57 protein-coding genes and 5 tRNA genes (1 of these 62 running past the window's edge) are annotated in these 57,671 nt (G+C 36.1%); 52 read left to right on the forward strand and 10 right to left on the reverse strand.

Translation table 11 applies throughout. The features are described from left to right. Positions 1–661: 661 nt before the first annotated feature. From ACFQ0R_RS12135 to ACFQ0R_RS12250, 24 genes are all read left to right on the forward strand, one after another. Positions 662–1,564, forward strand: a complete 903-nt coding sequence (locus ACFQ0R_RS12135; protein ID WP_379658651.1) for a TIGR01777 family oxidoreductase — start codon at positions 662–664, stop codon at positions 1,562–1,564. Between the two features lie 49 nt (positions 1,565–1,613). Then, positions 1,614–2,282, forward strand: a complete 669-nt coding sequence (locus tag ACFQ0R_RS12140; protein ID WP_379658652.1) for an SGNH/GDSL hydrolase family protein — start codon at positions 1,614–1,616, stop codon at positions 2,280–2,282. Position 2,283: 1 nt separating this feature from the next. After that, positions 2,284–3,567, forward strand: a complete 1,284-nt coding sequence (locus ACFQ0R_RS12145) for a DUF2851 family protein (protein ID WP_379658653.1) — start codon at positions 2,284–2,286, stop codon at positions 3,565–3,567. After that, entirely contained in the window at positions 3,564–3,794 is a 231-nt protein-coding gene (locus ACFQ0R_RS12150) for a PspC domain-containing protein (RefSeq protein ID WP_379658654.1), read from the forward strand. The genes ACFQ0R_RS12145 and ACFQ0R_RS12150 overlap by 4 nt, the downstream gene beginning before the upstream one ends. An 8-nt stretch (positions 3,795–3,802) precedes the next feature. After that, a complete protein-coding gene (gene mnmD / locus ACFQ0R_RS12155) occupies positions 3,803–4,480 on the forward strand; it encodes a tRNA (5-methylaminomethyl-2-thiouridine)(34)-methyltransferase MnmD (RefSeq protein WP_379658655.1) in 678 nt (225 codons plus the stop codon). Positions 4,481–4,633: 153 nt separating this feature from the next. Beyond that, on the forward strand, positions 4,634–6,709 hold the full coding sequence (locus ACFQ0R_RS12160) for an amino acid carrier protein (protein WP_379658656.1): 2,076 nt from the start codon (positions 4,634–4,636) through the stop codon (positions 6,707–6,709). A gap of 10 nt (positions 6,710–6,719) precedes the next feature. After that, positions 6,720–7,604 (forward strand): helix-hairpin-helix domain-containing protein, encoded by an 885-nt coding sequence (locus tag ACFQ0R_RS12165; protein WP_379658657.1) that lies wholly within the window; start codon positions 6,720–6,722, stop codon positions 7,602–7,604. Between the two features lie 24 nt (positions 7,605–7,628). Next, positions 7,629–8,795: an acyl-CoA dehydrogenase family protein gene (locus ACFQ0R_RS12170; protein WP_379658658.1), complete on the forward strand. Its 1,167-nt coding sequence runs from the start codon at positions 7,629–7,631 to the stop codon at positions 8,793–8,795. Positions 8,796–9,057: 262 nt separating this feature from the next. Next, complete coding sequence (locus tag ACFQ0R_RS12175; protein ID WP_379658659.1) at positions 9,058–9,954, forward strand: tyrosine-type recombinase/integrase; 897 nt, start codon at positions 9,058–9,060, stop codon at positions 9,952–9,954. 121 nt (positions 9,955–10,075) lie between these two features. Beyond that, positions 10,076–10,149 (forward strand) — tRNA-Thr (locus tag ACFQ0R_RS12180). Between the two features lie 123 nt (positions 10,150–10,272). After that, positions 10,273–10,354: transfer RNA gene (locus ACFQ0R_RS12185), tRNA-Tyr, on the forward strand. A gap of 51 nt (positions 10,355–10,405) precedes the next feature. Then, positions 10,406–10,478, forward strand: a tRNA-Gly gene (locus ACFQ0R_RS12190). Positions 10,479–10,503: 25 nt separating this feature from the next. Then, positions 10,504–10,575 (forward strand) — tRNA-Thr (locus ACFQ0R_RS12195). A 94-nt stretch (positions 10,576–10,669) separates the two neighbouring features. Beyond that, positions 10,670–11,854 (forward strand): elongation factor Tu, encoded by a 1,185-nt coding sequence (tuf, locus tag ACFQ0R_RS12200; protein ID WP_379658660.1) that lies wholly within the window; start codon positions 10,670–10,672, stop codon positions 11,852–11,854. Between the two features lie 124 nt (positions 11,855–11,978). After that, positions 11,979–12,051 (forward strand) — tRNA-Trp (locus ACFQ0R_RS12205). A 15-nt stretch (positions 12,052–12,066) separates the two neighbouring features. Continuing rightward, complete coding sequence (gene secE, locus ACFQ0R_RS12210) at positions 12,067–12,264, forward strand: preprotein translocase subunit SecE (RefSeq protein WP_224461742.1); 198 nt, start codon at positions 12,067–12,069, stop codon at positions 12,262–12,264. Between the two features lie 3 nt (positions 12,265–12,267). Continuing rightward, complete coding sequence (gene nusG / locus ACFQ0R_RS12215) at positions 12,268–12,819, forward strand: transcription termination/antitermination protein NusG (RefSeq protein ID WP_379658661.1); 552 nt, start codon at positions 12,268–12,270, stop codon at positions 12,817–12,819. A 74-nt stretch (positions 12,820–12,893) separates the two neighbouring features. After that, positions 12,894–13,331 carry a 50S ribosomal protein L11 gene (gene rplK / locus ACFQ0R_RS12220; protein WP_379658662.1) on the forward strand — a complete coding sequence of 146 codons (438 nt, stop codon included), beginning with the start codon at positions 12,894–12,896 and terminating at the stop codon, positions 13,329–13,331. A gap of 15 nt (positions 13,332–13,346) precedes the next feature. Then, positions 13,347–14,045 carry a 50S ribosomal protein L1 gene (gene rplA, locus ACFQ0R_RS12225; RefSeq protein WP_379658663.1) on the forward strand — a complete coding sequence of 233 codons (699 nt, stop codon included), beginning with the start codon at positions 13,347–13,349 and terminating at the stop codon, positions 14,043–14,045. 9 nt (positions 14,046–14,054) lie between these two features. After that, positions 14,055–14,576, forward strand: coding sequence for a 50S ribosomal protein L10 (gene rplJ, locus ACFQ0R_RS12230; protein WP_379658664.1), 522 nt, complete (start codon positions 14,055–14,057; stop codon positions 14,574–14,576). Between the two features lie 46 nt (positions 14,577–14,622). Further along, a complete protein-coding gene (gene rplL, locus ACFQ0R_RS12235) occupies positions 14,623–14,997 on the forward strand; it encodes a 50S ribosomal protein L7/L12 (RefSeq protein WP_224461739.1) in 375 nt (124 codons plus the stop codon). Between the two features lie 160 nt (positions 14,998–15,157). After that, positions 15,158–18,970 carry a DNA-directed RNA polymerase subunit beta gene (gene rpoB, locus ACFQ0R_RS12240; RefSeq protein ID WP_379658665.1) on the forward strand — a complete coding sequence of 1,271 codons (3,813 nt, stop codon included), beginning with the start codon at positions 15,158–15,160 and terminating at the stop codon, positions 18,968–18,970. A gap of 67 nt (positions 18,971–19,037) precedes the next feature. Continuing rightward, entirely contained in the window at positions 19,038–23,345 is a 4,308-nt protein-coding gene (gene rpoC, locus ACFQ0R_RS12245) for a DNA-directed RNA polymerase subunit beta' (RefSeq protein ID WP_379658666.1), read from the forward strand. Positions 23,346–23,347: 2 nt separating this feature from the next. After that, positions 23,348–23,665, forward strand: a complete 318-nt coding sequence (locus ACFQ0R_RS12250) for a DUF3467 domain-containing protein (RefSeq protein ID WP_379658667.1) — start codon at positions 23,348–23,350, stop codon at positions 23,663–23,665. A gap of 81 nt (positions 23,666–23,746) precedes the next feature. Here the strand turns inward: ACFQ0R_RS12250 and ACFQ0R_RS12255 are convergent, their stop codons facing one another. Further along, entirely contained in the window at positions 23,747–24,421 is a 675-nt protein-coding gene (locus ACFQ0R_RS12255) for a YceI family protein (protein ID WP_379658668.1), read from the reverse strand. Positions 24,422–24,541: 120 nt separating this feature from the next. On the opposite strand from ACFQ0R_RS12255, the gene ACFQ0R_RS12260 reads away from it, so the two are divergent. From ACFQ0R_RS12260 to ACFQ0R_RS12270, 3 genes are all read left to right on the forward strand, one after another. Continuing rightward, positions 24,542–25,144, forward strand: a complete 603-nt coding sequence (locus tag ACFQ0R_RS12260; RefSeq protein ID WP_379658669.1) for a nucleotide exchange factor GrpE — start codon at positions 24,542–24,544, stop codon at positions 25,142–25,144. 6 nt (positions 25,145–25,150) lie between these two features. Continuing rightward, positions 25,151–26,275: a molecular chaperone DnaJ gene (gene dnaJ, locus ACFQ0R_RS12265; RefSeq protein ID WP_379658670.1), complete on the forward strand. Its 1,125-nt coding sequence runs from the start codon at positions 25,151–25,153 to the stop codon at positions 26,273–26,275. Positions 26,276–26,483: 208 nt separating this feature from the next. Further along, on the forward strand, positions 26,484–27,656 hold the full coding sequence (locus ACFQ0R_RS12270; RefSeq protein ID WP_379658671.1) for a sigma-54-dependent transcriptional regulator: 1,173 nt from the start codon (positions 26,484–26,486) through the stop codon (positions 27,654–27,656). On the opposite strand, the gene ACFQ0R_RS12275 is transcribed toward ACFQ0R_RS12270, so the two are convergent. Further along, positions 27,649–28,254, reverse strand: a complete 606-nt coding sequence (locus ACFQ0R_RS12275) for a hypothetical protein (RefSeq protein ID WP_379658672.1) — start codon at positions 28,252–28,254, stop codon at positions 27,649–27,651. The genes ACFQ0R_RS12270 and ACFQ0R_RS12275 overlap by 8 nt on opposite strands. Before the next feature lie 177 nt (positions 28,255–28,431). Here ACFQ0R_RS12275 and ACFQ0R_RS12280 point away from each other — a divergent pair, with 177 nt between their 5' ends. The 3 genes from ACFQ0R_RS12280 to ACFQ0R_RS12290 are packed head-to-tail and all read left to right on the forward strand — an operon-like array spanning position 28,432 to position 30,591. After that, positions 28,432–29,799: an MATE family efflux transporter gene (locus tag ACFQ0R_RS12280; protein WP_379658673.1), complete on the forward strand. Its 1,368-nt coding sequence runs from the start codon at positions 28,432–28,434 to the stop codon at positions 29,797–29,799. Next, on the forward strand, positions 29,796–30,020 hold the full coding sequence (locus tag ACFQ0R_RS12285) for a hypothetical protein (protein ID WP_379658674.1): 225 nt from the start codon (positions 29,796–29,798) through the stop codon (positions 30,018–30,020). The genes ACFQ0R_RS12280 and ACFQ0R_RS12285 overlap by 4 nt, the downstream gene beginning before the upstream one ends. A 1-nt stretch (position 30,021) precedes the next feature. Next, the gene (locus ACFQ0R_RS12290; RefSeq protein ID WP_379658675.1) at positions 30,022–30,591 is read left to right on the forward strand and encodes a phosphatase PAP2 family protein; all 570 of its coding nucleotides are present in this window, start codon (positions 30,022–30,024) and stop codon (positions 30,589–30,591) included. 8 nt (positions 30,592–30,599) lie between these two features. Here ACFQ0R_RS12290 and meaB read toward each other — a convergent pair whose 3' ends face one another. Then, positions 30,600–31,682 (reverse strand): methylmalonyl Co-A mutase-associated GTPase MeaB, encoded by a 1,083-nt coding sequence (gene meaB, locus ACFQ0R_RS12295; RefSeq protein WP_379658676.1) that lies wholly within the window; start codon positions 31,680–31,682, stop codon positions 30,600–30,602. A gap of 87 nt (positions 31,683–31,769) precedes the next feature. Here meaB and ACFQ0R_RS12300 point away from each other — a divergent pair, with 87 nt between their 5' ends. The 4 genes from ACFQ0R_RS12300 to ctlX all read left to right on the forward strand — a co-directional run bounded on the left by ACFQ0R_RS12300 (position 31,770) and on the right by ctlX (position 34,865). Further along, complete coding sequence (locus ACFQ0R_RS12300; protein WP_379658677.1) at positions 31,770–32,198, forward strand: organic hydroperoxide resistance protein; 429 nt, start codon at positions 31,770–31,772, stop codon at positions 32,196–32,198. Positions 32,199–32,288: 90 nt separating this feature from the next. Next, positions 32,289–32,960, forward strand: coding sequence for a peptidoglycan DD-metalloendopeptidase family protein (locus tag ACFQ0R_RS12305; protein ID WP_379658678.1), 672 nt, complete (start codon positions 32,289–32,291; stop codon positions 32,958–32,960). Positions 32,961–33,021: 61 nt separating this feature from the next. Further along, on the forward strand, positions 33,022–33,933 hold the full coding sequence (locus ACFQ0R_RS12310) for a dimethylarginine dimethylaminohydrolase family protein (RefSeq protein WP_379658679.1): 912 nt from the start codon (positions 33,022–33,024) through the stop codon (positions 33,931–33,933). Continuing rightward, positions 33,933–34,865 (forward strand): citrulline utilization hydrolase CtlX, encoded by a 933-nt coding sequence (gene ctlX, locus ACFQ0R_RS12315; RefSeq protein ID WP_379658680.1) that lies wholly within the window; start codon positions 33,933–33,935, stop codon positions 34,863–34,865. Before ACFQ0R_RS12310 ends, ctlX begins: the two co-directional genes overlap by 1 nt. An 80-nt stretch (positions 34,866–34,945) precedes the next feature. On the opposite strand, the gene recQ is transcribed toward ctlX, so the two are convergent. Next, positions 34,946–37,129, reverse strand: a complete 2,184-nt coding sequence (recQ, locus tag ACFQ0R_RS12320; protein ID WP_379658681.1) for a DNA helicase RecQ — start codon at positions 37,127–37,129, stop codon at positions 34,946–34,948. Between the two features lie 88 nt (positions 37,130–37,217). On the opposite strand from recQ, the gene ACFQ0R_RS12325 reads away from it, so the two are divergent. Genes ACFQ0R_RS12325 through lptB form a run of 5 tightly spaced genes read left to right on the forward strand, consistent with a single transcriptional unit; the run spans position 37,218 to position 40,823 of the window. Beyond that, positions 37,218–38,180: a KpsF/GutQ family sugar-phosphate isomerase gene (locus ACFQ0R_RS12325; protein WP_379658682.1), complete on the forward strand. Its 963-nt coding sequence runs from the start codon at positions 37,218–37,220 to the stop codon at positions 38,178–38,180. 1 nt (position 38,181) lies between these two features. Then, complete coding sequence (gene tatC, locus ACFQ0R_RS12330) at positions 38,182–39,024, forward strand: twin-arginine translocase subunit TatC (RefSeq protein ID WP_379658683.1); 843 nt, start codon at positions 38,182–38,184, stop codon at positions 39,022–39,024. A gap of 5 nt (positions 39,025–39,029) precedes the next feature. Beyond that, on the forward strand, positions 39,030–39,389 hold the full coding sequence (locus tag ACFQ0R_RS12335; RefSeq protein ID WP_379658684.1) for a carboxymuconolactone decarboxylase family protein: 360 nt from the start codon (positions 39,030–39,032) through the stop codon (positions 39,387–39,389). A 16-nt stretch (positions 39,390–39,405) separates the two neighbouring features. Further along, positions 39,406–40,065, forward strand: a complete 660-nt coding sequence (locus tag ACFQ0R_RS12340) for a hypothetical protein (RefSeq protein ID WP_379658685.1) — start codon at positions 39,406–39,408, stop codon at positions 40,063–40,065. Between the two features lie 2 nt (positions 40,066–40,067). Further along, the gene (gene lptB / locus ACFQ0R_RS12345) at positions 40,068–40,823 is read left to right on the forward strand and encodes an LPS export ABC transporter ATP-binding protein (protein ID WP_379658686.1); all 756 of its coding nucleotides are present in this window, start codon (positions 40,068–40,070) and stop codon (positions 40,821–40,823) included. Between the two features lie 5 nt (positions 40,824–40,828). On the opposite strand, the gene ACFQ0R_RS12350 is transcribed toward lptB, so the two are convergent. The 5 genes from ACFQ0R_RS12350 to tgt form a co-directional block, all read right to left on the reverse strand. Further along, positions 40,829–42,013 (reverse strand): asparagine synthetase B, encoded by a 1,185-nt coding sequence (locus tag ACFQ0R_RS12350; RefSeq protein ID WP_379658862.1) that lies wholly within the window; start codon positions 42,011–42,013, stop codon positions 40,829–40,831. 81 nt (positions 42,014–42,094) lie between these two features. After that, entirely contained in the window at positions 42,095–43,639 is a 1,545-nt protein-coding gene (gene dnaB / locus ACFQ0R_RS12355) for a replicative DNA helicase (RefSeq protein WP_379658687.1), read from the reverse strand. Between the two features lie 164 nt (positions 43,640–43,803). After that, a complete protein-coding gene (locus ACFQ0R_RS12360) occupies positions 43,804–44,757 on the reverse strand; it encodes an acetyl-CoA carboxylase carboxyltransferase subunit alpha (protein WP_379658688.1) in 954 nt (317 codons plus the stop codon). A 74-nt stretch (positions 44,758–44,831) separates the two neighbouring features. Continuing rightward, positions 44,832–45,908: an LptF/LptG family permease gene (locus tag ACFQ0R_RS12365; RefSeq protein ID WP_379658689.1), complete on the reverse strand. Its 1,077-nt coding sequence runs from the start codon at positions 45,906–45,908 to the stop codon at positions 44,832–44,834. A gap of 9 nt (positions 45,909–45,917) precedes the next feature. Beyond that, positions 45,918–47,048 carry a tRNA guanosine(34) transglycosylase Tgt gene (tgt, locus tag ACFQ0R_RS12370; RefSeq protein ID WP_379658690.1) on the reverse strand — a complete coding sequence of 377 codons (1,131 nt, stop codon included), beginning with the start codon at positions 47,046–47,048 and terminating at the stop codon, positions 45,918–45,920. Positions 47,049–47,189: 141 nt separating this feature from the next. Here tgt and ACFQ0R_RS12375 point away from each other — a divergent pair, with 141 nt between their 5' ends. Next, positions 47,190–48,035, forward strand: a complete 846-nt coding sequence (locus tag ACFQ0R_RS12375; protein WP_379658691.1) for a transketolase — start codon at positions 47,190–47,192, stop codon at positions 48,033–48,035. 41 nt (positions 48,036–48,076) lie between these two features. Further along, positions 48,077–49,033, forward strand: a complete 957-nt coding sequence (locus ACFQ0R_RS12380; protein WP_379658692.1) for a transketolase family protein — start codon at positions 48,077–48,079, stop codon at positions 49,031–49,033. A gap of 57 nt (positions 49,034–49,090) precedes the next feature. Here ACFQ0R_RS12380 and ACFQ0R_RS12385 read toward each other — a convergent pair whose 3' ends face one another. Further along, the gene (locus tag ACFQ0R_RS12385) at positions 49,091–49,495 is read right to left on the reverse strand and encodes a BLUF domain-containing protein (protein ID WP_379658693.1); all 405 of its coding nucleotides are present in this window, start codon (positions 49,493–49,495) and stop codon (positions 49,091–49,093) included. A gap of 172 nt (positions 49,496–49,667) precedes the next feature. Here ACFQ0R_RS12385 and ACFQ0R_RS12390 point away from each other — a divergent pair, with 172 nt between their 5' ends. From ACFQ0R_RS12390 to ACFQ0R_RS12440, 11 genes are all read left to right on the forward strand, one after another. Continuing rightward, a complete protein-coding gene (locus tag ACFQ0R_RS12390) occupies positions 49,668–50,438 on the forward strand; it encodes an exonuclease domain-containing protein (protein WP_379658694.1) in 771 nt (256 codons plus the stop codon). A gap of 8 nt (positions 50,439–50,446) precedes the next feature. Beyond that, the gene (locus tag ACFQ0R_RS12395) at positions 50,447–51,061 is read left to right on the forward strand and encodes a fumarylacetoacetate hydrolase family protein (RefSeq protein ID WP_379658695.1); all 615 of its coding nucleotides are present in this window, start codon (positions 50,447–50,449) and stop codon (positions 51,059–51,061) included. Positions 51,062–51,064: 3 nt separating this feature from the next. Next, positions 51,065–52,312 carry a competence/damage-inducible protein A gene (locus ACFQ0R_RS12400; protein ID WP_379658696.1) on the forward strand — a complete coding sequence of 416 codons (1,248 nt, stop codon included), beginning with the start codon at positions 51,065–51,067 and terminating at the stop codon, positions 52,310–52,312. 84 nt (positions 52,313–52,396) lie between these two features. Then, entirely contained in the window at positions 52,397–52,636 is a 240-nt protein-coding gene (gene rpmB, locus ACFQ0R_RS12405) for a 50S ribosomal protein L28 (RefSeq protein ID WP_093367471.1), read from the forward strand. Positions 52,637–52,657: 21 nt separating this feature from the next. Beyond that, entirely contained in the window at positions 52,658–52,840 is a 183-nt protein-coding gene (gene rpmG, locus ACFQ0R_RS12410) for a 50S ribosomal protein L33 (protein WP_003440979.1), read from the forward strand. A gap of 3 nt (positions 52,841–52,843) precedes the next feature. Further along, entirely contained in the window at positions 52,844–52,996 is a 153-nt protein-coding gene (locus tag ACFQ0R_RS12415; protein ID WP_379658697.1) for a DUF4295 domain-containing protein, read from the forward strand. 106 nt (positions 52,997–53,102) lie between these two features. After that, on the forward strand, positions 53,103–54,062 hold the full coding sequence (ftsY, locus tag ACFQ0R_RS12420; protein ID WP_379658698.1) for a signal recognition particle-docking protein FtsY: 960 nt from the start codon (positions 53,103–53,105) through the stop codon (positions 54,060–54,062). Between the two features lie 3 nt (positions 54,063–54,065). Next, complete coding sequence (locus tag ACFQ0R_RS12425) at positions 54,066–54,368, forward strand: hypothetical protein (protein WP_379658699.1); 303 nt, start codon at positions 54,066–54,068, stop codon at positions 54,366–54,368. A 102-nt stretch (positions 54,369–54,470) separates the two neighbouring features. Continuing rightward, a complete protein-coding gene (gene rimO, locus ACFQ0R_RS12430) occupies positions 54,471–55,793 on the forward strand; it encodes a 30S ribosomal protein S12 methylthiotransferase RimO (RefSeq protein ID WP_379658700.1) in 1,323 nt (440 codons plus the stop codon). Between the two features lie 64 nt (positions 55,794–55,857). Further along, the gene (gene bshC, locus ACFQ0R_RS12435; protein WP_379658701.1) at positions 55,858–57,471 is read left to right on the forward strand and encodes a bacillithiol biosynthesis cysteine-adding enzyme BshC; all 1,614 of its coding nucleotides are present in this window, start codon (positions 55,858–55,860) and stop codon (positions 57,469–57,471) included. A gap of 3 nt (positions 57,472–57,474) precedes the next feature. Further along, positions 57,475–57,671: the 5' portion of a pyridoxal phosphate-dependent decarboxylase family protein gene (locus tag ACFQ0R_RS12440; protein WP_379658702.1), read on the forward strand. 1,192 nt of this gene lie beyond the right edge of the window; the window shows 197 of its 1,389 coding nt (coding positions 1–197); it begins with the start codon at positions 57,475–57,477; the stop codon falls past the right edge of the window.

Consider the following 57,671-nt stretch of genomic DNA (forward strand, 5'->3'; position numbering starts at 1 on the left):
ACAAAATAATACATATTGTTTTTGCACTTATAAAAAATCAAACTTTGTATCAAAATCGTTTGGTTACGTCATAGAAATCGAAGTGACATTCCTCTCGATACACACGCTTAAGGCGTGCACCTTTCTGCGTTCCCTAGGAAGGCAGGCTCAAAGTAACTTCAGGGTTTAAAATTAAAATATATTAAAAAAATGGCCTATTTTTTATGGAATCATAAAAACCAGAAAGTGGTGAAGATAGGACTAAGGAGCAAAGCACTAGTGAAACGGTTTGCTTTGCGAAGGTGGAGCCGCTTTTGTAGTTTTTAAAGACATAAAAATAAGCCTAGACCTTTTTGGTTACTTTTTACGGCAATGGAAATCGAGGAACGAGATTCACGAACACTTAATACAATAAAAACTTGGGTGAGATAAAAAAGTAATGAAACATGAGTTAGATTCAAAACAAAAATAGATCATGTAGCATTAAACCACTTCTCCATACACGCGCTTAGGGCGCGTACTCGAAGTGACACTCCTCTCGATACATCAGCCTAAGGCAGATACTCAGCCAGCATTCACTATTTTCTATTCTCAACTCAATACTCAAGTTTCTCAAGTTAAAACCTTACTAAACATAGGCTTCGGCTAGAGCAAACAGGCTAATTTTAAAAAAACAATTCAAATGAAGGTTTTAATCACAGGAGCAACAGGATTAGTAGGTCAGGCCCTGGTCGATTTATTTCACAAACACGATATAGAGGTCAATTATTTAACAACAAGTCGTTCCAAAATTGAAATCAAACCCAATTACCAGGGCTATTTTTGGAATCCTTCCACATCTGAATTGGATCCCGAAAGTTTAAAAGGCGTGAGTACCATCATAAATCTTGCTGGAGCTAGTGTAGCCAAACGGTGGACATCGTCTTACAAGAAAGCAATTCTGAATAGCAGAGTTGACAGTCTCATGACATTAAAGTCAGCTTTAACAAAACATGACCACCAGGTGGAACATCTTATCTCAGCCAGTGCAGTGGGACTTTATGAAGATTCACTGACCAAATTCCATGAGGAAGAGGATTATGAAAAGGGCGATAACTTCCTGGCGGATGTGGTAGAGAAATGGGAGGCAGCAGCGGATGAAGTAGGAGAGTTAGGTCTTGAAGTGACCAAAATCAGAATAGGTGTTGTGTTATCAGACCATGGGGGCGCACTAGAAAAAATAAAAGAACCCATAGAAAAGTATGTGGGAGCTCCTTTGGGCAGTGGGAAGCAATGGCAGTCCTGGATACATCTTTCAGATCTGGCTGGAATATTTCATCATGTAATGGAAAAACGTTTGGAAGGCGTGTTTAATGCAGTGTCCCCAAACCCCGTGAATAATAAAGAATTAACCGAATGTATTGCTGACCGTCTTGAGAAGCCATTAATTCTTCCAAATATTCCCGCATTTGTGCTCAAACTCATGTTGGGCGAAATGTCAACAATTGTCCTGGGAAGTCAACTGGTAAGCTCAAAGAAAATTTTATCCACTGGGTTTAAATTTGAATATGCTCAATTAAAGCCCGCTATTGCAGATTTGCTATAGCCAGCTTTTGGTATCGAAATCTTTCTTATTTTTGAAAACGTCTCTCGTTATGAAAAAAATTATCTTACTTTTTACCTTCTTAGTTATGTCAAAGACATTTGGACAGGAACCTTTAAAATATCTTGCCCTTGGGGATTCTTATACCATTGGAGAACAAGTCCTCGAAGAGAAATCGTGGCCTTTTCAATTAACGTCTTACCTAAAAACGAAATCTATAACTATTGAAGACCCGGAAGTTATTGCTGTGACAGGATGGAGAACAGATGAGCTTCGGGATTCTATTGCTACTCAAAATTATAAGCCCAATTCTTTTGATTTGGTTTCTCTTTTAATCGGTGTAAACAATCAATATCAAAACAAGCCTTTTAAACAGTTTAAAACTGAATTTGAGGACTTATTGAAGACAGCTATCTCCTTAAGCTCTCATGATGAAAAAGGGGTTTTTCTTGTAGGGATTCCCGACTACAGCTTATCTCAATTTGCTAAGGATGAACACTTAAAAAAAGTCTCTTCTCGGCTAAAACGATACAATAGATATATAGAGAAAATGAGCCAGCGCTATGGTGTGGCTTACTATCCTCTGCAAAAGCTCAGCAAACCCTTACATAGAGAGAAACGCATGCTGGCTGAAGATTTACTTCATCCAAGTGGTCTTCAGTATAAAATGTGGGTAGATAGCTTTAAGGATCAAGTACTCGATCAACTCAACACCTTGTAAGATGCAGGAAGCCTTTCTCCATAGCCTGTGGAAGTATAAAAAACTGAATACGGATCAGTTAGAAACTTCGCGTGGGGAAGAATTGAAGATTTTGCATCCGGGAATTCATAATGAAACTGAATCAGGTCCTGACTTTTTTAAAGCTGAAATCAATCTCGATGGTCAGCATTGGGTGGGCAATCTGGAAATTCATCTTCGCTCATCAGACTGGTATGCACACCACCATGAGAAAGATCCCGCCTACGACAATGTCATTCTCCATGTCGTCTGGGAAGATGATATGAGTGTTTACAGGAAAGATGAGAGTGAAATGGCCTGCTTAGAACTCAAGAACTATATATCTGAACACCAGATCAGCGTTTACAAGGATTTATTTGATAATCAGATGTCCAAATGGATCAATTGTGAAACGCATTTCCATGAAGTCGACGAATTTAAATTGAATAGCTGGCTAGAACGATTGTATATAGAACGTCTGGAAGAAAAAAATCAACTTATTTTGAACTTATTGAAAGTCTCCAATAATAACTGGGATGAGGTTTGCTTTAAATTGATGGCGAAAGCTTTTGGGCTCAACGTGAATGGGGAAGTTTTTTTGCAGATGAGCTCATCTGCTGATTTCAAAGTGTTTCAGAAATGCTTTCAAAACCCACTTCAACTGGAAGCTTTGTGCTTTGGATTGTGTGGAATGTTACCTTCTGAAAGTGAGGAAGCTTATCCTAAACAGCTTCAGCAGGAATTTGAGTTTCTGAAACAAAAATTTCAGTTGAAGGTGCCAGCTGCAAGTCATGTGAAGTACTTTAGGCTTCGACCCGACAATTTCCCAACCATCAGGTTATCTCAATTTTGTAATTTGTATTCTAAAAGCTCTAATTTGTTTTCAGAACTAATTCAGTGTAAAACCAAAGAAGAGATTTACGAATTCTTAGATGCGAAAACATCGGACTATTGGGAAACACATTATACCTTTGGAAAAGAAAGTAAAGCCAAAGTCAAAAAGGCGAGTGCTTCATTTAAGGATTTAGTAATTATTAATACGCTTTTGCACTTAAAATTTGCATATCAGTCTTATAAAAGTCAGTTGGATTTTGAGGAAAGCATTTATCCGGTAATTACCAGTCTAAAACCTGAAGCAAACAGCATTACCAAAGGTTTTGAGAAACTCAAGCCTAAAGTGGCTGAGTCAGCTTTGGAAAGCCAGGCATTAATTCAGTTAAAAACTCAGTATTGTGATGTGAATCGCTGTTTAAAATGTCAAGTAGGATTAGAATTAATACACTCATGAAAAAATTTATATATAAACTTAGAACCTATTTCGAGAAACACGGTTTTTACGTGAGTTCGAGACTAGCGGACAGATTGGGAATGAAAGCTAAATCTGTACGTATATTTTTCATTTATCTGTCATTTGCTACGTTTGGCTTTGGTTTTGGCCTGTATCTTACACTTGCTTTTTGGCTAAAGCTTAAAGATTTGGTCTATACCAAGCGAACATCAGTATTTGATCTATAATCAGGCGTATGAAACGAAGTGTAGTCACCACCTGCGACGGGTCTAAAACCATACGAATAGAAGAATGGGACGAACATTACCACTCAACTCATGGTGCGATACAAGAGTCTGCGCATGTTTACATTACAGCAGGCTTAGATCATTTTTTATCCTTAAATCAAACCGAATCTATATCCGTTTTAGAAGCGGGTTTTGGGACAGGTCTTAACGCCTTGTTGACAGCGCTTTGGTCAGCCTCCAAAAACATTTCTATAGAGTATCTGGGTGTAGAAGCTTATCCAATTTCCAGTGAGGAAATTCAAGCTTTAGATTATCATAAAACTATTGATGCTGAAAACTCTAAAGAAATTTATGAAAAACTACATCAGGTGCAGTGGGATGAATGGGAGCAGATGTCAAATACTTTTCGATTGAAAAAGCAACAGCAGTATTTCTCTGAAATTGAGCTTAAAAATGTTGCTGATGTGGTGTTCTACGATGCCTTTGGACCTAGGGTTCAGCCTGAATTATGGGAGGAAAGTATATTTAAAGGGTTCTATGAAGCATTGAAACCTGGAGGTGTGTTTGTGACTTATTGTGTGAAAGGAACTGCAAGACGAGCTTTGCAATCTATTGGTTTTGAGGTAGATATTATAGAAGGGCCTCCGGGGAAACGCCATATGATGCGAGCTTTTAAACCGTATTAATTACTTTTGTGAAACAGATATTAAAGTCTTAAAGATTTTAAGACATAGCATTTGAATGGAAACCATATTTTTTGCATCTTGCGGCAGGTTTTTAAATCTTAACTGATTTAAAACAAACGTCTCATTTTGAAATATCAAATTCTAAATAGCCTTATGGTAAGAAATATCACACTGATTGCTTTCCTATTGTTTACTATTTCATTCACTTTTGCACAAGATTTAAAAGTTGAAGAAACAATTATCAATCCATCAGATAAAATCAATGATGGACAAATCAATTTAAATGTTACAGGAGGTGTTCCGCCTTATAAGTATCAATGGTCAAAAAATGATGTGCCACTTTCATCTAGCAGAGCAAGTGATCTTACTGAAGGCATTTCTTATTCCGTAAAAGTATCTGATGCCAATGGGGCTTCTGTGGAAAAGACATTCAAAATAAAAGCGGTTTCTATAGTTGAAAATTTCAACGGCACCTTCCAGCCGGTAGTAGATGCAATGGGTAGTGTTCTTTTCTGGGATCCATTTGATGCTATAGGTATCTATGATCCGGTTGTTTACAGCGATGAAAAGCTATTATTTTCTCCTGGCTGGGAACCAAACACAGGAAGTAAATTCTTACTTAAGGAGTGGCTGGTCGATGAAAATGAGTCTGTAAAAAAAGGTCAGGATGTTGCTATTATTGACATTGACGGGCAGACTCAAACAGTACAGGCTAAGGCAAATGGTAAGATTGAATTTATAACCCCGCAGGGTGAATATATTTACGATCCGGCAAATCAAGAAGACGTGATTGCTCAAAATGCTCATAAGTTTGGTAAAATTTTATATGAAACTCCTATAGTATTGACTAATCCTAACGGGACTCCACTTAAGAAAGGGATTCCTTTTATCGTTATCTGGTTAATCTTCGGTGCTGCATTCTTTACCTTTAGAATGGGCTTTATCAACATTCGTGGTTTTAAACACGCTATTCAGTTGGCGAGAGGTAAATATGACGAACCTAACGCCCCTGGTAGTATTTCCCATTTTCAGGCTCTGGCAACAGCTGTTTCTGCAACTGTTGGTCTGGGTAATATTGCCGGTGTTGCTATTGCGGTTTCACTAGGTGGAGCAGGAGCAACGTTTTGGATGATTTTGGCTGGACTTTTAGGAATGTCTTCCAAGTTTGTAGAATGTACACTTGGTGTAAAGTATAGATTTATCAATAAAGAAGGCAGAATATTTGGAGGACCAATGAATTATTTACGATATGGTCTGGAAAAAAGAAACCTTAGCAAACTTGGTAAAGTATTGGCAGGCTTCTTTGCTGTACTTGGTGTTGGAGCCTCTTTTGGTGGTGGTAATATGTTTCAGGCCAATCAATCTTTTGAAATTTTATCCAATCAGATTCCTTTTTTAGATAGTGATAGTGGGTTCTACTTTGGTATTTTCTTAGCTATTCTTGTTGGTGTTGTAATTATTGGCGGAATCAACAGTATTGCGAAAGTAACTGGTAGGGTAGTTCCTGTCATGGCAGCGACTTATGTTGTGGGAGCTTTGGTAGTAATAGGAATGAATATAGAAAACATAGGGCCTGCATTTAATGCTATTATAAGTGGTGCGTTTACTCCCACTGCGCTTAAAGGAGGTTTTATAGGTGTTTTAGTGGTAGGTTTCCAGCGTGCAGCTTTCTCTAACGAAGCAGGGGTTGGTTCTGCTGCAATTGCTCACTCTGCAGCCAAAACAAATCATCCGCCTTCAGAAGGTTTTGTAGCTTTACTTGAACCTTTTATCGATACAGTAGTAGTTTGTACGCTTACTGCTTTGGTTCTTATTTTTACCGGAATGCACGAAGTTGAAGGTGTATCTGGAGTTCAACTAACTACGGAAGCTTTTGGTAGTGTGATTTCCTGGTTCCCATATGTTCTTTCTGCAGCGGTATTCTTATTTGCTTTTTCAACTATGATTTCCTGGTCTTACTACGGAATGAGAGCCTGGACTTATATCTTCGGAAGAAGTAACCGTTCAGAATTAATTTATAAAGTAATCTTCTTACTTTTTGTTGTTCTTGGAGCATCCGTAAGTTTAGGTGCTGTATTGGACTTCTCTGATATGATGATTTTGGCAATGTCTTTCCCTAACATTATAGGCCTTTATATCATGTCTGGTGAAGTAAGAAAAGACCTAAAAGAATACATGGCTAAATTAAAGTCTGGTGAAATCTTTCAAAAAGAAGTTTTGAAGAAATAATCATTAAGAAATGAGTTCAAATAGAAAATTCCGTTTCGGCTACAGTAAAGGTGATCGAAACGGAATTTTTTTATTTTGCCTTATTTTGATTCTTGGTATTGGAATAAACTATTGGAGTTTAAATTCATTTACCAATTCTAAAGAAACTAAAGGACTTACTAAAGTCGAAGATTCTATTCAGCGCCTTGTAGATTCGTTAAAATATAAACAAAGCCTTGAGTCTCAGAGAACCATTTATCCTTTTAATCCTAATTTTATAACAGATTATAAAGGCTACACTTTAGAGATGTCTGTAGATGAAATTGATAGGTTGCTGGAATTTAGAGCTAAAGACCAATGGATCAATTCTAAAGCTCAGTTTCAAAAAATAACTCAGGTATCTGATGAGTGGATGTCGGAATATGGAGAGTATTTTAAATTTCCTGATTGGGTTGTTGAGGCTGAAAATAAAAAATCTAAAGCTAAAAAACGCAGCTCATTAAGTTATGCTGAAAAGAAAGATCTCAATGCGGTAACAGAATCTGATTTGATAGAAATATCTGGAATTGGTGAGACCTTATCCAGACGGATCATAACTTACAGAGACAAGATTGGAGGTTTTGTTGACATCATTCAGCTGAAAGATGTTTACGGGTTGAAATATGATGTAATTGAAAACCTGAAAGATAAAATTGCTTTGAAAAGTCCGGTTATAGTTGAAAAGCAAAATATCAATAGTATAAGTGTCCTTGAATTATCAGAGTTACCTTACTTTGACTATGAAATGGCAAGAACAATTGTGAATTTTATAAAATTGAGAGAGGGTATAAAGAGTTTTGAAGAATTATCAAAAATTGAAGATTTTCCTAACTATAGATTAGATAGAATTCAATTATATTTGGAAATTATAGAATAATACACAAAATTTAGATATTTAAATATGAATCATATGTATTTCAGTGAAGAACATGAAATGTTCAGAAAAAGTTTACAGGAATTTCTTCAGAAAGAAGTAGTTCCTCATTTGGACAAATGGGAGGAAGAAGGAACTATAGAGCGTTTTATTTGGAAGAAATTCGGTGAAATGGGCTATTTCGGTTTAGCTTATCCAGAAAAATATGGAGGGCTTGACCTGGATCTATTTTATACCATTATTTTACTAGAAGAACTCCAGAAAATCAACTCTGGCGGATTTGCTGCTGCGATTTGGGCTCACGCTTATTTAGCGATGACACATGTCAATAAAGAGGGGAGTGAAGAGATTAAAGAAAAATACCTCTCTGCTTCTATCAGTGGTGATATGATAGGATGTCTTTGTATCACAGAGCCTTTTGGAGGATCTGATGTTGCTGGTATGAAAACCACAGCTGTAGAGAAAGAAGATTCATTTGTAATCAACGGTTCTAAAACTTTCATTACAAATGGAGTATATTCAGATTATCTCGTAGTTGCTGCCAAAACTGCTCCGGAGAAAGGCGGTAAAGGCATGAGTATTTTTATTGTAGATAGAGATACACCTGGAATTTCTGCAACAAAGCTTAATAAGTTGGGCTGGAGAGCCTCTGATACTGCAGAGCTGGCATTTGACAATGTCGAGATACCAAAATCTCATTTGATGGGAGAGCGTAACCAGGGATTCCCGTATATCATGCAGCATTTTGCTTTAGAACGATTAATCATGGGAGTGAATGCCCATGCAAGAGCAGAATATGCTATTGAATATGCTGTACAATATATGTCTGAGCGTGAAGCTTTCGGGCAAACAATCGATAAGTTTCAGGCTTTAAGACATACAATCGCTCAACGAAGCAGTGAAGTTGAAATGGCTAAAGCTTTCAATTATACCACAGCTAAACGTTTGGATGAAGGTGAATATGTAGTGAAAGAAGCAACAATGTCAAAATTACTTTCTACAAAGATTGCAGACGAGGTGATTTATGATTGCTTACAAATGCTAGGTGGATATGGGTATGTTGAGGATTACCCATTAGCAAGAATGTTCCGTGATAGTCGTCTTGGTCCAATAGGTGGCGGGACTTCGGAGATATTGAAAGAGATTATTGCGAAAATGGTAATTGATAACAAAGACTATAAACCGGCAACCTAATCATCATTATGCTGTTTAAAATTAAAACATTAAGGTAATGTCTCCTCGAGCGGAGTCGAGAGGTGTTGTAAAATTCAAAATAAAAATGTTCTCGACTCCGCTCTAACGTGAAACAAGGAATTTACAATCAATACTTTTCACAAAAACGTCACTGATAGGAGCCTGAAGGTAAATGACTTAGATGTTCTTGACAATAGCCCGTCTCGAGGGAAGTCGAAACGCTTGAACTGACAAACCTGATTTTTTTAATTAGTCTATCTTTATGAAACATGCCCAGGCTTTTATAGATTATCTTCAGCTCGAGAAAAATTATGCTCAGCATACACTGACTTCGTATGCGTCAGATTTGGATCAGTTTCAAATTTTTGTTTTAGAAAATTATGAAACAGAAGACTTGGCGGAAGTGAACTATCCTATGATTAGACGGTGGATTGTAAGTTTCGTTGATAAGGAATTAGCTAATAAGACCATCAATAGGAAGTTGTCCACACTCAAAACGTTTTTTAGATTCCTGCTGAAAATAAAAGCAATAGACTCTAATCCAATGCTTCAGCATAAGTCTCTAAAACTTCCAAAAAAAGAACAGGAAGTCTTTTCGCTAAAAGAACTGGAGCAGATTTCAGATTATTTTAATGATTCAACTTTTGAAGGGATAAGAGACCATTTAATAATCGAGTTACTTTACTCTACCGGGATGCGACGTCAGGAATTGATAGATTTAAAGCTTTCTAGTATAAACTTCAGTCAAAATCAATTGAAAGTTCTTGGTAAACGAAACAAAGAGAGAATAGTCCCTTTAATGGGAAAAACCCTAAGTCTCATAAATGAATATTTACAGGCAAGGGAGCTGATTGCTAAAGGGAGTGAAGATTTATTTATAACCAGGAAGGGTAAACCTATTTATCCAAATCTAGTTTACAGGACGGTCAATTCTTATTTCAAAAACGTATCTACAAAGAAAAAATTAAGTCCACACCTGCTTCGACATGCATTTGCATCTCATCTTTTAGAGAAGGGAGCGGATATCACAGCGATAAAAGAATTGTTGGGACATAGTAGCCTAGCTTCAACGGAGGTTTACACGCATTCTAATTTTAAAGAATTAAGTAAAGCACATGCTTTGGCTCACCCCAGATCAGCCGGTGCTGAGAAGGGTTGAGTGGTGTGAAAAATATGATTGAATTATTTTTTGAAAAAAAAGAGGCAAATAATTTTCAGATATCAATATTCGTTTTATATTTGCAACCCGTTACGAAAAGTAGCGTTTGACATACTGATAAGCCGATGTAGCTCAGCTGGCTAGAGCAGCTGATTTGTAATCAGCAGGTCGTGGGTTCGAGTCCCTCCATCGGCTCAAGAATGAAATGAAGTTCATTGCATTCTTTAATGATAACGAGAGTTGATAAGTTTGGGACAAGAAGTTTATTCCGAACGACGTCGAGGGGAGTCCCTTCATCGGCTCATTTATCAGATTTTTGGGGAGATACTCAAGCGGCCAACGAGGACAGACTGTAAATCTGTTGGTTTTACCTTCGCAGGTTCGAATCCTGCTCTCCCCACAACCAAGTCGGATAACATCAGGCTTTGCATTGACATATTGAAGAAAATAAGCGGAAGTAGCTCAGTTGGTAGAGCGTCAGCCTTCCAAGCTGAATGTCGCCGGTTCGAACCCGGTCTTCCGCTCTATTTTTAAATGCAATTTCTGTTTGCCGACGTAGCTCAGGGGTAGAGCGTTTCCTTGGTAAGGAAAAGGTCACGAGTTCAATTCTCGTCGTTGGCTCAATTTTAAAGTCTCAAAACTTGGTTTTGTTGGCTTTTTATGTTGTTATTAACATTAACACTAATATATAACTAAGATTAAATAATTTACTACTATGGCAAAGGAAAATTTTGATCGTTCCAAACCACACCTAAATATAGGTACGATTGGACACGTCGATCACGGAAAAACTACACTTACAGCTGCTATTACAAAAGTTATGGCAGATGCTGGATATTCTGAAGCTAGTGCTTTTGATCAAATTGATAATGCACCTGAGGAAAAAGAGCGTGGTATTACTATCAACTCTTCTCACGTCGAATATCAAACAGCTAATCGTCACTATGCACACGTTGACTGTCCAGGTCACGCCGATTATGTGAAAAACATGGTTACTGGTGCTGCTCAAATGGACGGTGCTATTCTTGTTGTTGCTGCGACTGATGGTCCAATGCCACAAACTCGTGAGCACATTCTTTTAGGACGTCAGGTTGGTATTCCAAGAATTGTTACTTTCTTAAACAAAGTTGACCTTGTTGATGATGAGGAACTTTTGGAGTTGGTTGAAATGGAGGTAAGAGATTTACTTTCTTTCTACGAATATGATGGAGATAATGCTCCTGTAATTTCAGGTTCTGCGCTTGGTGCTTTAGAAGGTGATGAGAAATGGGCTAAAACTGTTCTTGATTTGATGGAAGCAGTTGATGACTATATTGAACTTCCTGAAAGAGATGTTGAGAAAGATTTCTTGATGCCGATTGAAGATGTATTCTCTATTACAGGTCGTGGTACTGTTGCTACAGGTCGTATTGAGACTGGTGTAGCGAATACTGGAGATCCTGTAGAGATCAATGGTATGGGAGCTGAGAACATGAAATCAACCATCACTGGTGTTGAAATGTTTCGTAAAATTCTTGATAGAGGAGAAGCTGGTGATAACGTAGGTATCTTATTGAGAGGTATTGAGAAAAGCCAGATCTCTAGAGGTATGGTGATCGCTAAGCCTGGATCTATTAAGCCACACGGAAAATTCAAAGCTGAGGTTTATATCTTGAAAAAAGAAGAAGGTGGACGTCACACTCCATTCCATAACAACTACAGACCACAGTTCTATGTAAGAACTACGGATGTTACTGGTACAATCAATCTTCCTGATGGAGTAGAGATGGTTATGCCTGGTGATAACTTAACAATCACTGTTGAATTGATTCAGCCAATTGCTCTTAACGTTGGTTTGAGATTTGCAATACGTGAAGGTGGTCGTACAGTAGGTGCTGGACAGGTTACTGAAATACTGTAATTTCAGACAGATATTTTATTACAGTTAAGGTGTTCGCTTTAAGCGGATACCTTAACTTTTTAAATTTCCTTTTTTATGTGCAATAATTTTTGTTTCTTTGCGCGCTTTAAAAAATGTAATATTTACGGGTTTAGCTCAGTTGGTAGAGCACTGGTCTCCAAAACCAGGTGTCGGGAGTTCGAGCCTCTCAACCCGTGCAAATCTTAAAGAAGATGTCAAATTTTAAAAATTATGTAAGCGAGTCTTACAACGAATTAAGAAATCATGTGACTTGGCCAACTTGGGCTGAGGGGCAAAAACTCATGGTGATTGTTGCGGTTTTTTCTATACTTTTTTCGCTTGCTATTTGGGGAGTGGATGAAGTTTTTAGTGCGGCTGTTAAGCAATATTTTAATTGGGTTAAATCATAATTCATGTCTGAGACAGGTTTAAAAAAGTGGTATGTAGTAAGAGCTATTAGTGGTTCTGAAAGTAAAGTTAAAGACTACATCGAGAAAGAAATTTCACATCAGGGTCTTGGCGATTACGTTGATGACATTTTGGTTCCAAAAGAAAATGTCGTTCAGATCCGTAATGGAAAAAAAATCAACAAAGAGAAAGTTTATTTTCCTGGATATATAATGATCAATGCTAACCTTGAAGGTGAAGTTGGTCACGTTATTAAAGGAGTGAATGGAGTTATTGGATTTCTTGGTGAAACTAAAAGAGGTGAGCCTGTGCCGATGCGTAAGTCTGAAGTTAACAGAATGCTAGGTAAAGTAGATCAGCTTTCCGTTCAGAAAGAAAACGTTGCTATACCATTTAATATTGGTGAATCTGTAAAAGTTGTTGATGGTCCTTTTAATAGTTTTACAGGAACTATTGAAAAGATTAATGAAGATAAAAGAAAGTTACAGGTTATGGTTAAGATATTTGGTCGTAAAACACCAGTTGAGCTTAGCTATATGCAAGTAGAGAAAATTTAAATGTTACATATAATATAGAGTTGTTTTTAAATATAATGCTTCCCACTGAAAGCAACTCAACTAAATTTTGAAAAATGGCAAAAGAAGTAAGTAAAGTAGTAAAACTCCAGGTTAGAGGTGGTGCAGCAAACCCATCCCCACCGGTTGGACCTGCTTTGGGTGCTGCTGGGGTGAATATCATGGAATTCTGTAAGCAATTCAATGGTAGAACTCAGGATAAGAGTGGAAAAATCCTTCCTGTAGAAATTACAGTGTATAAGGATAAATCTTTTGATTTTGTTATCAAGACTCCACCAGCAGCAGTACAATTGATGGAAGCATCAAAACTAAAGAAAGGATCTGGTGAACCAAACTCTAAAAAAGTAGGTTCTGTAACTTGGGATCAGGTGAAGGCGATAGCTGAAGATAAAATGCAGGATTTGAATGCATTTACAACAGAATCTGCAATGAAAATGGTTGCTGGTACAGCAAGATCTATGGGTATAACTGTAAAAGGTAATGCACCATTTTAACAAAACGAAATTAACATGGCAAAAATAACTAAAAAGCAAAAAGACGCAGTAAGTAAAGTGGATAAGTCCAAGACTTATTCAGTAGCTGATGCCTCTGCTTTATTGAAAGATGTAGCTTACGCTAATTTCGACGAATCTGTTGATCTAGCCGTAAGACTGAATGTTGATCCAAGAAAAGCTAACCAAATGGTTCGTGGTGTTGTAACATTACCTCACGGAACAGGTAAAGATGTGAAAGTCTTAGCTCTTGTGACTCCAGACAAAGCAAAAGAAGCTGAAGAAGCTGGTGCTGACTACGTTGGTCTAGACGAATACCTTGATAAAATCAAAGGAGGCTGGACTGATGTTGATGTAATTGTAACTATGCCAAGTGTAATGGGTAAATTAGGCCCGTTAGGTAGAGTGCTAGGACCTAGAGGTCTTATGCCAAACCCTAAAACCGGTACAGTAACAATGGATATCGCTAAAGCAGTTTCTGACGTGAAAGCCGGTAAAATCGACTTTAAAGTTGATAAAACTGGAATCGTTCATGCAGCTGTTGGTAAAGTATCCTTCGACGCAGATAAAATTGCTGGAAATGCAAGAGAATTACTAACGACGCTCGTCAAGCTTAAGCCTCAGGTTGTGAAAGGTACTTATATTAAAAGTATCCATATCGCTTCTACAATGAGTCCAAGTATTGAAATCGATACTAAACGATTTACCGAGCAATAATTTTAAGTTATGACAAGAGAAGAGAAATCTATAGTAATAAAAGATTTAACTACTAAGTTAGCAGATTCATCAAATGTATATTTAGCAGATATTTCAGGGTTGAATGCATCCTTAACTTCAGACTTAAGACGTGCTTGCTATAAAGCAGACGTAAAGTTGATGGTAGTTAAAAATACTCTCCTAGCTAAAGCTATGGAAAGTACAGATAAAGAATTCGGAGAGCTGGCAGATATCCTTAAGGGAAGTACGTCAATTATGCTTTCTGAAACTGGAAACGCTCCAGCTAAAGTGATCAAAAGCTTTAGAAAGAAAAATGAAAAGCCTATTTTGAAAGGGGCTTATGTTGCAGAATCGGTTTATGTTGGTGATGAATATCTAGACGCTTTAGTAGACATCAAGTCTAAAGAAGAAGTGATTGGAGACATCATCGGATTGTTACAATCTCCAGCTAAAAACGTTGTATCAGCACTTAAATCTAGTGGTGGTAAACTTTCTGGAATTCTTAAAACACTTTCTCAAAAAGAAGAATAAACACGCACTAATTACTAAATAATAAATTACACTAAAACGATAGAAAATGGCAGAATTAAAAGATTTCGCAGAACAATTAGTTAACCTTACTGTTAAAGAAGTAAATGAGTTGGCTGATATTTTAAAAGAAGAATATGGTATAGAGCCTGCAGCTGCTGCAGTAGCTGTTGCTGGTGGTGGCGGTGCTGCTGCTGAAGAAGCTGAAGAGCAATCAGAATTCGACGTGATTTTGAAAGCTCCAGGTGGTTCTAAATTAGCAGTTGTTAAGCTTGTTAAAGAATTGACAGGTTTAGGTCTTAAAGATGCTAAAGCATTAGTTGATGGTGCACCAGCTCCAGTTAAGGAAGGTGTTGCTAAAGATGAAGCAGAAGCTCTTAAAGCACAATTAGAAGAAGCAGGTGCTGAAGTTGAGCTTAAGTAAGCTCACAACCACTTATATTACTAGGTTTAGACCACAAGATATAGTTTTGTAGGTCTAAACCATTTTGCGTATTTATACGCGACGTGTTTATTTTACTTTTTTACAAGTTAATATTGCTGATGAATTTTCATTGAATTCAAAGCATTAAAATCTTTCTTAGATGTTAGCAATGCATAATGAACGAATTAGTTTTTCTTCCGTACAAAACAAGCCAGATTATCCAGATTTTCTGGATATCCAAGTAAAGTCTTTTCAAGACTTTTTCCAGCTTGAAACTAAACCAGAAGAAAGATCCAACGAAGGATTATATAATACCTTCCAGGAAAATTTCCCAATTACAGATACGAGAAATCAATTTGTACTTGAATTTTTAGATTACTTTGTAGATCCTCCCAGATATTCTATACAAGAGTGTATCGAAAGAGGTCTTACTTACAGTGTGCCTCTTAAGGCAAGATTAAAACTTTACTGTACCGATCCAGAACATGAAGATTTTGAAACGATCGTGCAGGATGTCTATTTAGGTACTATTCCTTACATGACTCCAAGTGGAACCTTTGTGATCAACGGAGCAGAAAGAGTCGTAGTTTCTCAGTTGCACAGATCACCGGGTGTTTTCTTTGGTCAGTCTTTCCATGCCAATGGAACCAAACTTTACTCAGCTAGAGTAATTCCTTTTAAAGGATCTTGGATTGAATTTGCTACCGACATCAATTCTGTGATGTACGCTTACATAGACCGAAAAAAGAAATTACCTGTAACAACACTCTTCAGGGCTATTGGTTTTGAAAGAGATAAAGATATTTTAGAGATTTTCGACCTTGCTGAAGAGGTGAAAGTGTCTAAAACTGGCTTAAAAAAATACCTTGGCAGAAAATTAGCTGCAAGAGTATTGAATACTTGGTATGAAGATTTTGTTGATGAAGATACTGGTGAAGTTGTTTCTATCGAAAGAAATGAGATAGTACTTGACCGTGATACCATTTTAGAAAAAGATCATATAGAAGAGATTTTAGAAACTGGTTCCAAAACTATCCTACTGCATAAGGAAGAGAATTTGACTGGTGACTATGCGATCATATATAATACTTTACAAAAGGATCCTACCAACTCTGAAAAAGAAGCGGTAGAGCATATCTACAGACAATTACGTAATGCTGAGCCGCCTGATGAAGAGACAGCCCGTGGTATTATTGATAAATTGTTCTTCTCAGATCAACGTTATAACTTAGGTGAAGTTGGTCGTTACAGAATGAACAAAAAATTAGGACTTGATATTAGTATGGACAGCAAAGTTCTTACTAAGCTTGATATTATTACTATCATCAAGTACCTTATAGAACTGGTTAACTCCAAAGCTGAAGTAGATGATATTGACCACCTTTCTAACCGTCGTGTTAGAACAGTTGGTGAGCAATTGTCTCAACAATTTGGTGTAGGTCTGGCAAGAATGGCTAGAACCATAAGAGAGAGAATGAACGTTAGAGATAATGAGGTTTTTACTCCTATTGATTTGATTAATGCGAAGACTTTGTCTTCAGTTATTAATTCTTTCTTTGGTACAAACCAGTTGTCTCAGTTTATGGATCAAACCAATCCATTAGCAGAGTTAACAAACAAGAGAAGACTTTCGGCATTAGGACCTGGTGGTTTATCAAGAGAAAGAGCAGGTTTCGAAGTACGTGATGTTCATTATACGCACTACGGAAGACTTTGCCCTATTGAAACACCTGAAGGGCCAAATATTGGTCTTATTTCTTCAATGTCTGTTTACGGAAAAGTGAACAGCATGGGATTCATTGAAACGCCATACCGTAAAGTTGAAAATGGTAAAATTGATTTTGAATCAGATCCACTATATCTTTCTGCTGAAGAAGAAGAAAATAAGTTGATTGCACAGGCAAATATTCCTGTTGCTGAAGACGGAACTATGACCTCAGAGCGAGTTATTGCTCGTATGGAGGGTGACTTCCCTGTCGTAGATCCTAAAGAAGTAGATTACATTGATGTGGCTCCAAATCAGATTTCATCGATTTCGGCTTCATTGATTCCATTCCTGGAACATGATGATGCCAACCGTGCATTGATGGGATCTAACATGATGCGTCAGGCTCTTCCTTTATTAAGAGTTGATGCACCTATTGTCGGAACTGGATTAGAAAGACGTGTTGCTCAGGATTCAAGAGTTTTAATTAATGCTGAAGGTGCAGGAACTGTTGACTATGTAGATGCTAGGAAAATTATTATTTCTTACGATAGAACAGAAGATGAGCAATTAGTGAGCTTTGATGATGATGATAAGACGTATGACTTGATCAAATTCAGAAAAACAAATCAAGGTTCTACAATTAACCTAAAACCTATTGTACGTGTTGGTGATAGAGTGACCAAAGGACAGGTTCTTTGTGAAGGCTATGCAACAGACAACGGTGAATTAGCTCTTGGTAGAAACATGAAAGTGGCATTTATGCCATGGAAAGGTTACAACTTTGAGGATGCCATCGTAATTTCTGAACGCGTTGTTAAGGATGATCTTCTTACTTCCGTTCATATTGATGAATATTCTTTAGAAGTAAGAGACACCAAACTTGGTAACGAAGAATTAACCAGTGATATTCCAAACGTTTCAGAAGAAGCTACAAAAGATTTGGATGAGCATGGTATGATCAGAATTGGTGCAGAGATCAAGCCTGGAGATATTCTTATTGGTAAGATTACTCCAAAAGGTGAAAGTGATCCTACACCAGAAGAGAAATTATTGAGAGCCATTTTTGGAGACAAAGCTGGTGATGTGAAAGATGCTTCTTTGAAAGCTTCACCATCGCTTAATGGTGTGGTGATAGACAAGAAATTGTTTACCAGAGCAGTAAAAGATAAGCGTAAGAGAGCTCAGGATAAACAAGAGATTGATTCGCTTGAAGCAAAATTTCAAGTTAAGTTTGAAGAACTAAGAAACCGTTTAATTGAAAAATTATTCAGTATTGTAGGAGGAAAAACTGCTCAAGGTGTTCAAAACGATTTAGGTGAGGATACTTTACCAAAAGGTAAAAAGTACACACTTAAAATGTTGAACTCTGTTGAAGACTTCAGTCACTTAACAAAGGGAGTCTGGACTACAGATAAAGCTACAAACGCTTTAGTTGCAGATCTTTTACACAATTATAAAATTAAACAAAACGATCTTCAGGGTAACCTAAGAAGAGAGAAGTTTACCATTACAGTTGGAGATGAACTTCCATCTGGAATTTTAAAACTTGCTAAAATTTATGTTGCTAAAAAACGTAAATTGAAAGTAGGTGATAAGATGGCAGGTCGTCACGGTAACAAAGGTATTGTTGCTAAAATTGTAAGAGAAGAGGATATGCCATTCTTAGAAGATGGAACTCCAGTAGATATCGTATTGAATCCACTTGGTGTACCATCTCGTATGAACATTGGTCAGATTTATGAAACTGTACTTGGTTGGGCTGGACAGAAGTTAGGTAGAAAGTTCGCTACTCCAATTTTTGACGGGGCAACTTTAGATCAAATTAATGAACTCACCGACGAAGCAGGAATCCCAAGATTTGGTCATACTTATTTATATGACGGTGGAACTGGTGAGCGTTTTGATCAACCTGCAACAGTAGGAGTCATTTATATGTTGAAATTAGGACATATGATTGAAGATAAAATGCACGCAAGATCTATCGGACCTTACTCACTTATTACGCAACAGCCACTTGGTGGTAAAGCACAATTTGGTGGACAGCGTTTTGGTGAAATGGAAGTTTGGGCACTTGAAGCTTATGGTGCTTCAGCTACGTTGAGAGAGATCTTAACTGTAAAATCTGATGATGTTATTGGAAGAGCCAAAACTTACGAAGCAATCGTAAAAGGTGAACCAATGCCAGAGCCAGGATTGCCAGAATCTTTCAACGTGTTAATGCACGAATTGAAAGGTCTAGGACTAGATATCAGATTAGAAGAGTAATAACAATCCCGCTCTAGGGCGGGAGATGTTATCACATTTATTACAATAATTCTTTAGCACTTGTATTATGACAAGAAATAATGATAAGAATACACAAAAGAGATTTAATAAAATCTCTATAGGTTTATCTTCTCCAGAAAGTATTCTAGCCGAATCTAGAGGTGAAGTTTTAAAACCTGAAACTATTAATTACAGAACACACAAGCCAGAAAGAGATGGACTGTTTTGTGAACGGATTTTTGGCCCTGTCAAAGATTATGAATGTGCTTGTGGGAAATATAAGAGAATACGATACAAAGGAATCGTATGTGACCGTTGTGGTGTTGAAGTTACTGAGAAAAAAGTAAGAAGAGACCGTGTTGGTCACATTAATTTAGTTGTTCCTGTAGCTCACATTTGGTATTTCAGATCTTTGCCAAACAAAATTGGATATCTTCTTGGAATTCCTTCCAAGAAACTTGACATGATCATTTATTATGAAAGATATGTCGTGATCCAGCCAGGTGATGCGAAGAATGAAGAAGGAGAGCCACTTAAAAAGATGGACTTCTTAACTGAAGAAGAGTATCTAAATATTTTAGATGGGCTTCCTCAGGAGAATCAATATCTGGACGATGATGATCCAAACAAGTTCCTTGCAAAAATGGGAGCTGAATGTCTTCTTGAGATATTAAAGCGTCTGGATTTAGACGAGCTTTCTTATGACTTAAGACACAAAGCTAACAACGAAACTTCTAAACAAAGAAAAACGGAAGCTTTAAAACGTCTTCAAGTTGTTGAAGCGCTTAGAGATTCAAAGAACAATAGAGAAAATAATCCTGAGTGGATGATCATGAAAGTGATCCCGGTAACTCCGCCAGAATTAAGACCTCTTGTGCCTCTTGATGGTGGACGTTTTGCAACGTCAGATTTGAATGATCTTTACAGAAGAGTAATTATCAGAAACAATCGTTTGAAGCGATTGATGGAGATAAAAGCTCCTGAAGTTATTCTTAGAAATGAGAAGCGTATGCTACAGGAGTCTGTAGATTCTTTATTTGACAACACAAGAAAATCTTCTGCTGTTAAAACAGATTCTAACAGACCATTAAAATCTCTTTCTGATTCTCTAAAAGGAAAACAAGGACGTTTCAGACAAAACCTTCTTGGTAAGCGTGTGGATTATTCTGCCCGTTCTGTCATCGTCGTTGGACCAGAAATGAAAATGTTTGAATGTGGATTGCCAAAAGATATGGCAGCAGAACTTTACAAGCCTTTTGTCATCAGAAAACTGATAGAAAGAGGAATTGTAAAAACTGTAAAATCTGCTAAAAAAATAATAGATAAAAAAGAGCCTGTAGTTTGGGATATTTTAGAAAACGTGTTAAAAGGACATCCAGTCTTACTTAACCGTGCTCCAACCCTTCACAGACTTGGTATACAAGCTTTCCAGCCAAAATTAATTGAAGGAAAAGCCATACAATTACATCCATTGGTGTGTACTGCATTTAACGCCGATTTTGACGGTGACCAAATGGCGGTTCACTTACCATTGGGACCTGAAGCTATCTTGGAAGCTCAACTCTTGATGTTGGCATCACACAGTATTTTGAATCCAGCTAACGGTTCTCCAATTACCGTTCCTTCTCAGGATATGGTTCTTGGACTATACTATATGACAAAACCAAGATCATCTACTCCAGAACATAAAGTGAAGGGAGAAGGTCTGAAGTTTTATTCCGCAGAAGAAGTTAATATCGCTTACAACGAGAAGCAGGTTGACTTGAATGCTTTGATTACTATCAGAACTAATGATGTTGATGAAAATGGTGAGATCGTTAAGAAAAATATAGAAACTACTGTTGGTCGAGTATTGTTTAACGAATCTATTCCTGACAGTGTAGGTTTCATCAACGATGTCATGACCAAGAAAGCACTTCGTGATGTTATTGCTCGTGTACTTAAGAAAACATCTGTTCCAGAAACAGCTGAATTTCTTGATGAAATCAAAAGTCTTGGATACAACTTCGCTTTTAGAGGTGGATTGTCTTTCTCTCTAGGTGATATTATTATCCCTGAAGAAAAGCAATCTATGATTGATGATGCCAATGAGCAGGTGGAAGGCGTTATAGGAAACTATAACATGGGTCTTATCACCAACAACGAGCGTTACAATCAGGTGATTGATATCTGGACAGCAACCAATGCTAACTTGACTGAACTTGCAATGAAGCGAATTCGTGAAGATAAGCAAGGGTTCAACTCCGTATATATGATGCTTGATTCTGGTGCAAGGGGTTCTAAAGAACAAATTCGCCAGTTAACTGGTATGCGTGGATTGATGGCTAAGCCTAAAAAATCTACTTCTGCCGGTGGTGAAATTATTGAAAACCCGATTCTATCTAACTTTAAAGAAGGTCTTTCAATTCTTGAATACTTTATTTCTACTCACGGTGCTCGTAAAGGTCTTGCCGATACAGCATTAAAAACAGCTGATGCGGGTTATTTAACGCGTAGATTGGTTGATGTTTCTCAGGATGTTATCGTAAGAGAAGAAGATTGTGGAACATTGAGAGGTATTGAGGTTTCTGCTTTGAAAAAGAACGATGAAGTTGTTGAAAGCCTTGGTGAAAGAATTGTAGGTAGAACTGCCTTAAATGACGTCATAGATCCAATTTCGCAACAACTATTGGCTACAGCTGGTGACGAAATTCATGAAGATGCTGCAGAAAAAATTGAAGCTTCTGCTTTGAATTCTGTTGAAGTACGTTCTCCATTAACTTGTGAAGCTAAACAAGGTATATGTGTGAAATGTTACGGTAGAAACTTATCTACCAATAAAACTGTACAACGAGGGGAAGCTGTTGGTGTAGTAGCTGCTCAATCTATTGGGGAGCCAGGTACACAGTTAACACTTAGAACCTTCCACGTGGGTGGTATTGCAGGTAACATTTCAGAAGAAAATAAACTGGAAGCTAAGTTTGATGGTGTAGCCGAAATTGAAGATTTAAAAACGGTTGAAGGGAAAAATAGCGAAGGAAAGAAAATTGATATCGTTATTTCAAGAACATCTGAAGTGAAAATTATAGATAAGAAATCTGGAATTGCTTTAAGTACAAATGTTATTCCTTATGGTTCTGAATTGATGATCAGTCCAGGTGATAAAGTCAAAAAAGGCGATGTTATATGTAAATGGGATCCATATAATGGTGTAATTATTTCAGAATTCTCTGGTAAAATTGAATTTGAAAACATCACTCAAGGTCAGACTTATGAGGTTGAAAGTGATGAGCAAACTGGTTTCCAGGAGAAAGTAATTATAGAATCCAAAAATAAGCGTAAGATACCAACACTTCACATTAAGAGTAATGATGACGAAATATTGAGATCTTACAACTTACCTGTTGGAGCTCACTTGATGGTTGACGATGATGAGGAAATTAAAATTGGAAAAATTTTAGTAAAAATTCCTAGAAAGTCATCAAAAGCAGGTGATATTACAGGAGGTCTTCCACGTCTTACAGAATTGTTTGAAGCGAGAAATCCTTCAAACCCTGCTGTAGTAAGTGAAATTGATGGTGTAGTTTCTTTTGGGAAAATCAAAAGAGGTAACAGAGAAATTATTATAGAGTCTAAGCTTGGTGAAGTTAAGAAGTACTTAGTTAAACTTTCTAACCAGATTTTGGTACAAGAAAATGACTACGTTAAAGCTGGAATGCCATTGTCTGATGGTTCTGTAACTCCAGAAGACATCTTGAACATTAAAGGCCCTAGTGCAGTACAACAATACTTAGTGAACGAAGTTCAGGAAGTATATAGACTACAGGGGGTACAAATTAATGATAAACACTTTGAGGTTGTTGTAAGACAAATGATGAGAAAAGTTAGAATTCAAGATTCTGGTGATACTATTTTCTTAGAAAATCAACTTGTACATAAAGAAGATTTCATTGTAGAAAATGATAATATTTTTGGAAAGAAAATTGTTGAAGATGCTGGTGACAGTTCAACATTGAAACCTGGTCAAATTGTTACTTTACGTGATTTGAGAGATGAAAATTCAATCTTAAAGCGAGAAGACAAACAGTTAGTAACAGCACGTGATGCTGAATCTGCAACTGCTTCACCAATTTTACAAGGTATTACTAGGGCATCTTTACAGACTAAGTCTTTTATATCTGCTGCTTCTTTCCAGGAAACAACTAAAGTATTAAATGAAGCTGCTGTAAGCGGTAAAATTGATTACTTAGAAGGTTTGAAAGAAAATGTTATTGTAGGACATAGAATTCCTGCTGGTACTGGACTAAGAGAATTTGATGACATTATAGTAGGTTCCAAGGAAGAATTGGCTACAATGATGGAGAAAAAACAAGAAGTGAACGTAAACTTTAATTAAGCATGAGTGATCAAGACGACAAAAAGCAACAAAAGCTAAATATCCAAATTGATGATGATGTAGCTCAAGGTATTTATAGTAACTTAGCTATTATCAATCATTCCCAAACTGAATTTGTTTTGGATTTTGTGAATATTATGCCTGGATCTCCAAAGAATAAAGTGAGATCTAGAGTGATTCTTACGCCTCAACATGCCAAGAGATTGTTGAGAGCTTTGAGCGATAATATTAATCGTTTTGAAAAAAGTCAGGGTAAGATTAAAGAACAAGACAAACCCAACGTTCCTTTGAACTTTGGCGGACCTACTGGAGAAGCTTAATCTCCTTTAAATCCGAAAATAAAAAATCCCTCAAATTAACTTTTGAGGGATTTTCTATTTTAATAAAACGCGTTTTGAATATTATTCAGCTTTAAATGCTTTTAAATCAAATGATAGTTTCATCTCATCGCTTACAAAGTTATCTCCAAGATTTTCAATAAAAGATTTAGACATAAATTTGATTCCCCATTCAGTTCTGTCCAATATAACTTCATCAGATGTCAGCATTAAAGAGTCATCAGTCTTATTCATAGAAACATTAACTGGGAAGGTGATGTTTTTCGAAGTTTCTTTCAAAGTTAAATTTCCAGATAACATTGTTTGATCTTCAACAGTTTCCATTCCTGTAATTTCAAATTTCGCTTCAGGATATTTTGTTACATTAAAGAAGTGGTCTTCTTTACCATTGGAATAACCCATTAAATGATTTTCCAAATCTTTTTTATCCTGACCCTCTAAATCTAGTACTTCAATACTTGTCATGTCAATAACGACGTTACCACCAACTAATCCGTTGTCATTTGCTTTCAAAGTACCTTTAGACAAAGAGACAGTGCCATTGTGCTGTCCAGCAGGTTTAGAACCTACCCAATTGATTTTAGACTGCTCTACATCAACGTTATAAGTTGCTGCCATGTCTGAAGTTTCCTTAGCTTCTTTTACATCAGAAGTTTCAGTTTTTTTGTCGCTTTTACAACTAAATGCAGTGGCTACCAATGACAAAACCAACATTGAATTAATTACTTTTTTTCTCATTTTTTGTTTATTTAGATTTTTAAAATCGTATCCAAAAACATTCCATAGTTGTAGTCTGTCATTATGGCATTAAAGTACAAATGGCAACACATTTGACAATTGAATATAAAATAGTAAGAAATGAGCAAAAAGAATATAAAATCAGAAGAAAAAGAACCAGCTGAGGCTAAAGCTAATGAAAAGCAAACTGAAACTTCTGAATCTCAAAATGAAGAGACGTCTTCAGCTGATAGTCAAAACAACTCTAATGCTGAAGTCCCTGAAGTTGAGCTCTCTAAGGAAGAACAACTTCAACAAGAACTTGACGCAAAAGATGATAAATATTTAAGACTCTTTGCAGAGTTTGAAAATTACAAACGCAGAACTTCAAAAGAACGTATTGAATTGTTCAAAACGGCAAGTCAAGATGTAATGCAATCTATGCTTCCTGTTCTTGATGATTTTGATAGAGCAATGTTAGAGATTAAAAAATCTGATGATAAACCGCTAGTAGAGGGCATTGAGCTGATAAATAATAAACTTCGGGAAACCTTGAAGAACAAAGGTCTAGAGGTAATGTCAGTAAAAGCAGGTGATGCTTTTGATTCTGAATTACACGAAGCTATAACTCAAATTGCAGCACCAAGTGACGACATGAAAGGAAAAATTGTTGATGTTGTTGAGAAAGGATATACTCTAGGTGAAAGAATTATACGTTACCCAAAAGTAGTCACGGGAAAATAAAAAATTATGAAAGAAGATTATTACGATATATTAGGCTTATCGAAAGGTGCATCTCAAGCTGAAATCAAAAAAGCATATCGGAAGATGGCTATCAAATTCCATCCTGATAAAAACCCAGATGACTCCGAAGCTGAAAATAAATTCAAGAAGGCAGCTGAAGCTTATGAAGTTTTAGGGAACGAAGAGAAACGACAAAAGTATGATCAATTTGGTCATGGTGCTTTTGATGGCTCTCAAGGCTTTGGTGGCGGAGGTATGAATATGGACGATATCTTTAGTCAATTTGGTGATATTTTCGGCAGTGGCTTTGGAGGAAGAAGTCAAGGGTTCTCTGGTTTCGGAGGAGGCTTCGGAGGAAGACAAAGGGCCAAAGGTGGAAATCTTAGAATTAAAGTGAGTTTAACTTTAGAGGAAGTATCTAAAGGCGTTGAGAAAAAAGTAAAAGTTTCACGTAAGAAAAAACCTTCTGACACAACTTTTAAAACTTGTGCAACCTGTAATGGAACTGGTCAGGTGACTCGAGTTACAAATACTATTTTGGGTAGGATGCAAACCGCATCTCCATGTACAGCTTGTGGCGGTTCTGGTCAGACAATAGATAAAAAAGGTAAAGGGACTGATGCTCACGGATTAAAGATGACAGAAGAAACTGTTTCTATCAAGATTCCTCCTGGAGTTGAAGACGGTATGCAATTGAAAGTTGGAAACAAAGGAAATGAACCTGTTGGAGATGGCGTTCCTGGAGATTTGATTGTTCTTATAGAAGTGAAGGAACACGAAAACTTACAGCGTGACGGAGAAAATCTTCATTACGATCTTTATATCAGCTATCCTGAAGCAGCTTTGGGAGCGAGTAAAGATATCCAAACTGTTGGTGGTAAAGTGAGAATAAAAGTAGAGCCAGGTGTTCAGGGCGGAAAGATTTTAAGACTTAGAAATAAGGGTCTTCCAAATCTAAACGGCTATGGAATTGGTGACTTACTTGTTCATATCAATGTGTGGACTCCGCAGACGTTGTCCAAGGATCAAAAAGATTTTTTTGAATATAACTTAAAGGATTCTAATTTTGAACCTGATCCAAAAAAGTCCGATAAATCTTTTTTTGAAAAAGTAAAAGACATGTTTTCTTAACTTAGTTAACAAAATATTATATATATTTGAACACCGCTCACTTGAGCGGTGTTTTTCTTTTTCATAGCAATTTTTTTCCCATCCTGCTTTTTTGCAGGGTGGGTTTTGTTTTTTTAAAATATAGTGAGGTATAAAATATTCTAAAAAGTATAAAGTAGATGCTCTATAACTTCTGATAAAACTTATATTTAATTCAAAATAACGTGTTATGCCAAGATTACTCATTATTGAAGATGACGATGCTATAAGAAGAGTATTAAAGAAGATTTTACTGGAAGAAGAACAAAAGTATGACATCGACGAAGCTATAGATGGTTTGTCTGGTGTGGAGATGATAAAAAAAAATAAATATGACCTGGTGCTTTGCGATATCAAAATGCCAAAAATGGATGGCTTAGAAGTTTTATCAGCTTGTCAAAAACTTCAGCCTGAGCTTCCAGTCGTTATGATTTCTGGTCATGGCGATCTTGAAACTGCCGTGGAAACTATGAGGATGGGTGCTTTCGATTATATTTCAAAACCGCCAGATCTCAATAGATTATTGAACACAGTAAGAATTGCACTTGACCATACTCAACTTGCCAAGGAAAATAAACAGCTTAAGAAAAAAGTCTCTAAGCAGTTTGAAATGATTGGAAAATCAGAGGAGCTTGGTCAAATAAAATCAATGATCGACAAGGTAGCTCCTACAGAAGCAAGAGTTTTAATTACTGGAGAAAATGGTACTGGTAAGGAACTTGTTGCTCACTGGCTTCACGAAAAAAGCAACAGAAATAAAGGTCCTTTTATTGAAGTCAATTGTGCTGCAATTCCTTCAGAATTGATAGAGAGTGAGTTATTTGGTCACGTCAAAGGAGCTTTCACCTCTGCCAATAAAGATAGGGCTGGCAAATTTGAAGCAGCCAACGGTGGAACTATTTTTCTTGATGAAATAGGTGATATGAGCCTGTCTGCTCAAGCTAAAGTCTTGCGTGCGCTTCAGGAGAATAGAGTACAGCGCGTGGGCAGTGATAAGGATATAAAAGTAGACGTGAGAGTTATTGCAGCTACCAATAAGGATTTGAAAGATGAAATTGAAGATAAAAGATTTCGAGAAGATTTATACCATAGATTGGCGGTCATCATTATTCATGTTCCAGCCCTTAAAGACAGGCGAGCAGACATTCCTGAGCTCATTAAGCATTTCACCGAAAAAATAGCTAAAGAACAAGGCACTAAGCCTAAAGTATTTGTACCTGAAGCTATTTCACTTTTGGAACAACTCAATTGGACAGGGAATATAAGAGAATTACGAAACGTAGTAGAACGGCTTATCATCTTAGGTGATCATAAAATCACAGAAGAAGACGTGAAAAGGTTTGTACAAATAAAAACTACTTAGATTCGGGTTTTGGTGGGGTGTATCTCAAAAAATACATAGTATCTCCACTTGGGTGCTCCCATTCTTTAAGAACTTCGAAGCCATACCTTCTGTAAGCTATGCTCACTTTTCTGATTCGAGTTTCTGCATAGATAGGAAGTTGCATAGCTTTAGATATGCGAAACATCTCATCTTTCATCTTATAGGGAGTTTTATCGCTTGTATTTCCTCGAGCGTCTGGTAGTATTCCCCAAAACCAACAATATAAAAATTCGCCATCATTTGGTCGTTGTTGCCTTACAAACTTCTGAGACTTCAAAGCTTTCAATCCTTTTTTGATGCCAGTAACGTTAATAGCAAGCTTGAGATCTTGAATTAATTCTGACCAAAATCCATCACCTTCTCCATCCATTTTAAAGAAAATGGCGATTCCTCTTCCATCATCTGAAACTAAAAGCGCTTCTTTTTTGATAGCCTTTTCTACCATGTGTCTGGCTAAATAAAGAAATCTCTGTTCTTTTTTAGAGTCATCCTTTACGATTTCCATAGATGTAGGAATTTCCTGCAACAATGACGATACATGTTGAATGACTTCCTCCTTGTCAAAATCTTTTTTCAAGTTTCTTTATTTTCAGAATTAATTCTCAAATATAATGTAAATCCATCATCTTAAAAGCTAAATCTATTTTCTTCGTAAATTCAATAATTACAAATAGACTTTTTATGATTAAATGATAAGTCACAATTCTTTATTCTATTCTCAAAGTGTACTTTTGCTTTCTGAAAAAAGCAGCTTGTGAATCTTTCGATCTATACCAAGGAATTTCCTAAAAATTTCAGTTTAGCCTTACCTATCATGCTAGGTCAGTTAGGTCATGTTTTGGTAGGTTTCGTAGATAATTTAATGATAGGAAAACTTGGAGCAGCGCCATTAGCAGCTGTTTCTCTGGGCAATACTCTTATCTTTTTTGCGCTTTTTCTAGGCATAGGATTTAGCTTCGCCATTACACCACTTATTGCTGAGGCAGATGGAGAAGGCGATACCAAAAAGGGGCGCAGATATTTTCAGCACGGCCTTGTCATGTGCACTGTCAATGGTGTTGTTTTGTTTTTGTTGCTCTTGCTGGCAAAACCTATATTATATCACCTCGATCAACCAAAAGATGTGGTTGATCTGGCTTTGCCTTACCTCGATATCGTCGCTTTTTCCTTGATTCCTCTTATGATTTTCCAGGGTTTTAAGCAATTTGCAGATGGTCTTTCTTTGACAAAATATGCGATGTATGCTACTATACTGTCTAATGTGGTCAATGTTATATTCAATTATTTATTGATATATGGTATCTGGTTTTTTCCTCGACTAGAATTGGAAGGCGCAGCGATTGGAACATTGATCTCACGAGTTTTTATGCTGATTTTGCTTTACTTAATTTTAAGCAGAAGACCTAAATTGAAGTCTTATTTTATACTGATGAAAAAGTCATTGGATAAAGCCATTTTTAAGAGACTTTTCAATCTTGGTTTTCCTACATCCTTACAGATGTTATTTGAAGGAGGTATTTTTACTGCAACTGTACTTCTTGCAGGAACACTAGGGACTAAAGCTCAAGCTGCCAACCAAATTGCACTCAACCTCGCCTCCATGACATTTATGATTGCCGTAGGTCTTGGTGTTACCGCAACTATAAGAGTTGCTAATCAAAAAGGAAAACGTCAGTTTAAAACCTTACGAGATGTTGCTTTTTCAATATTTCTCCAGGTATTTTTGATTGAAGGTGTTTTCGCTTTAGGCTTCATCTTATTAAAAGGCTTTTTACCGACTTTATATATAGATGATGCTGAAGTCCTCATGCTTGCTTCGCAATTATTGATTATCGCTGCTCTTTTTCAGTTAAGTGATGGTCTCCAAGTTGCAATTCTTGGAGCTTTACGAGGCTTGCAGGATGTGAAAGTTCCCACTATAATTTGTTTTATCGCCTATTGGCTCATTGGTTTACCGGTATCTTATTTTACGGGAAAGGCCGAGGTTTTGGGAAGTATGGGAATTTGGTTAGGTTTGCTTTCTGGACTTACAGCTTCAGCTATTATGTTGTACATAAGATTTAATATGCTCTCCAAAAAACAAATTCATACTTTTGGCGAAACTAAATTAACATCCACATGAAATTACCACGATTTATATTAGGTGATAATACAGATTATCCCGAATCCATTTTTATAATTCATACAGAATTTCCGAGATTTATTATCGACTTAAAAACAGATGATATTGAGTGGTTTGAGGAATTTGATGTTGAAAATGAAGAGGAAATGGTAGAAGAGACTAATAACCTGATCAAAGAAGCCTCAGAATTTTACGATAGAGAAGTAGACCGTTACCAGTAGTATGCTAGAAAGACTTCAAAACATAGACAGGGAGGTGTTCCTTTTTTTTAATAATCTGGGAGTAAAAGAGTGGGACTGGTTCTGGGTACTTATAACCGAAAAAGAAACTTCTATACCCCTGTATGCTGTTCTTTTATTTCTAATTTTTAAAAAAATAAAACTTAAAGGTTTAGGCATTACAATTCTTGTAGTAGGCTTGATGATTACTTTTACAGATCAGTTGGCCAATTTAACCAAAGATGCCTTTCAGCGCCTGAGACCCTGCAATGAAGACTTTATAGAATATGGGAGATTTCTTGCTAAACGCTGTGGGAAGTATGGATATTTTTCTGGCCACGCTATAAGCTCTTTTGCTGTAGCTACCCTGGTGTCTAATGTTTTAAAGCCCTACTATAAACATGTGTTTTTCTGGATGTTCTTTTGGGCCATTATTGTGACTTACAGCAGAATTTATGTTGGCGTTCACTATCCTGGAGATATACTTACGGGTGCAGCTGTTGGTATTATAACAGGATACTTATTTTATAAACTCCACAAGTACCTCACCTCAAGGTTTAATAGTAATCAGTAAGCTCATTTTCAGGATTTAGCTTTACTTAAGAGGTATTCCGCAGCTTCAAAGGGGCTTAAGTTATTATTATGTATTTTCTGGAGGATTTTCGGGAATTCACTTTTTATAACTTCGTTCTGGTAAAACTCTTTTTTGAGAGAATCTTCAATGGTCTGTGTGAGCCAGAATTTATTTTGATCAGCTCTTTTCTTTTCAAAATAATTATTTTTCTTAGCTTTTTCAAAATAGTCCGTGAGCATATCCCAAACCTCCTCAATTCCTTCGTTTTTTAACGCACTGGCAAGCTTGACTTTAGGCACCCAGCCATTAGATTTTGAAGGATACATATGCAAAGCTCGGTTGAATTCAACTTTTGCCTTTTTGGCTGCTTTCACGTTTTCTCCATCTGCTTTATTGATGACAATTGCATCTGCCATCTCTATAATTCCGCGTTTTATACCTTGTAATTCATCTCCGGCTCCAGCGAGTTTCAATAGTAAAAAGAAATCTGTCATGCTATGAACAGCAGTTTCACTTTGACCAACTCCTACTGTTTCTATAAGCAAGATATCATATCCAGCGGCTTCACACAGCAAAATGCTTTCACGCGTTTTTCTCGCTACACCTCCCAGAGACTCACCAGAAGCGGTAGGGCGGATGTAAGCATTGGGATGTTGAACCAACTTTTCCATTCTTGTTTTATCACCTAAAATACTTCCTCTTGTGACAGAACTTGACGGATCTACAGCCAATACAGCGACTTTATGACCTCTGTCTACTAACAATAAACCTAGTTGCTCGATGAATGTACTTTTCCCTACACCTGGAACACCCGTAATACCAATTCTCAGAGATTTACTGGAATGGGGTAAACATGATGAAATAATAGTTTTAATGTCTTCAGTATGGCGCTTGCTCTGGCTTTCGATAAGTGTAATTGCCTGACTTAAATCTGTCTTATTTCCGCTTAAAATACCTTCAGTTAATTTTGTGATGTCTTTTGACTTTCGTCTTAGGGCTTTAATTTTTTCTGCAGAGGTCTTACTCAAATTGATACTTGGGTCGCTTTTAGTTTCTTGTAGCGCAGATTTCTTGTTTTTAGACGAAGGCATAATTTACATTTAGTACAAATTTATGAATTCATTTTTTTACAGAGCTCTCGTACTTAGTATATTCGGTCGAACTAAAAATAAAAATTCATGGAAACACTTTATACAGCAAAAGCTACAGCTACAGGAGGCCGCAAAGGTCACGTAAAAACAGAGGACGGTCCTATAGATATGCCATTGAGTATGCCAAAAGCTCTTGGTGGAGATGGAGGAGACGGAGTCAATCCAGAGCAACTTTTTGGTTCTGCATATTCTGCTTGTTTCGGGAGTGCCTTAAGTCTAGTTGCTGAAAAGCACAAAGCAGATTTAGGTGATTTCAGTGTCACAGCTCATATTAGCATCGGCAAAGAAGAAGACGGGAGCCTTCTGCTATCAGCAGTTTTAGACTCTTATCTGCCTGGGGTAGATGATATTGAGACTGCCGAAACACTGGTTAATGAAGCTCACGAAGTGTGTCCATTTTCTAGAGCAACACGTGATAATATCGATGTGACCCTCAATGTCCTGAGAGACGAGTAATAATCATGTTATACTGAATAATTTAAAACCCCAATTTTATTGGGGTTTTGTTAGTTAAAACCATAATGCCTTATTTTTATGCTGAATTTGATGAAAGATCACTTAAACACCTCATTTTTTTCAATTCTTGGCCCAACCTATTCCGAAAGTGACTACGTTTCTTTAGATCTTTCAGACCGAAAAACATCAGAATTGAATATTGATTTATCTACTGAATTTGCTTTACAAGATTATCTGGCCGATTATTTAGAATCCAAAGGTGCTAAAGCTGCTTATGGTGGATATTTAGAAAAAAGGAGTCTTTATGATAGAAGCTCGTATTTTGGGGAAAGTTCACGTTCACATAAAAGAAATATCCATCTAGGTATAGATGTTTGGGCCGATGCTGGAACTCCAGTTTACAGTCCATTATCAGGTAAAATTCATAGTCAAAGAGATAATTTAAATTTTGGAGATTATGGGCCTACGATAATTCTGGAACATCACTTAGGGGATCTCAAATTTTATTCACTTTATGGGCATTTATCTAGAGAATCCTTGTTTAGGTATGAGGTTGGAGAGGATATTTCTAAAGAAAATCCATTAGCTTACCTTGGTACAAACGATGTCAACGGGAATTACGCACCTCATTTACATTTTCAGTTAATTCTGGATATTGACGATAAAATAGGTGATTATCCTGGAGTTTCTTCTGAAGGTGATTTAGAATTTTACAAGAAAAATTGTCCCCATCCTAATCTCCTTCTCAACTTCAAATCCTGATTTTAACACAAGTTCAAGCCTTTGATTTTAAGTAAGTATATTTGCACAAAAATTTATTGTATTGAAACTAAATATTTCCAACGAGACGTCTAGACTGAAAACTGTGATCCTGGGCGTTGCAAATTCTAGTGGTGATCAACCTAAACTAGAGGATGCCTACGATCCTAAGTCCATAAAACATATCAAAGAGGGAACTTATCCTGAAGAAGAAGATATGATTGAAGAAATGGAGTCTGTAGCTGCAATCTTAAAAAAACATAAGGTTGAAGTCTTAAGACCAACAATTTTAAAAGATTATAATCAGATTTTTTCTAGAGATATCGGTTTTGTGATTGATGATAAATTCATCTACGCTAATATTCTACCGGATAGAGAAAAAGAAATTAAAGCTATAGAACACGTTTTAGATAAAATTGATTCTGATAAAAAAGTAAAACTTCCAGAGCATTGCCATATTGAGGGTGGTGATGTAATGCCTCACGGTGATTATATTTTGGTCGGGACGTATAGAGGAGAAGATTATTCAGATTTCATAACGGCTAGAACCAACATGGAAGCCGTTGAAGAATTGCAGAATTTGTTTCCAGATAAAAAAGTCAAATCTTTCAACTTGAGAAAGTCCAATACAGACCCAAAAGCTAATGCACTTCACTTAGACTGCTGTTTCCAGCCAGTTGGAAGTAAATATGCGATTGTTCATAGAAATGGGTTCTTAGAAGAAGAAGAATATAACTGGTTGATAAATCTATATGGGAAAGAGAATGTTTTTGAAATTAACGCTCAAGAGATGTATGACATGAACAGTAATATTTTCTCTATTTCAGAAACTGTAGTCATTTCTGATGAATATTTCACACGCTTAAATGAATGGCTAAGAGCCAAAGGTATTTTAGTTGAAACCGTAAATTATAGAGAAATTGCAAAACAGGAAGGTCTGCTGAGATGCTCGACCCTACCTTTAATAAGAGAATAATGAAACAAATTACAGATACATTAGTGATGATTCGTCCAGTTAACTTCAGAATGAATGAAGAAACAGCTGTGAATAATTATTTCCAAAAATCTACAAGCGATCTTCAAGCAACTGTCAATATAAAAGCACAAGAAGAGTTTGATGCGTTTGTTAAAAAATTGAAAGGGGTAGGAGTGAACATAATTGTAATAGATGATATCGCTACCCAAGATACTCCAGACTCAATTTTCCCAAATAATTGGGTGTCTTTTCACGAAAACGGCGATGTTGCTTTATATCCAATGTTCGCCAAGAACAGGCGTAAAGAGAGACGTGAAGATATTTTTGAAAAGATAGAAGCAGAGGGACGTCTCATAAGAAATTTTGTGGACTATACTTCAGCAGAATTGGAAAACGTGTTTTTAGAAGGAACAGGAAGCTTGATTCTGGATAGAGAAAATAGGAAAGCTTACTGCGCCTTATCTCCACGAGCAGATGAAGATTTGATCATAGAATTTTGCGAGGATTTTGAATATACCCCTGTCATTTTCAATGCTTACCAAAGTCATGAAGGAAAGCGTTTGCCTATTTATCACACCAATGTGATGATGTGTGTTGCAGAAGAATTTGCTGTGATTTGTCTTGATACCATTGATGATAAAAAGGAACTAAAACTAGTTGCAGATAGCCTGGTTCAGGATGGTAAAGAAATCATCACCATTTCTGAAGAGCAAATGAATAATTTTGCTGGAAATATGCTACAAGTTCAAGGTGAAAATGAAAAGTTTTTGGTCATGAGCAAAACTGCTCACGATTCACTAACTGAAAAGCAAATTCAATCTATAGAAAAGCATTGTAAAATTTTGAGCAGCGATTTATCAACTATAGAAACTCATGGTGGAGGCAGTGCGAGATGTATGCTTGCAGAGGTTTTTATACCCAAGGCGATTTAGAAACTGATTTTTGACTATATGAAAAAGCCAATTCATTTGAATTGGCTTTTTTTTTGCAGTTTTTAATACTGAATCAACTATTAATTTGCTTCTTCGCTTATAAATTTAATTCGATAAAGTCTTAGTTCTTCTTCATCGTAATCACCGTCAAACTCGTCTATAGCAGCATTGATACTGTCAGAGTCGGCTTCTAAAAAATAGTCATGAATTTCTTCTTGTTGGTCTTCATCCAAAAGATCGTCCAGCCAGTAATTGATATTGAGTTTGGTTCCACTGAAAACAATAGCTTCCATTTCTTTAATAAAATCCTTCATCTCAAAACCTTTGCCCTGAGCAATATCAGAAAGTGGCAATTTCCTGTCAATGTTTTGGATGATATAAAGCTTGTTGGCACTATTTGCTCCCGTACTTTTTACAACCAAGTCATCAGGTCTTAAGATATCATTCTCCTCAACATAATTTTGAATTAGAGAAATGAATTCTTTACCAAATCTTTTAGCTTTTCCTTCACCTACGCCGTGAATATTAATTAGTTCTTCTGTGCTTATAGGATATTTCAAAGCCATGTCCTCAAGTGATGGGTCTTGAAAAACAACAAAAGGTGGAACTTCTTTTCTTTTAGCAATTTTCTTACGTAGATCCTTTAGCATCTTCAAGAGCTTTACATCCGTTCCTCCCGAAGGTTGGGCTGAAGATGTGGTGACTGTTTTGCTAAAATCGTTATCTTCAGTCATCATGAAAGAAGTTGGATTTTTCAAATATTTTTCTCCTTTTGGAAGAATTTTCACAACTCCATAAGATTCCAGTTCTTTTTTAAGCATACCAGAAATAATGACTTGCCTTAACAAGGCTGTCCAGTAACTGGCTGGTTTATCCTTTCCTGCACCAAAAATATCTAAGCTCTCAACTTTATTTGACTTAATAAGCACATTTGATTTTCCAGAAAGGGTATGTACAATTTCTTTTGATTTGAAAAGTTGTCCTGTTTCTTTTACTGCCTTGAGGATAAGTTGGACATCATCTTTAGCCTCTTTTTTGGTTTTAGGATAACGTACATTGTCATCCATATCACCACCTTCGCCAGTTTTGTTGTCAAATTCTTCTCCGAAATAATGGAGGATATATTTTCTTCGAGAAATAGAACTTTCTGCAAAAGCTACAACATCTTGCAAGAGTGCATGACCGATTTCTTGTTCAGCTATAGGTTTACCGCTCATGAACTTTTCGAGCTTCTCAATATCTTTATGATTGTAATAGGCAATACAATGACCTTCCCCACCATCTCTACCGGCTCTTCCTGTTTCTTGATAGTAACTTTCAATACTTTTTGGAATATCGTTATGAATTACAAAGCGAACATCTGGCTTATCAATACCCATCCCAAAAGCAATAGTAGCAACGACAACATCAATGTCTTCCATCAGGAACATATCCTGATGTTTGCTTCTTGTTTTGGCATCCAATCCAGCATGATAAGGGACTGCTTTTACACCATTGACTTGAAGTGTCTGAGCCAATTGTTCAACACGTTTTCTACTTAAGCAATATATGATACCGCTTTTACCAGAATTCTTTTTAACAAATTTAATTATGTCAGAATCAACATCATCCGTCTTTGGTCGAATCTCGTAATAAAGATTCGGTCTATTAAAAGATGCTTTAAATGTGTTTGCATTAGGAATTCTTAAGTTTTTCAGAATATCTTCCTGTACTTTTGGTGTAGCAGTTGCTGTAAGTCCTATGATAGGAATATTGTCACCAATCCGTTCGATGATATTTTTTAAATTCCTATACTCTGGTCTAAAATCATGTCCCCATTCTGAAATACAATGCGCTTCATCTATAGCCAAAAATGAAATATTTTGTTCTTTAAGAAAATCGATGTATTCAGTTTTAGTAAGAGATTCTGGAGCTACATAAAGCAGTTTCGTGATTCCGTTAGATATGTCTTCCTTTACTTGTTTTACTTGAGTTTTATTGAGCGATGAGTTCAAAACATGAGCGACACCTTCGTGTTCTGAAATATTTCTTATCGCATCTACTTGGTTCTTCATCAACGCAATAAGCGGAGAAACGACAATCGCAGTTCCTTCTTTTATCAAAGCTGGGAGTTGATAGCATAATGATTTACCACCACCAGTTGGCATGATAACAAACGTATCTTCGTTGGCGATGATACTTTTTATAACGCTTTCCTGAAGTCCTTTGAACTCATTAAAGCCAAAGTATTTCTTTAATTCTTGATGTAAATTGATTTGTTCCAATTGAATTATTACTATTTTGTTTTATTTACCTTTGCAGGATTAAATATACGCATTCTTTGAAGGCGCACAATTGTAAACATAGTAATTTATGAAAGATGTAGCAATACAATCTTATGCTAAGGAAATAATTCACATTGAGTCCAAAGCAATTGAAAATCTTGAAAGCTTAATTGATAAATCTTTTTCTGATGCTGTAAATGCTATTTTTGATTCAAAAGGTCGTGTCATCCTTACAGGTATAGGTAAAAGCGCAATCATAGCTACCAAAATTGTAGCTACGCTTAATTCTACTGGAACTCCAGCTATTTTTATGCATGCAGCAGATGCTATTCATGGAGATCTTGGGACTATTTTAAGAGACGATATAGTGATTTGTATCTCAAAGAGTGGAAATACTCCAGAAATTAAAGTGCTGGCACCGCTTATTAAAAATTTTAAAAACACACTTATTGCTATTACTGGTAATAAAGATTCGTTTTTAGGCAAACAAGCAGATTTTGTCTTAAATTCTTATGTTGAAAAAGAAGCCTGTCCAAATAATCTAGCACCAACCACAAGTACTACGGCTCAGCTTGTTATAGGAGATGCCTTGGCTGTTTGTTTATTAAAACTGAGAGGATTTTCAAGCGACGATTTTGCAAGATTCCATCCAGGTGGCTCATTAGGCAAGACTCTTTACTTAAGGGTGAGAGACATTACCTCTCAAAATATGAAACCACAAGTGTCTCAAGAAACTCCTTTAAAAGATGTTATCGTAGAAATTTCTAAAAACATGCTTGGAGTGACTGCTGTCTTGGAAAATGGGGAGGTTGTAGGTATTATAACAGATGGTGACTTAAGGCGTATGCTGAGTTCTACTGAAGATTTTACTAAACTAAAGGCAAAAGACATCATGTCTAAAAACCCAAAGACTATTAAAAACTCTGCAATGGCAATAGATGCCTTGGAGCTTTTAGAAAATAATGACATTACTCAACTTATAGCAGTAGATTCTGGTGAGTATGCAGGTATTGTCCATCTTCATAATCTTGTAAAAGAAGGTATCATTTAATATGGCGAAAAAATCAAAGACGAGAAAGAATCCTAATGATATGTCTTTTTTGGATCATCTTGAAGATTTAAGATGGCATTTACTGAGAGCAACATTGGCAATATTAATTGCCGGTGCTGTAGCTTTTGGAATGAAATCTTTCATTTTTGACGTTATAATTTTTGGTCCAAAAAATGCTGATTTTTATACGTATAATTTACTGTGTAACATTTCAGAATATTTCAATCTTCAGGAAAGTTTTTGTTTTGACGAACTCCCTTTTAGAATACAAAGTAGGACTATGGCAGGACAGTTTAGTGCTCACATCTGGACATCTATAACGGCAGGTTTCATTATGGCATTTCCTTATGTAATCTATCAGTTTTGGGCATTTATAGCGCCAGGCTTACAAACTACAGAGAAAAAATCTGGTAGAGGTTTTATTTTTGTTACTTCATTTTTATTCCTACTTGGAGTATTGTTTGGGTATTATGTAATTACACCATTATCTGTGAATTTTCTTGGTAGCTATACGGTAAGTACACAAGTGTTTAATGACTTCGATTTAAGCAGCTACATAGGACTAGTTAGAGCCTCAGTACTGGCAAGCGGACTTATATTCGAGTTACCTGTTATTATCTATTTCCTCACAAAAGTAGGCTTGGTTACGCCAGATTTTCTGAAGAAAAACAGAAAGTATTCATTGGTCTTTATTTTGATTATTTCAGCATTGATTACTCCTCCCGATATAGCCAGTCAAGTCATTGTTGCTATTCCAGTTTTGGTATTGTATGAAGTAAGTATTTTTATTTCCAAATTAGTAGTGAGAAAACAACGTAAAAAAGAAAAACAAAACACAAATTAGAAATTATGATTGATTTAGTTGATGAATTCGAGGCGTATAGAGCTAGGATGAATGGTAAAATTTTAGACGAAAACAATAAAGTCTTGAAACGTATCTTCAATTTAGACACCAATTCTTTTGCTGAAGGTGCCCTAGATGTTAAAACAAAAGAGCTTTTAGGCTTAGTGTCTTCCTTAGTTTTAAGGTGTGATGACTGTGTGAAATACCACTTAGAATCCTCTTATAAAGAAGGTCTTAATAGAGCCCAGGTAGTTGAAGCCCTAAGTATTGGAACACTTGTAGGTGGAACTATTGTTATACCTCACTTGAGAAGAGCTTTCGAATATTGGGAAGCACTAGAAAATAAATTTGGTAAAACAGAGTAACTCTAAAATTAATCTTATGAAACCTTTATACCCACTTATTATAAGACTTCTTGCTTATGCTGGTCTTATGTTTTTAATTTCTTTGGCAATACAGTTTGATTTTGCTGAAGGTGAAGTGAAAGAAGATTCCTTAATTGAAATCACCCAAGAAGTATTATTACTGATAAGCTCTTTATTGCTTATCGGATTTAACTCAAAAGCTAAAGATTTCAAAATATTCAATCTTACACTGGCTGGATTTTTAGGTGTTCATTTTGTGAGAGAGTTTGATTTTTGGATAAATACTCAGCTTTTTGATAAGGCTTGGCAAGTGATTTCACTTGTGATAGTCATAATCGTTCTTGTTATGATGATTAAAAATTGGAAAAAACTGATTTTAGAAATTGCTTCGATTTCAAAAACCTATGGATTTGCCTTTTTCTTTTCAGGCCTTGTAATTCTTCATATCTTTTCAAGACTCTATGGCCGGAAGTTAATTTGGATAGATTTACTAAGGGATACACACGATAAATATGTCATCTCAGAAAATGGTGAGAAGGTCGTAGCATTAAGAGATTTTATGAGACCTGTGAAAGATGCTTCAGAAGAGAGTATCGAGCTTTTAGCTTATTCTATTATGTTTATAGGTGTTGTTGAGATGATTATCTTTGGAATAAAATCTTCTAGAAAACAATAATTATGAGTACTAACCGAGCAACTTTAAGAGCAGATAATTTAATTAAATCTTACAAAGGCGTAAAAGTTGTAAAAGGTATAAGTGTTGAGGTAACACAAGGTGAAATCGTAGGTCTTTTGGGTCCAAACGGGGCCGGAAAGACAACTTCTTTTTATATGATTGTTGGGTTAATCAAGCCAAATGGCGGTAATATTTACCTGGATAAAACCAACATCACTAAATACCCAATGTACAAAAGAGCTCAGAATGGCATCGGCTATTTAGCTCAGGAAGCTTCTATTTTCAGGAAACTGAGTATAGAAGATAATATTATGAGTGTTCTCGAATTGACTGACTTGAATAAAAAGGAACGCGAAGAAAAAATGGAATCTCTCATAAGTGAATTTGGTTTAAATCACATCAGAACCAACAGGGGAGATTTGCTTTCTGGTGGTGAAAGACGACGGACTGAAATTGCTCGTGCACTTGCTACAGATCCTAAATTCATTCTCCTCGATGAACCATTTGCTGGTGTAGATCCAGTGGCTGTAGAGGATATACAAAAAATTGTAGCCCAACTGAAAGATAAAAACATTGGAATTCTAATTACAGACCACAATGTGCAAGAGACTCTAGCTATTACAGATAGAACCTATCTTATGTTTGAAGGAGGTATTTTGAAACACGGTGAGCCTGAAGAATTAGCCAACGATGAAATGGTAAGAAAAGTTTATCTGGGTCAGAATTTTGAACTTCGAAAGAAAAAACTCTTTAAATAAAGTTTTTAAGTTTTTTGCTTTTTCTTTTCTGCTGCAGGAAATAAGATATTATTCAGAATTAGCCTGTAGCCAGGTGATTTTGGGTGCAATTCCAATTCTGTTTTGGGATCACCAACACGGTGTTGGTAGTCTTCAGGATCATGACCACCATAGAAAGTAAAAAAGCCTTTTCCCTTTATACCATGTATATATCTAGCTTCGTCATTGAGCTTGTTTTTCCCCATGATCAACACGTTAGATTTGATCTGAGTAGGATTGAAAGCTGTTGTTTGTCCCATGAACCCTTTCACGACAGCTGTGTGATTTTGACATAACATAGTAGGAATAGGATCCCATTTAGCAGAGTAATCCATTAATGTAAAATAGTCTTTTGATTTTGGAATATTCCTTTTTTCTGTCATGTCAATTGAGGAGTATTCATAAACCATTGGGTTTTTCTCCAGAATAAAATCAGTAAACGCAAAGGTTTTGGAGTAGTCGATCTTATTTTGGTAACCTGCTTCAGAAGGATCACCATCAAACATAGGTTCACAAATATCTACACCATCTGCAGAAAGAGCAATGTCAAATGAGTCTGTAGCGCTACACATAGCAAACATAAAACCACCACCTATTACATAATCATTTATTTTTTTAGCGACTGCCAGTTTTTCTTCTGAAACTTTATTGTACCCAAGTGATTGAGCTAATGCTTCGGCTTCTTTTTTCTCTTGAATATACCATGGTGCAGACCGGTAAGCTCTGTAAAATTTACCGTATTGACCTGTGAAATCTTCATGATGTAAATGAAGCCAATCATATAAGAGTAGCTCGTCATTAAGAACTTCTTTGTCGTAAATTGTTTTATAAGGAATTTCAGCAAATTCCAAAACCATAGTCACTGCATCATCCCATGGAGCATTTCCCTGTGGAGAGTAAACGGCAATTTTTGGAGCCTTTTCAAGTAAAACAGCTTCCATATTTTGAGACGGACTTCTTATTGTTTTTAAAATTTCTTCTGATTTTGTGTCAGAAATGACTTCAAAAGATACACCTCGTATTGTGCATTCTCTTTTGAGTTCTTCAGAAAAAGGTGAGAGAAAAGAACCACCTCTGTAATTAAGAAGCCACTGTACTTTTTGATCTTTTTCTAAAAGCCAATATGAAATCCCGTATGCTTTAAGGTGATTGTCTTGCGTTTCGAAATCCATAGGAATTAGGATGAAGTTGGAGTGTCCGCTCCAGCCTATCAATACTATCACTACAAATACTAAAACTCTCATTTCTTTTTTTTAAAAAGGGACTTCATCATCGCTTTCATTTCCTAAGTTTTGATGTGGGGGTGTAGAACCAAATACGTCTTCAGCGCTTGGAAATGATGGAGAGTCTGATTTACCAGAATTCATGCTGGAATTAATCTCGAAAGGCGAATCGAAATTATCAAGATTCTCAAACTTACCAAGTTGGCCAATAAACTTCAAACGAATGTTATCTAAACCGCCATTTCTGTGCTTAGCTATAATAAATTCAGCCTGGCCTTGTGTAGGAGATTGAGAATCATCATCCCATTCATCTATGTCATAATATTCTGGTCTATATATGAAAGAAACAATATCAGCATCTTGCTCAATTGCTCCGGATTCTCTAAGGTCACTAAGTAATGGTCTTTTACTTCCGCCTCTTGTTTCTACAGCTCTGGAAAGTTGGGAAAGGGCAAGAACTGGAATACTCAATTCTTTTGCTAAAGCTTTTAAGTTTCTGGAAATTGTAGAAATTTCTTGTTCTCTGTTTCCTCCTTTTTGCGATCCGCCACCAGTCATTAACTGTAAATAATCCACTACAATCAATTTTATACCGTGTTGAGATGAAAGTCTTCTTGCTTTTGCGCGCAAATCGAAAATGGATAATGAAGGGGTGTCATCAATAAATAAAGGAGCTTGCTCGAGGGACTTTACTTTTACGTTCAATTGTTCCCATTCGTGAGGTTCTAGATTACCAGTTCTCAGTTTTTCTGAACTTAATCCAGTTTCTGAAGAAATAAGCCTGGTTATTAATTGGACAGAAGACATTTCAAGAGAGAAAAACGCTACTGGAATATTTTGCCCTACAGCAATGTTTCTCGCCATAGTAAGTGTGAGTGCAGTTTTACCCATACCTGGACGAGCTGCAATAATCACCAGGTCACTTGGTTGCCATCCAGAAGTTAATTTATCTAAATCTGTAAAACCAGAAGGAACTCCACTCAATCCTTCTTTATTTGAAATTTCTTCTATTCTCTTTTTAGCCTGCATCACCAAATTTTGAGCAGTTTCTGAAGAACGTTTTATATTTCCTTGAGTGACTTCGTATAATTTGGATTCTGCATGGTCTAGAAGGTCAAAAACATCAGTCCCTTCGTCGTAGGACTCTTCAATAATTTCATTAGAAATTTTTATCAAACATCTTTGAATGTATTTTTGAAGAACGATTCTGGAATGATACTCAATATGAGCAGAAGAGGAGACCTTTTGAGTCAATTGAATAAGATAATATTCACCACCTGAGGCTTGTAGCTTTTTTGATTTTTTTAATTCTGTGGAAACGGTTAATAAGTCAATAGGATCTCCTTTTTCAAAAAGTACAATAATAGCTTCATAAATATTTTTATGAGCTTCTTTATAGAAAACGTCAGGGTGAAGGATGTCGATTACTTCATCTACACCTTTTTTGTCTATCATCATCGCCCCAAGTATAACCTCCTCAAGATCAATAGCTTGAGGAGGTATTTTTCCTTTTTGTAGACTTATGACATCACTTTTAGGCTTGTTTTGATATGAAGATTGAGTTGCATTTTCCATGCTGCGAATGTATATAAAAGGTTATGAAGTTTGGAGAAAATCGTCGAGCTTAACACTATGCTTTTTCCACAACACCTTGTGTATAACTTCAAATAATTGTGGATAACTAAAAAAATCCAGATAATAAAACCTGGATTTTTGAGAAAAATTATGTTCTGTAAGGCTTACTCAGAGTAAATTCCTATATCAATAAATTTCTGCATTCTTTTTTCGATCAAATCTTCTGGGGATAACTTTTTTAAATCATCAAATTCTGAAAGGATAGATTTTGTGACAATATCAAAAGTTTTTTCTCTATTGCTATGAGCTCCTCCAAGTGGTTCTTTGATGATTTTATCAATGATTTTAAGTTTTTTCATGTCGTTTGCTGTCAACTTCAAAGCATCTGCAGCCGTTTGCTTGTATTCCCAGCTTCTCCATAAAATAGAAGAACAAGATTCAGGAGAAATAACAGAGTACCAAGTGTTTTCAAGCATCATGACAGTATCACCAACTGCTATGCCTAAAGCACCACCACTAGCACCTTCGCCAATTATAATGACTATGATCGGAACTTTAAGCTGGCTCATTTCCATGATGTTCCTTGCAATAGCTTCACCTTGTCCTCTTTCTTCAGCTTCAAGACCTGGAAAAGCTCCAGGTGTATCAACTAAAGTGACTATAGGCAAGTTGAACTTTTCTGCTTTTTTCATCAAACGCAGAGCCTTGCGATAACCTTCAGGATTGGCCATCCCGAAATTTCTATATTGACGTGTTTTTGTGTTATAGCCTTTTTGCTGACCAATAAACATAAAACTTTGTTCATTTATCTTTCCAAGTCCGCCAATCATAGCTTTATCATCACCAAAACTTCTGTCTCCGTGCAATTCCATAAATGTATTGCCACATATAGCATTGATGTAATCTAAAGTATAGGGTCTATTGGGGTGTCTGGAAAGTTGAACTCTCTGCCATGCATCAAGATTGGAGTAAATCTCTTTTTTCTTGTTATCTAATTTGAGTTTAATTTGTTTGCAGGTGTCTGTGACATCTACTTCACTATCTTCTCCTATTTCACAAGCTTTTTCATATTGCTCCTGAAGGGCTTTTATAGGTAATTCAAAATCTAAATATTCCATGAATACAGTGTATTTCTTTAAAGTCTAATTAGCAAATATATAAAAGATAAGTCTGATTATTTTAAATTTGGTGGTTAGCGTTTCGATTTGATAAGCAGATAAATAGCAAGAATTCCAAATAAGATATTGGAAAACCAGACTGCCAGAAGCGGGGAGAAGGTTGATTTTTCTGCTATTGTACCAAATACCTTATCTAAAAATATATAACCAAAAGCAATCACGATTCCTATCGCAAGATTTGCTCCCATGCCACCACGTCTTTTCATTGCAGATACAGATACAGCAATAATTGTAAGTATAAATGCAGATACAGGGACACTCCACCGTTTGTAAGCTACAATTTGATAGCTACTTATATTAGCAGAGCCTCTTCTTTTTTCCGTGGCTATAAATTCTTTAAGCTCTCCGTAATCTAAAGTTTCTGCAATGTATTCAACTGGAGTAAGTTCATCAAATTCAAACGGAAGAACAGTATCAATTGAAGATTTTCTATAAATAACATCTTCTCTATCTTTAACAGTGCGTTTTTCATAATTACTTAGAGTATAAGTCGAATCTTCAGGATTGAACTTTAATCTTGAAGCTGAAATTTTAAATTTCATTTCATTGTTTTCAAAATGCTCCAAAGTAAAATTTCTAGCTGTTCTGGTGCTGGGCTGAAAGTTAGTTGCAAAAATATACTCCTCGTCATTAACTTGCCTGTAAACATTTTGTGTTTCCTGAGATTGTTTTCCTTTTTTGAAGTATTGATATTTAAACTCGTTAAAGCCTTTACTAGCATTTGGAACAAGATACATTGTAAATGTCAAGGCCACTCCACAAACCAAAGTAGCTCCAACTATGTAAGGCCTTAAAAAGCGCCAAAAGGAAATTCCTGAACTTAATATGGCGATAATTTCAGTATTGTTGGCCAATTTTGAAGTGAACCAGATGATAGAAAGAAATAGGAAAATAGGAAAAAGTAGATTGGCAAAATAAATAGTGAAGTTTCCATAAAACACCAAAACCTCTTCTAGTGGGACCTGATTTTCTGTGATTTCGTCAATTTTTTCAGATAGGTTGACTATTATTCCTATAGGAATGAACATGAGTAATAGCGCAACAAAAGTGGCTAAGTATCTTTTTAATATGTACCAGTCAATTATTTTCAAAAGCTAATATTATAATCTTACAGATAGTTTTTTTACCATAACGTCTTTCCAGGATCTAAAGGTCCCAGCTTGTATTTGTCTTCTTGCTTCTCTCACTAACCAAAGGTAGAACCCTAAGTTGTGAATTGTAGCAATCTGTTTTCCTAGTAACTCTTTCACTGAAAATAAATGCTTTAAGTAGGCTTTAGTATATTCTGTATCTACCCAGGTATAGCCTGCAGGATCTAGAGCTGAAAAGTCATCCTCCCATTTTTTATTTTTAATGTTGATAGTTCCTTCAGAAGTAAACAACATGCCGTTTCTTGCATTTCTCGTAGGCATCACACAATCAAACATATCTACTCCCAGTGCGATGTTTTCCAGTAAATTTGAAGGTGTTCCAACTCCCATAAGATACCTTGGTTTGTCCTCTGGTAAAATATCTGTTACTACCTCTGTCATTGCATACATTTCATCGTCTGGTTCGCCAACTGATAGTCCCCCAATAGCATTTCCTTCTGCGCCTACATTAGCAATATATTCCGCAGACTGCTTTCTTAAATCCTTATAAGTACTCCCTTGTACAATAGGAAAAAGAGTTTGATCATGACCATATAGAGGAGAAGTTTTCTTCATATGAGTCATGCAGCGATCCATCCAGCGATGTGTCATGTGCATAGAACGTTTTGCGTAATTATAATCACAGGGATAAGGAGTGCACTCATCAAAAGCCATGATGATATCTGCTCCAATTTCTCGCTGTACATCAACAGCACTTTCAGGAGTAAATAGATGAGTTGAGCCGTCTATGTGAGACTTGAACTTAACTCCTTGTTCATTTATTTTTCTATTTGCTGAAAGTGAATAAACTTGATAGCCTCCACTGTCGGTTAGAATATTTCTATCCCAATTCATAAATTCATGAAGCCCTCCAGCCTTTCTTAAGATGCCAGTTCCTGGACGTAAATAAAGATGGTAGGTGTTTCCTAGAATGATATCAGGATTTATTTCTTCCTTCAATTCTTTTTGGTGAACCCCTTTTACAGTGGCGATAGTACCAACAGGCATAAAAATAGGTGTTTCTATGACACCATGGTCTGTCGTAATTTTACCTGCTCTTGCTTTAGAATTAGGGTCTTTACTTAGTAATTCGAATTTCATATATATTCTAATAGCCTGCAAAGATACTCAACTCTATCAAACTTTTTCTTTAGCTAAGATATATTCGGATTGATAAATCTACAGACCAGTATTTTATAATAAATCCTTACTTTTGAGCAACTTAAAATTCTTAAATATCTCATGTCAACAACACAACATTTGCAAGATTTTGTTACTCAAGTCAGAAGAGACATTCTTCGTCAGGTTCATCAAGTCAATTCGGGACACCCGGGAGGTTCATTAGGATGTGCAGAATTCATTTCGATTCTTTATCAGGAGGTGATGGATTATTCTAGCGACTTCGATATGGATGGAAAAAATGAAGATCTTTTCTTTTTATCTAATGGTCATATTTCACCAGTATTTTACAGTGTTTTATCAAGATCAGGATTTTTTCCAGTAGAAGAACTTAAAACTTTCAGAAAAATCGATTCAAGACTTCAGGGTCATCCAACAACACATGAAGGTCTTCCTGGAGTAAGAATTGCGTCAGGTTCTTTAGGTCAGGGAATGTCAGTTGCTATAGGAGCAGCGCTCACAAAAAAAATGAATAAGGATTCTCACCTTATATACAGCCTGCATGGTGATGGCGAATTACAAGAGGGTCAAAACTGGGAGGCAATTCTTTATGCTGGTTCAAAAGGAGTCGATAATCTTATTGCAACTATCGACTACAATAAAAAACAAATTGATGGAGCCACAGATGATGTTTTGCCTTTGGGTAACTTAAAGAAAAAGTTTGAAGCCTTTGACTGGAAGGTTTTAGAACTCAGAGAAGGAAATGATATTGAGGCTATAAAGAAAACTTTAGCCGAAGCTAAAGACTTAACAGGAAAGAAGCAACCTATTGTTATCTTGATGGAAACTGAAATGGGTAATGGTGTTGACTTTATGATGGGTACTCATGCTTGGCATGGTAAAGCTCCAAATGATGAGCAACTAGAAACTGCTTTAGCTCAAAACCAAGAAACGCTTGGAGACTACTAAATTTCAATTCAGAAATAAATACTTATAAAGATTTTACTTAAATGAAAACATATAAAAACACAGGAAATATAGATACCCGTTCTGGATTTGGAGCTGGCTTAGCTGAGCTTGGTAAATCAAACCCAGATGTAGTTGCCCTTTGTGCAGATCTCACTGGATCTCTCAAAATGGACGAATTCAAGGACAGTCATCCAGATCGATTTTTTCAAATAGGTATTGCAGAAGCCAATATGATCGGAATCGCTGCAGGTATGACAATAGGAGGAAAGATCCCTTTTACAGGAACATTCGCCAATTTTTCTACTGGTAGAGTCTACGATCAGATTAGACAATCTGTTGCCTACTCAGGAAAAAATGTAAAAATTTGCGCTTCTCATGCAGGTTTAACTTTAGGTGAAGATGGAGCCACTCACCAGATTTTAGAAGATCTAGGACTGATGAAGATGCTTCCAGGTATGACTGTAATCAACACTTGTGATTATAACCAAACTAAAGCTGCTACTATTGCTATTGCTAAGCATGAAGGGCCAGTTTACTTAAGGTTTGGTAGGCCAAAAGTGGCAAACTTCACTCCGGAAGATCAGAAATTTGAAATAGGCAAAGCAGTAACACTTACAGAAGGTAATGATGTTACTATTATTGCTACCGGACATTTGGTATGGGAAGCATTAGAAGCTGCTAAAGCTCTGGATGAAAAAGGGATTTCGGCAGAAGTGATTAATATTCATACTATAAAGCCTCTTGATGAAAAGGCTATTCTAAAGTCAGTAAGAAAGACAAAATGTGTTGTTACTGCAGAAGAGCATAATATGCTTGGAGGACTTGGTGAAAGTGTTGCCAGGACTTTGGCGCTAAATCATCCAGCTCCCCAAGAATTTGTAGCTACAGAAGATACTTTTGGTGAAAGTGGAGAGCCACTTATGCTTCTCGATAAGTATGGATTGAATGCTAAAGCTATTTCAGAGAAAGCTGAAGCCGTAATATTGAGAAAGGAATAATTCTGATTTATTCTGAATGAAATTTTAAAGCCTTTAGATAATCTCTAAAGGCTTTTTTTAGCTTGATAGTGCCTTAACAAAATCATATAAAACGGTGAGTACAGGGTGATTTTTATTGTCTTTTCTGCTCAGAAATGCATCTTCAAGATTGAGGTTTTCTTCACCTACAATTTCTTTTATCTGTTTATCATTTACTTCTTTATAAGCCATAGACCAGTTTTTAAATTGGCGATCATCTAAATTTCCAGAATCAAGCAAGATCATTTCTGTATGTCTTTTATCTTTGCTTATGGATTTATAAACTTTATCAATTTCTTCAGCTGGCCCTTCAATATATTGAACAAATTTTCCTTGAATAAGCAAAAGAATCCCAGTGATCGCTAACTGCTTATTTTTATCTCTGACTTCAAATAAGAAGTCTTCAATACTCTTTTTGGACATTATACGAGACTGAGAGCTCATATAGGATACAAATTTTAATGACATTCGGGTTAAGCTTGATTAGCATGTAATTTAATATTTTTTTTGAAACTTAACATCCTTTGTCTGAAACTGCTTTAGAGAATACTTCAAATTTTAGTTAATTGAAGATTTCTTTAGCTTCAAATGCTAACTTTGTATCAAAATATTTACAATGGAATTAAAATTGACGCGTCCTATCTGTTTTTTTGATCTTGAAACCACAGGTACAAATATTTCAAAAGACAGAATTGTAGAAATTTCAATTTTGAAGGTTTTTGAAAACAATAATAAAGAAAGCTACACTTGGAAGGTGAATCCAGGAATCCCAATTCCTAAAGAAACCACAGCTATTCACGGTATTAGTGATGAAGACGTAGCTAATGAACCTAAATTTGATGAGCTAGCCCCTAAAATTAATGCGATGATCAAAGGTTGCGATTTGGCTGGATACAATAGCAATCGATTTGACATTCCTTTGTTAGCAGAAGAAATGCTTCGTGTAGGAATTGATTTTGATTTGAAAAAAGTCAATGCAGTCGATGTGCAAACTATTTTTCATAAAAAAGAAAAGAGAACTTTGGAGGCTGCTTATAAATTCTATTGTGATAAAGACCTTACAGATGCTCACAGTGCAGAAGCAGATACAAATGCAACTTACGAAGTTTTAAAATCTCAATTAGACCGTTATCCAGATCTGGAAAACGACACCAAATGGTTGTCGACCTATAGTGCTCATAAAAAATTCGCCGACCTTGCCGGCTTTATTATTCTGAACAAAAAAGATGAAGAAGTGTTTGGGTTTGGAAAATTCAGAGGAAAAAAAGTAGAAGATGTTTTAGAAAAAGAGCCAGGCTATTTTGGCTGGATCCAAAATTCCGACTTTCCTCTCTATACCAAAAAAGTCTTGACAGCTATTAAACTTAGAAAATTAGCGACTAAATAATTTAGACTATGAAACTGATTTGTATCGGAAGGAATTATGCCAGTCATATTTCTGAATTAAATAGTGAAAAACCAGAGCATCCCGTTGTTTTTTTAAAACCAGATTCTTCGGTTTTATTAAAAAACAATCCATTCATTATTCCCTCATTTTCAAAAGATGTCCATCATGAGGTTGAGGTGTTGGTCAAAATCAAAAAAGTAGGAAAACATATCCAGCCCAAATTTGCTCACAAGTATTATGAAGAAATTGGTTTGGGTATCGATTTTACAGCAAGAGACATTCAAAGTCAGTTGAAAGCTAAGGGTCTGCCCTGGGAAAAAGCTAAAGGCTTCGATGGTGCTGCGGTAATTGGAGAGAAGTGGTTTCCAAAATCAAAATTTCAAAATGTCAACGACATCTCGTTCAGATTAGAAAAAAATAAAACAATAGTTCAGTCTGGCTCTACTTCAGAAATGCTTTGGAAGATCGATGAACTCATCGCTTATGTTTCTCAATACTTCACCTTAAAAATCGGTGATATTATTTTCACAGGGACACCTTCAGGAGTAGGTCGGGTAGATGAAGGAGATGTTCTGGAAGGCTTTATAGAAGAGTCTTCATGTTTTTCAATTCAAGTTAAATAAGTTATGCAGGCAGAAATCATTACCATAGGAGATGAGATTCTTATTGGACAAATTATAGACACCAATTCAGCGTATATCGCTAAGCAATTAAACAAAATTGGAGTGGATGTGTACCAAATCACTTCCATTGAAGATGAAAAGTCGCATATTCTCAAGGCGTTCGAAGAAGCCTCAAAACGCTCCAACATTATCATTATCACGGGTGGTCTGGGTCCAACTAAGGATGATATTACCAAACATACCTTTTGTGAATACTTCAATGACGAATTGGTTTTGGATAAAAAAGTGCTGGCGCATGTGGAGGATATCTTCAAAAAATACGTCAACACACCCATTTTAGAAGCCAATCGATCGCAAGCCTGGTTACCTTCTCAAGCCATCACTTTACACAATGAATACGGGACTGCGCCAGGGATGTGGTTCGAAAAAGATGAGGTGGTTTACATTTCTATGCCTGGGGTGCCCTATGAGATGAAATCCATCTTAACCGAGCAGGCTTTGCCAAGACTTCAGGATAGGTTTCAAACTCCTTACATTATCCATAAAACAGTACTTACTTATGGTCTAGGTGAAAGTGCAATAGCAGAACGTATAGAAGATTGGGAAAATCATTTACCATCCTTTATCAAACTGGCTTACTTACCGAGTTTAGGTAGGGTAAGGTTGAGGTTGAGTGCAAGAGGGGAAGATGAAGCAGAGTTAAAATCTGGCCTTGAAAATGCTGTAGAAAGTTTAAACAGAATTATTGGTGATATTATAAAAGGGTATGAAGACGAGCAAACCTTAGAAGAAAGAGTTGCTGAGGCTTTTATTACTCAAGGTCAAACCCTGGTTACTGCCGAAAGTTGTACGGGAGGAAGACTTGCAGCAAAATTTACTGAAATACCAGGTGCTTCATCTTATTTTAAAGGATCTGTTGTGAGTTATGCCACTTCAGCTAAAAATGACGTTTTAAAGATTTCTGAAGAGCTCATTGAAAAATATTCTGTTGTAAGCTCTGAAATAACAGAAGAAATGGCTATAAAAGCTAAAGCAATGTTCAATGCGGATTTTGCTATTGCCACTACTGGGAATGCTGGTCCATCCAAAGGGGATAGCGATGCAGAAATCGGAACTGTTTTTATTGCTATCTCTACTCCAGAAAAAACACAAGTTCATGAATTTCAATTTGGTAAACACCGCGAGCGCGTAACTCAAAAAACTGTAAACAAAGCTTTGGAGTTGATTTATGAAGCTATTTTGAAAAATTAAAAAACAATAAAATTTATTTTTTCTAATTCAGAAAAAAGTCGTTAATTTGCATCCTGTTTTTAATAACACCTAAAAGTATATATAATGTCAAGAGTTTGTGAGCTTACTGGAAAAAGAGCATTGTCTGGAAATAACGTTTCCCACGCATTAAATAGAACTAGACGCAAATTTAGCGTAAACTTGGTCAAAAAGAGATTTTATATCCCTGAAGAAGATAAGTGGATTACTCTTAAAGTGTCAACTTCTATTCTAAAAACCATCAACAAAAAAGGAATTCACGCCGTTTTGAAAGAAGCTCGCGCTAAAGGATTTTTGACGAAATAGAGATTATAAAGCATTAAGATTATGGCAAAGAAAGGCAACAGAGTTCAAGTTATAATGGAATGTACAGAGCATAAAGAATCTGGACTTCCTGGAACTTCACGATACATTACAACAAAGAACAAAAGAAATACTCCAGATAGACTTGAGCTGAAAAAGTTCAATCCTATTATGAAGAAAATGACTGTTCACAAAGAAATTAAATAAGTTATGGCAAAGAAATCAGTTGGTACAATACAGACCGGAACAAAAAGACTTACCAAAGCTATCAAGATGGTAAAATCACCAAAATCTGGTGCTTATGTTTTCGAAGAAAAAATCATGGCTCCTGAGGAGGTTAGTGATTTTTTAAAGAGCAAATAAATTAAAGACTTTATTATATATGAAGCCGTCGCTAACCATGCGATGGCTTTTTTGTTTTTGTCTATCTTTGTTTACAATTAAGTCATAATCTTGATACATATAAAGGATGAGTTTTTTTAAAAAAATATTTTCGAAAGAGAAAAAAGAAAAGTTAGACGAAGGTCTTGAAAAGTCTAAATCTGACTTTTTTGGTAAGTTAAGTAAAGCAGTTGCTGGAAAGTCTAAAGTTGACGAAAGTGTTTTAGATGACCTTGAGGAAATCTTAGTTTCTAGCGATGTAGGTGTGACCACAACTATCAAAATAATAGATAGAATAGAAGCTAGGGTGGCAAAAGATAAATATCTAGGGACAGACGAACTTAATCTAATATTGAGAGAGGAAATTGCTGGCTTGCTTAGCGAATCGGAGAATGGAGAGCTTGAAAGTTTAGAGCTTCCAGAAGGTAAAAAGCCATATGTTATAATGGTTGTAGGCGTAAATGGTGTTGGGAAAACAACAACTATAGGAAAGCTTGCCAATCAGTATAAATTAAAAGGTAAAAAAGTTGTCTTAGGTGCCGGTGATACCTTTAGAGCTGCTGCCGTAGATCAGCTACAGATTTGGGCAGATCGTGTTGGGGTTCCTATCGTAAAACAGAAAATGGGAAGTGATCCTGCTTCAGTTGCTTTTGATACAGTGCAAAGCGCAATCAAACAAGATGCTGATGTAGTTATTCTCGATACTGCAGGTAGACTTCATAATAAAGTCAACTTAATGAATGAGTTGACTAAGATCAAGCGCGTTATGCAGAAAGTGACGCCAAATGTTCCTGATGAAGTTCTTTTAGTTTTAGATGGATCAACTGGGCAAAACGCCTTTGAACAAGCTAAACAATTTACTGCGGCTACTGAAGTTACATCACTTGCGATAACCAAACTTGATGGTACCGCCAAAGGTGGTGTGGTGATTGGAATTAGCGATCAATTTAAAATTCCAGTAAAATATATAGGAGTAGGTGAAGGCGTAGATGATCTTCAGATTTTTAATAAATATGAGTTTGTAGATTCATTCTTTTCAAATAAATAATACATGACAGAACAAAAACCAAAGCCGTTTTCATCAGAAAAGAATAAACTAATTATTACCAAAATAATCGTGATTTACTCAGCGTTTTTCTTGGTATTGAAAATTTCAGCAATAATTCAAGGCGGTTGGGTTGCGGCTAATTTACTAGTTGCCTTACCTATAGTCCTTTTGGGACTTTTAGGGTATTATTTCCTGAAAACCAATACAACCAACTGGGTGTATGCTATCGGTAGCATTGTGATTATTTCTGCTATGCGTTTTTATGAGCAAGAACTAACAGTCTGGCTTCATAATTTTGTTTCATAAATGTAAATTATTTATTTATAGTCTTTTAAATAACCTTTAAGGCTACTTCTTCAATAGTCAGTTTCATAGATCGTATCTTTGCAATTCAATTTTTAAAAATACATGAGAACAAAGTCAATCAAAAAAAATAAAATCAACGTTGTTACTTTAGGTTGTAGTAAAAATATCTATGATTCTGAAGTTTTAATGGGTCAGCTTAAGGCCAGTGGTAAGGATGTTGCTCACGAAACTGAAGGTGATGTGGTTGTGATTAACACCTGTGGTTTTATAGATAATGCCAAGGAGGAATCCGTCAATACGATTCTAGACTATGTTCAAAAGAAAGAGAGTGGAGAAGTTGAGAAAGTATTTGTGACGGGATGTTTGTCTGAACGTTATAAGCCAGATTTACAAAAAGAAATTCCAGATGTAGATCAATATTTTGGTACTACTGAACTTCCGGCTTTGCTTAAAGCTCTTGGAGCAGACTATAAACACGAGCTTATTGGTGAACGCTTAACAACGACTCCAAAAAATTATGCGTTTTTAAAAATTGCGGAAGGTTGCGACAGACCTTGTTCTTTTTGTGCAATCCCATTAATGCGTGGCGGACACAAATCTACACCGATTGAAGATTTAGTTGTTGAAGCTAAAAATCTCGCCAAACAAGGCGTGAAAGAACTTATTTTGATTGCTCAGGATTTGACTTATTATGGTCTGGATTTATACAAAAAACGAAATCTTGCAGAATTACTTAGAGAACTTGTTAAAGTAGAAGGTATCGAGTGGATTCGTTTACATTATGCGTTCCCAACCGGTTTCCCTACCGATGTTCTTGAAGTAATAAGGGAAGAAGAGAAGGTTTGTAACTATATAGATATTCCACTTCAGCACATTTCAGATCATTTATTGAAATCAATGCGAAGAGGAACAACACATAAGAAAACGACGGATTTACTTTATAAATTCAGAAAGGAAGTGCCAAATATGGCGATTAGAACCACATTGATTGTTGGTTATCCTGGAGAAACTGAAGACGATTTTCAGGAATTGAAAGACTGGGTAAACGAGATGCGTTTTGAAAGATTAGGTTGTTTCACCTATTCCCACGAAGAAAACACACATGCATATAATCTGGAAGATGACGTTCCTGAAGATGTCAAAATTCAACGTGCCAATGAAATTATGGAGATTCAATCTCAGATATCATGGGAATTGAATCAGCAGAAAATTGGAGAGACGTTTAGATGTGTCATCGACAGAAAAGAAGGTGGTTATTTTGTAGGGAGAACAGAATTCGATTCTCCAGATGTGGATAACGAAGTGTTGATAGATGCTAAAGCTCATTACTTAAAGACTGGTGAATTTGCTGATATCAAAATTACCGATGCTGGAGATTTCGACTTATATGGCGAGCCAGTCTCTGTAGAAGCTATTTTGAATTAACTTATCTTTTAAAGCTTTTTGAAATACCTCACTTATATTTGTGCTTATTCTAAACTTTTAAAATATGGCTGACTGTTTACCTTTTCGATCTACAGGATACTTTAGTGATCTTATTTCAGATTACATCGAAGAAAAACAAAACCTAAAGCCATTTTACAATAGATTTCCTTCCATAGATAATTTTAAAGATCAAATTGAGGAGAAAAGTAAATCCTATAATTCAGATAATCGAAAGGGTTTAGTAGAAGTACTTAAGAATCAATATGGTTCTTTATCAACTTCAGATAAAACCCAGCAACATATTGATTTATTATTAGAAGACTCTACATTTACGGTGACCACGGGGCATCAGCTGAATTTGTTCACAGGTCCGCTTTATTTTTTATATAAGATTGTATCTACAATCAACCTAGCTAAACAACTCAAAGAAAAATATCCCGATTCCAACTTTGCACCAGTTTACTGGATGGCCTCAGAAGATCATGATTTTGAAGAAATCAATTTTTTCAATTTCAGGCAACAGAAGATAGAATGGAAAAAAGAAACGGAAGGTGCTGTTGGGCATTTATCAACTTCCGGATTAGAAGAATTAGCAAGCAGCATTGAAAAAGAATTTGGGAAAAGTGATAATGCAGAATATCTGAAGGGACTTTTCAAAGTAGCTTATTTAGAGCATGAGACTTTAGCTAGCGCCACTCAGTTTTTGGCTAATGAGCTTTTTGGAGAGTACGGGCTTGTAGTTCTAAATGCAGACGATGCTAGCTTGAAATCCATGTTTTCTAAGCATGTAATAAATGACTTGCTTTATCATACAGCATTTCGTCAAACCGAAAAACAAGCTGATAAATTAGCTGATCTAGGATACAACATTCAAGTCAACCCGAGAGAAATCAACTTATTCTACATGCATGAAGGAATAAGAGAAAGAATTGTCAAGCAAGATGATAAATATCTTGTGATAGATTCAGATCTAAGTTTTTCAGAAAATGAAATCTTAGATTTAGTAGAAAAGTATCCAGAACGTTTTTCGCCAAATGTTGTTATGCGGCCATTGTATCAGGAAGTAATTCTGCCAAATTTAGCCTACATCGGTGGTGGTGGAGAATTGGCGTATTGGTTAGAGCTAAAATCTCTTTTTGAAGCAGAAAACGTAACGTTTCCCATGTTGATGTTAAGAAACTCAGTCTTGATATATTCTGAAAAAACATCAAAAAAACTTGATAGATTAGATACTCCAATTCAGGATTTGTTCTTGACTCCCCAGGCTCTCGAAGCCAAACAAACCAGGAAAAATTCTTCAATCGATATCAATTTTCAAAACCAGAAAAAAACTTTAGAAGATCAGTTTAAAGAATTATATGAGCTTGCGGAAAAAACTGATAAATCGTTTTACGGAGCAGTAGCTGCTCAGGAGAAAAAACAAAAAAATGGTTTGGATCACCTTGAAAAACGTCTTCTGAAAGCTCAAAAAAGAAAATTGAAGGATGAAAACGATCGTGTTTTAGAGTTACAGCGAATGCTGTTTCCTAATGAATCTTTACAAGAAAGAACACTCAATTTCAGTGAAATTTATATTGATCACGGGAGTCAGCTTATTCAAGACTTATTTGATGAGTTAGATCCCTTTCAATTTGAATTTCTTTGTCTAGAATTAACTATTTACAATACTAAATCTTAAGCTATGAAAAGCATGCACGCTGTTGATATGGAGACCGTCGAGATGACACTCGATATCATGAAATATGCGATTAATAGAATATCAAATACATCACCCGAACTCGGTAAACCAAAGCAAGAACATGAACTGCTAAAACTTGTTGGTGATACTGTGACTAAGGAAGGAATAGGAGGAGAGAAAGCTTTTCAGTTATTTCGAGA

Origin of the sequence: Psychroflexus salinarum (genome assembly GCF_042677225.1) — a bacterium.
Classification (GTDB): Bacteria; Bacteroidota; Bacteroidia; order Flavobacteriales; family Flavobacteriaceae; genus Psychroflexus; species Psychroflexus salinarum.

What these genes read in the sequence shown, in the direction of transcription:
- ACFQ0R_RS12135 (WP_379658651.1), top strand. Translation starts at nt 662, where the DNA reads ATGAAGGTTTTAATCACAGGAGCAACAGGATTAGTAGGTCAGGCCCTG.
- ACFQ0R_RS12140 (WP_379658652.1), top strand. Translation starts at nt 1,614, where the DNA reads ATGAAAAAAATTATCTTACTTTTTACCTTCTTAGTTATGTCAAAGACA.
- ACFQ0R_RS12145 (WP_379658653.1), top strand. Translation starts at nt 2,284, where the DNA reads ATGCAGGAAGCCTTTCTCCATAGCCTGTGGAAGTATAAAAAACTGAAT.
- ACFQ0R_RS12150 (WP_379658654.1), top strand. Translation starts at nt 3,564, where the DNA reads ATGAAAAAATTTATATATAAACTTAGAACCTATTTCGAGAAACACGGT.
- mnmD (WP_379658655.1), top strand. Translation starts at nt 3,803, where the DNA reads ATGAAACGAAGTGTAGTCACCACCTGCGACGGGTCTAAAACCATACGA.
- ACFQ0R_RS12160 (WP_379658656.1), top strand. Translation starts at nt 4,634, where the DNA reads ATGGTAAGAAATATCACACTGATTGCTTTCCTATTGTTTACTATTTCA.
- ACFQ0R_RS12165 (WP_379658657.1), top strand. Translation starts at nt 6,720, where the DNA reads ATGAGTTCAAATAGAAAATTCCGTTTCGGCTACAGTAAAGGTGATCGA.
- ACFQ0R_RS12170 (WP_379658658.1), top strand. Translation starts at nt 7,629, where the DNA reads ATGAATCATATGTATTTCAGTGAAGAACATGAAATGTTCAGAAAAAGT.
- ACFQ0R_RS12175 (WP_379658659.1), top strand. Translation starts at nt 9,058, where the DNA reads ATGAAACATGCCCAGGCTTTTATAGATTATCTTCAGCTCGAGAAAAAT.
- tuf (WP_379658660.1), top strand. Translation starts at nt 10,670, where the DNA reads ATGGCAAAGGAAAATTTTGATCGTTCCAAACCACACCTAAATATAGGT.
- secE (WP_224461742.1), top strand. Translation starts at nt 12,067, where the DNA reads ATGTCAAATTTTAAAAATTATGTAAGCGAGTCTTACAACGAATTAAGA.
- nusG (WP_379658661.1), top strand. Translation starts at nt 12,268, where the DNA reads ATGTCTGAGACAGGTTTAAAAAAGTGGTATGTAGTAAGAGCTATTAGT.
- rplK (WP_379658662.1), top strand. Translation starts at nt 12,894, where the DNA reads ATGGCAAAAGAAGTAAGTAAAGTAGTAAAACTCCAGGTTAGAGGTGGT.
- rplA (WP_379658663.1), top strand. Translation starts at nt 13,347, where the DNA reads ATGGCAAAAATAACTAAAAAGCAAAAAGACGCAGTAAGTAAAGTGGAT.
- rplJ (WP_379658664.1), top strand. Translation starts at nt 14,055, where the DNA reads ATGACAAGAGAAGAGAAATCTATAGTAATAAAAGATTTAACTACTAAG.
- rplL (WP_224461739.1), top strand. Translation starts at nt 14,623, where the DNA reads ATGGCAGAATTAAAAGATTTCGCAGAACAATTAGTTAACCTTACTGTT.
- rpoB (WP_379658665.1), top strand. Translation starts at nt 15,158, where the DNA reads ATGTTAGCAATGCATAATGAACGAATTAGTTTTTCTTCCGTACAAAAC.
- rpoC (WP_379658666.1), top strand. Translation starts at nt 19,038, where the DNA reads ATGACAAGAAATAATGATAAGAATACACAAAAGAGATTTAATAAAATC.
- ACFQ0R_RS12250 (WP_379658667.1), top strand. Translation starts at nt 23,348, where the DNA reads ATGAGTGATCAAGACGACAAAAAGCAACAAAAGCTAAATATCCAAATT.
- ACFQ0R_RS12255 (WP_379658668.1), bottom strand. Translation starts at nt 24,421, where the DNA reads ATGAGAAAAAAAGTAATTAATTCAATGTTGGTTTTGTCATTGGTAGCC.
- ACFQ0R_RS12260 (WP_379658669.1), top strand. Translation starts at nt 24,542, where the DNA reads ATGAGCAAAAAGAATATAAAATCAGAAGAAAAAGAACCAGCTGAGGCT.
- dnaJ (WP_379658670.1), top strand. Translation starts at nt 25,151, where the DNA reads ATGAAAGAAGATTATTACGATATATTAGGCTTATCGAAAGGTGCATCT.
- ACFQ0R_RS12270 (WP_379658671.1), top strand. Translation starts at nt 26,484, where the DNA reads ATGCCAAGATTACTCATTATTGAAGATGACGATGCTATAAGAAGAGTA.
- ACFQ0R_RS12285 (WP_379658674.1), top strand. Translation starts at nt 29,796, where the DNA reads ATGAAATTACCACGATTTATATTAGGTGATAATACAGATTATCCCGAA.
- ACFQ0R_RS12290 (WP_379658675.1), top strand. Translation starts at nt 30,022, where the DNA reads ATGCTAGAAAGACTTCAAAACATAGACAGGGAGGTGTTCCTTTTTTTT.
- meaB (WP_379658676.1), bottom strand. Translation starts at nt 31,682, where the DNA reads ATGCCTTCGTCTAAAAACAAGAAATCTGCGCTACAAGAAACTAAAAGC.
- ACFQ0R_RS12300 (WP_379658677.1), top strand. Translation starts at nt 31,770, where the DNA reads ATGGAAACACTTTATACAGCAAAAGCTACAGCTACAGGAGGCCGCAAA.
- ACFQ0R_RS12305 (WP_379658678.1), top strand. Translation starts at nt 32,289, where the DNA reads ATGAAAGATCACTTAAACACCTCATTTTTTTCAATTCTTGGCCCAACC.
- ctlX (WP_379658680.1), top strand. Translation starts at nt 33,933, where the DNA reads ATGAAACAAATTACAGATACATTAGTGATGATTCGTCCAGTTAACTTC.
- ACFQ0R_RS12325 (WP_379658682.1), top strand. Translation starts at nt 37,218, where the DNA reads ATGAAAGATGTAGCAATACAATCTTATGCTAAGGAAATAATTCACATT.
- tatC (WP_379658683.1), top strand. Translation starts at nt 38,182, where the DNA reads ATGGCGAAAAAATCAAAGACGAGAAAGAATCCTAATGATATGTCTTTT.
- ACFQ0R_RS12335 (WP_379658684.1), top strand. Translation starts at nt 39,030, where the DNA reads ATGATTGATTTAGTTGATGAATTCGAGGCGTATAGAGCTAGGATGAAT.
- ACFQ0R_RS12340 (WP_379658685.1), top strand. Translation starts at nt 39,406, where the DNA reads ATGAAACCTTTATACCCACTTATTATAAGACTTCTTGCTTATGCTGGT.
- lptB (WP_379658686.1), top strand. Translation starts at nt 40,068, where the DNA reads ATGAGTACTAACCGAGCAACTTTAAGAGCAGATAATTTAATTAAATCT.
- ACFQ0R_RS12350 (WP_379658862.1), bottom strand. Translation starts at nt 42,013, where the DNA reads ATGGATTTCGAAACGCAAGACAATCACCTTAAAGCATACGGGATTTCA.
- dnaB (WP_379658687.1), bottom strand. Translation starts at nt 43,639, where the DNA reads ATGGAAAATGCAACTCAATCTTCATATCAAAACAAGCCTAAAAGTGAT.
- ACFQ0R_RS12360 (WP_379658688.1), bottom strand. Translation starts at nt 44,757, where the DNA reads ATGGAATATTTAGATTTTGAATTACCTATAAAAGCCCTTCAGGAGCAA.
- tgt (WP_379658690.1), bottom strand. Translation starts at nt 47,048, where the DNA reads ATGAAATTCGAATTACTAAGTAAAGACCCTAATTCTAAAGCAAGAGCA.
- ACFQ0R_RS12375 (WP_379658691.1), top strand. Translation starts at nt 47,190, where the DNA reads ATGTCAACAACACAACATTTGCAAGATTTTGTTACTCAAGTCAGAAGA.
- ACFQ0R_RS12380 (WP_379658692.1), top strand. Translation starts at nt 48,077, where the DNA reads ATGAAAACATATAAAAACACAGGAAATATAGATACCCGTTCTGGATTT.
- ACFQ0R_RS12385 (WP_379658693.1), bottom strand. Translation starts at nt 49,495, where the DNA reads ATGAGCTCTCAGTCTCGTATAATGTCCAAAAAGAGTATTGAAGACTTC.
- ACFQ0R_RS12390 (WP_379658694.1), top strand. Translation starts at nt 49,668, where the DNA reads ATGGAATTAAAATTGACGCGTCCTATCTGTTTTTTTGATCTTGAAACC.
- ACFQ0R_RS12395 (WP_379658695.1), top strand. Translation starts at nt 50,447, where the DNA reads ATGAAACTGATTTGTATCGGAAGGAATTATGCCAGTCATATTTCTGAA.
- ACFQ0R_RS12400 (WP_379658696.1), top strand. Translation starts at nt 51,065, where the DNA reads ATGCAGGCAGAAATCATTACCATAGGAGATGAGATTCTTATTGGACAA.
- rpmB (WP_093367471.1), top strand. Translation starts at nt 52,397, where the DNA reads ATGTCAAGAGTTTGTGAGCTTACTGGAAAAAGAGCATTGTCTGGAAAT.
- rpmG (WP_003440979.1), top strand. Translation starts at nt 52,658, where the DNA reads ATGGCAAAGAAAGGCAACAGAGTTCAAGTTATAATGGAATGTACAGAG.
- ACFQ0R_RS12415 (WP_379658697.1), top strand. Translation starts at nt 52,844, where the DNA reads ATGGCAAAGAAATCAGTTGGTACAATACAGACCGGAACAAAAAGACTT.
- ftsY (WP_379658698.1), top strand. Translation starts at nt 53,103, where the DNA reads ATGAGTTTTTTTAAAAAAATATTTTCGAAAGAGAAAAAAGAAAAGTTA.
- ACFQ0R_RS12425 (WP_379658699.1), top strand. Translation starts at nt 54,066, where the DNA reads ATGACAGAACAAAAACCAAAGCCGTTTTCATCAGAAAAGAATAAACTA.
- rimO (WP_379658700.1), top strand. Translation starts at nt 54,471, where the DNA reads ATGAGAACAAAGTCAATCAAAAAAAATAAAATCAACGTTGTTACTTTA.
- bshC (WP_379658701.1), top strand. Translation starts at nt 55,858, where the DNA reads ATGGCTGACTGTTTACCTTTTCGATCTACAGGATACTTTAGTGATCTT.